The 51577-nt window shown below is 47.7% G+C and carries 49 protein-coding genes, 1 tRNA gene, 1 rRNA gene, 1 other RNA gene and 2 riboswitches; of the genes, 14 read left to right on the top strand and 38 right to left on the bottom strand.

The genetic code is table 11. The annotated features are described in order from the left end of the window. Window positions 1-305: hypothetical protein (locus tag GRF59_RS29920; RefSeq protein WP_237392114.1), on the top strand; the 305-nt coding region annotated here is incomplete at its 5' end. 63 nt (window positions 306-368) lie between these two features. On the opposite strand, the gene GRF59_RS29215 is transcribed toward GRF59_RS29920, so the two are convergent. The 14 genes from GRF59_RS29215 to rpoE form a co-directional block, all read right to left on the bottom strand. Continuing rightward, window positions 369-635 carry a pro-sigmaK processing inhibitor BofA family protein gene (locus GRF59_RS29215; RefSeq protein ID WP_160501216.1) on the bottom strand — a complete coding sequence of 89 codons (267 nt, stop codon included), beginning with the start codon at window positions 633-635 and terminating at the stop codon, window positions 369-371. A gap of 37 nt (window positions 636-672) precedes the next feature. Beyond that, window positions 673-951 carry a DUF2508 family protein gene (locus GRF59_RS29210; RefSeq protein WP_160501215.1) on the bottom strand — a complete coding sequence of 93 codons (279 nt, stop codon included), beginning with the start codon at window positions 949-951 and terminating at the stop codon, window positions 673-675. A gap of 144 nt (window positions 952-1095) precedes the next feature. Beyond that, window positions 1096-1695 carry a recombination mediator RecR gene (recR, locus tag GRF59_RS29205; RefSeq protein ID WP_160501214.1) on the bottom strand — a complete coding sequence of 200 codons (600 nt, stop codon included), beginning with the start codon at window positions 1693-1695 and terminating at the stop codon, window positions 1096-1098. Window positions 1696-1721: 26 nt separating this feature from the next. Then, window positions 1722-2033 (bottom strand): YbaB/EbfC family nucleoid-associated protein, encoded by a 312-nt coding sequence (locus GRF59_RS29200; protein ID WP_160501213.1) that lies wholly within the window; start codon window positions 2031-2033, stop codon window positions 1722-1724. A gap of 51 nt (window positions 2034-2084) precedes the next feature. Continuing rightward, window positions 2085-3824, bottom strand: coding sequence for a DNA polymerase III subunit gamma/tau (gene dnaX / locus GRF59_RS29195; RefSeq protein WP_160501212.1), 1740 nt, complete (start codon window positions 3822-3824; stop codon window positions 2085-2087). A gap of 220 nt (window positions 3825-4044) precedes the next feature. Then, window positions 4045-4312: signal recognition particle sRNA large type (gene ffs, locus GRF59_RS29190), an RNA gene on the bottom strand. A 160-nt stretch (window positions 4313-4472) separates the two neighbouring features. Beyond that, window positions 4473-4670 (bottom strand): 50S ribosomal protein L31, encoded by a 198-nt coding sequence (rpmE, locus tag GRF59_RS29185; RefSeq protein ID WP_160501211.1) that lies wholly within the window; start codon window positions 4668-4670, stop codon window positions 4473-4475. 109 nt (window positions 4671-4779) lie between these two features. Continuing rightward, window positions 4780-6060, bottom strand: coding sequence for a radical SAM family protein (locus tag GRF59_RS29180; RefSeq protein ID WP_160501210.1), 1281 nt, complete (start codon window positions 6058-6060; stop codon window positions 4780-4782). Window positions 6061-6088: 28 nt separating this feature from the next. Further along, complete coding sequence (gene rho / locus GRF59_RS29175; protein ID WP_160501209.1) at window positions 6089-7429, bottom strand: transcription termination factor Rho; 1341 nt, start codon at window positions 7427-7429, stop codon at window positions 6089-6091. A 514-nt stretch (window positions 7430-7943) separates the two neighbouring features. Then, window positions 7944-9206, bottom strand: a complete 1263-nt coding sequence (locus tag GRF59_RS29170) for a UDP-N-acetylglucosamine 1-carboxyvinyltransferase (protein WP_160501208.1) — start codon at window positions 9204-9206, stop codon at window positions 7944-7946. A gap of 207 nt (window positions 9207-9413) precedes the next feature. Beyond that, window positions 9414-10268, bottom strand: a complete 855-nt coding sequence (gene fba, locus GRF59_RS29165) for a class II fructose-1,6-bisphosphate aldolase (protein ID WP_160501207.1) — start codon at window positions 10266-10268, stop codon at window positions 9414-9416. Between the two features lie 177 nt (window positions 10269-10445). Next, window positions 10446-10829 (bottom strand): response regulator, encoded by a 384-nt coding sequence (locus GRF59_RS29160; RefSeq protein ID WP_160501206.1) that lies wholly within the window; start codon window positions 10827-10829, stop codon window positions 10446-10448. Window positions 10830-11003: 174 nt separating this feature from the next. Further along, window positions 11004-12608: a CTP synthase gene (locus tag GRF59_RS29155; protein ID WP_160501205.1), complete on the bottom strand. Its 1605-nt coding sequence runs from the start codon at window positions 12606-12608 to the stop codon at window positions 11004-11006. Between the two features lie 445 nt (window positions 12609-13053). Then, complete coding sequence (rpoE, locus tag GRF59_RS29150) at window positions 13054-13614, bottom strand: DNA-directed RNA polymerase subunit delta (protein ID WP_160501204.1); 561 nt, start codon at window positions 13612-13614, stop codon at window positions 13054-13056. A gap of 405 nt (window positions 13615-14019) precedes the next feature. Between rpoE and GRF59_RS29145 the strand changes: the two genes are divergently transcribed. Further along, window positions 14020-15186 (top strand): S8 family peptidase, encoded by a 1167-nt coding sequence (locus tag GRF59_RS29145; RefSeq protein ID WP_160501203.1) that lies wholly within the window; start codon window positions 14020-14022, stop codon window positions 15184-15186. A gap of 70 nt (window positions 15187-15256) precedes the next feature. Here GRF59_RS29145 and argS read toward each other — a convergent pair whose 3' ends face one another. The 5 genes from argS to speE all read right to left on the bottom strand — a co-directional run bounded on the left by argS (window position 15257) and on the right by speE (window position 20785). Beyond that, window positions 15257-16936, bottom strand: coding sequence for an arginine--tRNA ligase (gene argS / locus GRF59_RS29140; RefSeq protein ID WP_160501202.1), 1680 nt, complete (start codon window positions 16934-16936; stop codon window positions 15257-15259). Next, a complete protein-coding gene (locus GRF59_RS29135) occupies window positions 16933-17358 on the bottom strand; it encodes a YwiB family protein (protein WP_160501201.1) in 426 nt (141 codons plus the stop codon). The genes argS and GRF59_RS29135 overlap by 4 nt, the downstream gene beginning before the upstream one ends. Window positions 17359-17691: 333 nt before the next feature. Then, complete coding sequence (locus GRF59_RS29130; protein WP_160501200.1) at window positions 17692-18885, bottom strand: WD40/YVTN/BNR-like repeat-containing protein; 1194 nt, start codon at window positions 18883-18885, stop codon at window positions 17692-17694. A gap of 188 nt (window positions 18886-19073) precedes the next feature. After that, a complete protein-coding gene (speB, locus tag GRF59_RS29125; protein WP_160501199.1) occupies window positions 19074-19943 on the bottom strand; it encodes an agmatinase in 870 nt (289 codons plus the stop codon). Between the two features lie 14 nt (window positions 19944-19957). Next, the gene (gene speE / locus GRF59_RS29120) at window positions 19958-20785 is read right to left on the bottom strand and encodes a polyamine aminopropyltransferase (protein ID WP_160501198.1); all 828 of its coding nucleotides are present in this window, start codon (window positions 20783-20785) and stop codon (window positions 19958-19960) included. A gap of 358 nt (window positions 20786-21143) precedes the next feature. Here speE and GRF59_RS29115 point away from each other — a divergent pair, with 358 nt between their 5' ends. The 3 genes from GRF59_RS29115 (at window position 21144) to GRF59_RS29105 (ending at window position 25102) form a co-directional block, all read left to right on the top strand. Next, window positions 21144-23195: a transglycosylase domain-containing protein gene (locus GRF59_RS29115; RefSeq protein ID WP_160501197.1), complete on the top strand. Its 2052-nt coding sequence runs from the start codon at window positions 21144-21146 to the stop codon at window positions 23193-23195. Between the two features lie 165 nt (window positions 23196-23360). After that, entirely contained in the window at window positions 23361-24422 is a 1062-nt protein-coding gene (locus GRF59_RS29110; RefSeq protein WP_160501196.1) for an endonuclease/exonuclease/phosphatase family protein, read from the top strand. Window positions 24423-24445: 23 nt separating this feature from the next. Then, window positions 24446-25102 (top strand): DNA-3-methyladenine glycosylase, encoded by a 657-nt coding sequence (locus tag GRF59_RS29105; RefSeq protein WP_160501195.1) that lies wholly within the window; start codon window positions 24446-24448, stop codon window positions 25100-25102. 188 nt (window positions 25103-25290) lie between these two features. On the opposite strand, the gene GRF59_RS29100 is transcribed toward GRF59_RS29105, so the two are convergent. Further along, entirely contained in the window at window positions 25291-25800 is a 510-nt protein-coding gene (locus GRF59_RS29100; RefSeq protein ID WP_160501194.1) for a YwhD family protein, read from the bottom strand. A 241-nt stretch (window positions 25801-26041) separates the two neighbouring features. Here GRF59_RS29100 and GRF59_RS29095 point away from each other — a divergent pair, with 241 nt between their 5' ends. From GRF59_RS29095 to GRF59_RS29070, 6 genes are all read left to right on the top strand, one after another. After that, window positions 26042-28030, top strand: a complete 1989-nt coding sequence (locus GRF59_RS29095; RefSeq protein WP_160501193.1) for a M1 family metallopeptidase — start codon at window positions 26042-26044, stop codon at window positions 28028-28030. Between the two features lie 11 nt (window positions 28031-28041). Further along, a complete protein-coding gene (locus tag GRF59_RS29090; RefSeq protein ID WP_160501192.1) occupies window positions 28042-28875 on the top strand; it encodes a hypothetical protein in 834 nt (277 codons plus the stop codon). Window positions 28876-29246: 371 nt separating this feature from the next. Then, window positions 29247-29386, top strand: a riboswitch (cyclic di-AMP (ydaO/yuaA leader). Window positions 29387-29391: 5 nt separating this feature from the next. Then, entirely contained in the window at window positions 29392-29856 is a 465-nt protein-coding gene (locus GRF59_RS29085; protein WP_160501191.1) for a C40 family peptidase, read from the top strand. 398 nt (window positions 29857-30254) lie between these two features. Beyond that, window positions 30255-30392: riboswitch (cyclic di-AMP (ydaO/yuaA leader) on the top strand. A 4-nt stretch (window positions 30393-30396) separates the two neighbouring features. Continuing rightward, entirely contained in the window at window positions 30397-30888 is a 492-nt protein-coding gene (locus GRF59_RS29080) for a C40 family peptidase (RefSeq protein WP_160501190.1), read from the top strand. A gap of 241 nt (window positions 30889-31129) precedes the next feature. Beyond that, window positions 31130-31621: a GNAT family N-acetyltransferase gene (locus GRF59_RS29075; protein WP_423802991.1), complete on the top strand. Its 492-nt coding sequence runs from the start codon at window positions 31130-31132 to the stop codon at window positions 31619-31621. A gap of 156 nt (window positions 31622-31777) precedes the next feature. Further along, on the top strand, window positions 31778-32137 hold the full coding sequence (locus GRF59_RS29070; RefSeq protein ID WP_160501189.1) for a c-type cytochrome: 360 nt from the start codon (window positions 31778-31780) through the stop codon (window positions 32135-32137). A gap of 95 nt (window positions 32138-32232) precedes the next feature. Here the strand turns inward: GRF59_RS29070 and GRF59_RS29065 are convergent, their stop codons facing one another. Next, complete coding sequence (locus GRF59_RS29065; RefSeq protein ID WP_160501188.1) at window positions 32233-32538, bottom strand: 4a-hydroxytetrahydrobiopterin dehydratase; 306 nt, start codon at window positions 32536-32538, stop codon at window positions 32233-32235. A gap of 189 nt (window positions 32539-32727) precedes the next feature. Continuing rightward, a complete protein-coding gene (locus tag GRF59_RS29060; protein ID WP_160501187.1) occupies window positions 32728-33021 on the bottom strand; it encodes a hypothetical protein in 294 nt (97 codons plus the stop codon). Window positions 33022-33356: 335 nt separating this feature from the next. Here GRF59_RS29060 and motA point away from each other — a divergent pair, with 335 nt between their 5' ends. Both motA and motB read left to right on the top strand, forming a co-directional pair. Continuing rightward, complete coding sequence (motA, locus tag GRF59_RS29055) at window positions 33357-34157, top strand: flagellar motor stator protein MotA (RefSeq protein WP_160501186.1); 801 nt, start codon at window positions 33357-33359, stop codon at window positions 34155-34157. After that, window positions 34141-34950, top strand: coding sequence for a flagellar motor protein MotB (gene motB / locus GRF59_RS29050; protein WP_160501185.1), 810 nt, complete (start codon window positions 34141-34143; stop codon window positions 34948-34950). The genes motA and motB overlap by 17 nt, the downstream gene beginning before the upstream one ends. A 91-nt stretch (window positions 34951-35041) precedes the next feature. On the opposite strand, the gene rluF is transcribed toward motB, so the two are convergent. Together rluF and GRF59_RS29040 are read right to left on the bottom strand one after the other, a co-directional pair. After that, window positions 35042-35746, bottom strand: a complete 705-nt coding sequence (gene rluF, locus GRF59_RS29045) for a 23S rRNA pseudouridine(2604) synthase RluF (protein ID WP_160501184.1) — start codon at window positions 35744-35746, stop codon at window positions 35042-35044. A 21-nt stretch (window positions 35747-35767) separates the two neighbouring features. Further along, window positions 35768-38056, bottom strand: a complete 2289-nt coding sequence (locus GRF59_RS29040) for an ATP-binding protein (protein WP_160501183.1) — start codon at window positions 38054-38056, stop codon at window positions 35768-35770. A gap of 375 nt (window positions 38057-38431) precedes the next feature. Between GRF59_RS29040 and tadA the strand changes: the two genes are divergently transcribed. After that, window positions 38432-38908, top strand: coding sequence for a tRNA adenosine(34) deaminase TadA (gene tadA, locus GRF59_RS29035; RefSeq protein WP_341480154.1), 477 nt, complete (start codon window positions 38432-38434; stop codon window positions 38906-38908). A gap of 80 nt (window positions 38909-38988) precedes the next feature. Here tadA and GRF59_RS29030 read toward each other — a convergent pair whose 3' ends face one another. The 14 genes from GRF59_RS29030 to rrf form a co-directional block, all read right to left on the bottom strand. Further along, complete coding sequence (locus tag GRF59_RS29030; protein WP_160501182.1) at window positions 38989-40071, bottom strand: hypothetical protein; 1083 nt, start codon at window positions 40069-40071, stop codon at window positions 38989-38991. Window positions 40072-40377: 306 nt separating this feature from the next. Beyond that, the gene (locus tag GRF59_RS29025) at window positions 40378-40536 is read right to left on the bottom strand and encodes a small acid-soluble spore protein P (RefSeq protein WP_160501181.1); all 159 of its coding nucleotides are present in this window, start codon (window positions 40534-40536) and stop codon (window positions 40378-40380) included. A gap of 24 nt (window positions 40537-40560) precedes the next feature. Beyond that, window positions 40561-40737: a hypothetical protein gene (locus GRF59_RS29550; RefSeq protein WP_202128945.1), complete on the bottom strand. Its 177-nt coding sequence runs from the start codon at window positions 40735-40737 to the stop codon at window positions 40561-40563. 20 nt (window positions 40738-40757) lie between these two features. Beyond that, a complete protein-coding gene (locus tag GRF59_RS29020; protein WP_160501180.1) occupies window positions 40758-41102 on the bottom strand; it encodes a hypothetical protein in 345 nt (114 codons plus the stop codon). 91 nt (window positions 41103-41193) lie between these two features. Further along, window positions 41194-42426, bottom strand: coding sequence for an MFS transporter (locus tag GRF59_RS29015; protein WP_160501179.1), 1233 nt, complete (start codon window positions 42424-42426; stop codon window positions 41194-41196). Window positions 42427-42584: 158 nt separating this feature from the next. Then, window positions 42585-43058: a MarR family transcriptional regulator gene (locus GRF59_RS29010; RefSeq protein WP_160501178.1), complete on the bottom strand. Its 474-nt coding sequence runs from the start codon at window positions 43056-43058 to the stop codon at window positions 42585-42587. 288 nt (window positions 43059-43346) lie between these two features. After that, a tRNA-Ser gene (locus GRF59_RS29005) sits at window positions 43347-43435 on the bottom strand. A 75-nt stretch (window positions 43436-43510) separates the two neighbouring features. Further along, window positions 43511-44797 carry a serine--tRNA ligase gene (gene serS / locus GRF59_RS29000; RefSeq protein WP_160501177.1) on the bottom strand — a complete coding sequence of 429 codons (1287 nt, stop codon included), beginning with the start codon at window positions 44795-44797 and terminating at the stop codon, window positions 43511-43513. Window positions 44798-45036: 239 nt separating this feature from the next. After that, on the bottom strand, window positions 45037-45615 hold the full coding sequence (gene pdxT / locus GRF59_RS28995; protein ID WP_160501176.1) for a pyridoxal 5'-phosphate synthase glutaminase subunit PdxT: 579 nt from the start codon (window positions 45613-45615) through the stop codon (window positions 45037-45039). A gap of 16 nt (window positions 45616-45631) precedes the next feature. Beyond that, window positions 45632-46513 (bottom strand): pyridoxal 5'-phosphate synthase lyase subunit PdxS, encoded by an 882-nt coding sequence (gene pdxS, locus GRF59_RS28990; RefSeq protein ID WP_160501175.1) that lies wholly within the window; start codon window positions 46511-46513, stop codon window positions 45632-45634. 205 nt (window positions 46514-46718) lie between these two features. Further along, complete coding sequence (locus GRF59_RS28985) at window positions 46719-48026, bottom strand: D-alanyl-D-alanine carboxypeptidase family protein (RefSeq protein WP_160501217.1); 1308 nt, start codon at window positions 48024-48026, stop codon at window positions 46719-46721. A 231-nt stretch (window positions 48027-48257) separates the two neighbouring features. After that, complete coding sequence (gene guaB, locus GRF59_RS28980) at window positions 48258-49715, bottom strand: IMP dehydrogenase (RefSeq protein WP_160501174.1); 1458 nt, start codon at window positions 49713-49715, stop codon at window positions 48258-48260. A gap of 267 nt (window positions 49716-49982) precedes the next feature. Beyond that, a complete protein-coding gene (locus GRF59_RS28975; RefSeq protein WP_160501173.1) occupies window positions 49983-51299 on the bottom strand; it encodes a DUF6612 family protein in 1317 nt (438 codons plus the stop codon). Window positions 51300-51491: 192 nt separating this feature from the next. Then, a 5S ribosomal RNA gene (rrf, locus tag GRF59_RS28970) occupies window positions 51492-51577 on the bottom strand; the annotation flags it as partial.

The raw sequence follows: 51577 nt of genomic DNA, 5'->3' as shown, positions 1-51577 counted from the left end.
ACGCCGCCAGCGTTCGTCCTGAGCCAGGATCAAACTCTCCAAGAAAGTTTGTAGCTCATTTTGAAACTGACGAGATTAAAAATCTCATTTGTGCTCCACAGTTCGGGGACCGAACTGCTTTGCGTTTTGACTTCATTGCTGAAGTCTGTATCTCACTCGTTGTTCAGTTTTCAAAGATCAAATTCTTTCGTTTTCGAAGCCGCTCAGTTAGCTCAGCAGCAACTCTTATAATATATCATGCTGCCCATCATTTCGTCAAGCACTTTTTTTTAAATTCTTTTTTCTTACCAGGCTCATCAGCCTGACAAGCTTGTACCTTTTTGAAAGGGGCGAGAATTAATGTACCACAGAATGAAGATGTACGTCAACTATCCCATCAAAGAAATTTTCAAGCTATACAGCAGAGCTACTCCCGGTAGGCCAAGAACCGTTACCGTTCCTATCGTTGTAGGGTTCAAAGGGATATACACCTCCGGTATCAAGCCAGAGAAATTCACCAAATATAGCCCCAATGCAGCAAGCACCAAATGCGTGCCAAACACTGTTAGCCACCCGAATCCGATTTTTTTGCGCACAACAATAAACAAGAGAAGAAACAAACACAAGATCATGATTCCCATAACTGCCAGTCTCATTTACTTTCCCTCCTTCTATACAGTGCCATCCTAATATTCAAGCTTCCGCTCTATGATGATTTATCAGTTGCGCCCGATTAAGCCCTATCCGTTTCGCAGCCCTTAAATTCATTTGGTACTTAAGTTCTGCCGCCTCAAGCATGTAAATCGCATAATCAATCTGTTCCTCCCCTACCGCCTCTTCAAATAAGAGTCTCGCCCGTTCCCATTCCCTCTGTGCCTTTCGTACATCCATGTAGACTGCCAACTCCTCATCCTGCTTCTCCCTAAGCTGCCAAGCAGGTATTCTCGGTTCTTTGCTACGAAACCACGCCATAATCCATGCCCCCCATCAAAAAATGATGTCGCTGTTTTTCGCACTCTCCATTTCCATTCATACGGACCAGGGGACAAACTTAGAACAAAAAAAGAGAGATCCCGATCGGGACCTCCCTTTGCAGCTATACAAACTTATACGCAATCAGTTCAACTGACGCCGTCCTTCTAGCGCTTTGGATAACGTCACTTCATCCGCATATTCCAAATCTCCACCTACCGGCAATCCATGTGCAATCCGAGTCACAACGAGTTCAAACGGGCGCACCAGACGCGAAATATACATCGCGGTTGCTTCGCCTTCAATGTTCGGATTCGTAGCCAAAATCAGCTCTTTCACGCGTTCATCGCTGAGGCGTGTGAGCAGCTCTTTCAGCCTGATGTCGTCAGGGCCGACGCCTTCCATGGGTGAAATAGCCCCCTGGAGGACATGGTAATAGCCGTTAAACTCCTTGGTGCGTTCCATGGCCACAAGATCTTTTGGATCCTGCACCACGCAAATAACGGATGGATCACGCGATTTATCCTGGCAGATTCGGCAAGGATCAGTGTCAGTGATGTTGCAGCACACAGAACAGTAATGAAGGTTCCGCTTCACGCTGACCAGTGCCTTAGCAAAATCAATGACGTCGTCTTCCTTCATATTCAGCACATGAAAAGCCAGACGAGCCGCAGTTTTCGGCCCTATTCCCGGCAATCGTGTAAATGCGTCGATCAGCTTGGCGATCGGTTCGGGATAATACAAAATACAGGATCTCCTTTGGACCTAAATTAGAACAGGCCTGGAATTTTCATACCGCCAGTGAACTTGCTCATATCGGAATTGGCAATGTCATCGGCTTTAGTCAACGCGTCGTTAACAGCTGTAATGACAAGATCTTGAAGCATTTCAACATCTTCCGGATCAACAGCTTCCGGTTTAATAGTAATGGAAAGCAATTTCTTGTGACCATTCACCTCTACAGTTACCACGCCGCCGCCGGAGCTGCCTTCAACCTTTTTATCAGCGAGAGCTTCCTGGGCCTTCAGCATTTGCTCCTGCATTTTTTTCACTTGTTTCATCATTTGGTTCATATTATTCATAAGTAATCGTCTCCTCTTAAGTTTATTGGTTGCACCGAAACGCAGTGCGGATTAATCTTTTATGATCACGAGATCTTCTCCAAAGATGTGGAGGGCCTCATCAATCCATGGCTTTGCGTTAGGGTCCTGACTCTCATGCTCATGCTCGAGCTTCAGTTCCTCTTTCTGCTGGGTACCCGCACCTTCCAGTGCCGCAGCCCAATCCTTCTGCATCATCGTAACCAGGTAATAGGGTTTGCCAAGTTTATCTTGAAGTACGCTTTCTATTACCTGTTTATTGGCAGGTTTCTCCGTTGTCTCGCGGTGGATATTGTTTTTAAAAGCAACCAAAACAGCATCCCCCGACACCGATACCGGATCCCCATCCATGAACCAGGCATGAACCGTAACCTTCTCTTCCTTGACTCCCTGAAGAACCTGTCCCCATTGCCGGTGCACTTCCACAAACTCCGGGCTGCTCTTCTGAGCCAGGAACTGTTCCATGTTTGCCGGTATTTTGGCAGCAGCAGATATGCGAGGCGCAGGAGCGCTATTAGATCGCGCAGTTCCCCCGGAGGAAGCACCAGGAGGCACTGAGCCGTTCTGTAAAAGCTTCTCCAGTTTCTTTTCCATTGCAGCAACCTGACGTTTAAGCTGATTCACTTCAGCCGAATCGGCAGGGGCTGCGTTTTGCTGCTGCTCTTGCGGTTGATCATACCCTCCGGCTTGCGGAATACCACAAAGCTTCAGAAGTGCTACTTCAAACAGCGTTTGCGGCTGGGAGGCATATTTCATCTCACTTTGGTAATGATTCAAGGTGTCGATCATGTGAAAAAGCTGTTGTTTTGAAAAGGAAGCAGCCATTTCCTTGTACTCCTCCGGATGCAGCACCCGGTCCGTCAGCTTGTCAGCGTTCGGAATCATCTGGATCATCAATAGATCACGGAAATAGTACAGGAGATTCTCCATGCATTTGTCAGCACTTTTTCCCTCCTGCATAAAGTCTTCCACCATTTGCAGCACAAGACCCGCATCACCATTACGAATGCCTCCAGCCAGTTTGCCGAACTGCTCGGAGGCAATCCCTCCGGTCATGCTCAGCACCTGTTCATAGGATACATGACCACCCGTGAAGGATGCAATCTGATCCAGAATGCTTAAGGCGTCCCTCATACCGCCATCCGATAAGCGGGCTATATATTGAAGAGCCTCATTGTCGGCTTCCATTCCCTCTTCCTGCGCAATTTGCCGAAGCCGCTGCGTCTGCTCTTCCAAAGAAACCCTCCGGAAGTCAAAACGCTGACAGCGTGAAATAATGGTGGCCGGCAGCTTATGAGGCTCTGTTGTTGCCAGAATAAACATCACATGGGGAGGTGGTTCCTCCAATGTCTTGAGCAGCGCGTTAAACGCTTCTGTCGTCAGCATATGCACTTCGTCGATGATATACACCTTTTGTCTGACTTCTGTCGGCGCATACTTAACTTTTTCGCGCAAATCGCGGATCTCTTCCACGCCGCGGTTCGATGCAGCATCAATCTCCTGCACATCCATCACGGATCCTGCCGTAATTCTGCGGCAAGACTCGCATTCGTTGCATGGCTCCGCTGCTGGACCGCGTTCACAGTTAACAGCCTTAGCTAAAACCTTAGCCGCGGTCGTCTTTCCGGTTCCGCGCGGACCGCTGAACAGGTAAGCATGGGAAACCCGCTGTTCGCGAATGGCGTTCTGCAGTGTCTGAATAATATGTTGTTGTCCAACCATGTCCTGAAACGACTGCGGCCGCCAGGCACGGTAGAGCGCTATATGTTTCACTTGGCTATACCCTCTTTCAACTTCCACTAGCGCGCGTTCGTCGCTCCATCATTATACTATAATCCGGAGCTATACAAAACGTCTATCCGCTATAGATGTATTCGCTTTTTTTGACAATCCATTCGTTTATCCCCCAGATACAGCTTAGAACCACTGTAAAAAAACAAAAAGCACCCTTGCCCCTTCGGGCAAAGATGCTGATAAGTTGTCATAGGTTATACCGTGCACCTGTTATTGATAATTGCGATCCAAGCGGCACCCCTGAGTAACAACTCGGGCTAGGCCACCCTCCGGCACAAGAGCGGGCTTGCTTATGGCTGCTTCCTTCCGGACCTGACCAGGTTCACAAGTGCTCATTGCGGAGGACCCAACCGTCAACATTGCACGCAGGGACCAAACCTCACATCGACAAAACCTCTAACAGGAATTCAACCTCGCTACAGCGGATTGCGAGTTACAGGGCACCGCTACCTCCCCGTCTAGCACGGCAAAGATTAGTATAGTTCATTTCAGGACAAAGTGCAACCCGGCAGCAAAAGTTGGATGTAAAAACGATCGTTATCGTACTTTGGCAAGACGGGAACGAACCTATTCGGGCAGAAAAAATCCCCTGTCCGCGTAGCGAACAAGGGATTGGTTGTATGCATATTAGATGCCGTATTTCTTCTTGAATCTATCAACGCGGCCGCCTGCATCCAGGAATTTCTGTTTACCTGTGAAGAATGGATGGCAGTTGGAGCAAATTTCAACGCGCAGATCTTGTTTAACGGAACCTGTTTCAAACGTATTGCCGCAAGCACATGTTACGGTCGTTACGTGATATTTTGGTTGAATTTCTTGTTTCATGTCTTTCACCTCTTTTTGCCCTGAGTCTCATGCGTACACAGAGTTATAATGACACATACATATATTATAACAGGGACAAACACAATAATCAATGAATTGTTGGAAAGCGTCAATCCCGCGCAAGTACTGGCTTTTTAGGTCGTCTCATGCCTTCAGGCGGTACATGGGTATAAGAACCAATGACGACATCCGGCAATTCAGCCTGGAAGATCTCGATCATTTGCTTCATGCCCAAAATTTCGCCTTGAGCCGGCGGAATGAGTTCCAAGTAGCTCTCCGGATCGATATTCAAATTGCGCATCTGGATCAGCTTCAGACCTGTGCGGCGTGCAAATTCCACCATGGCTTCAATTTCTTCCTCGCGGTCGGTAACACCAGGGAATATGAGGTAGTTAATTGACGTATATACCCCTTGATCCGAGGCATACTTTAATGATTTCTCCACGTTCGCCAGCGTATATTTGCGCGGTTTGTAGTATGCATTGTAATGATCGTCTAGAGCACTAATCGTGCTTACCCGCATCAAATCAAGACCTGCATCGACAATCCCGCGAATGAAGTCTGTCAGACCTGCATTCGTATTAATATTGATATATCCCATATCGGTAATGGAACGAACTTCGCGCATAGCTTCAATAATGATTTTGGCCTGCGTGGAAGGTTCACCTTCGCAGCCCTGTCCGAAACTGATAATGGATTCCGGCGTCTTGAGATGCTCCAGCATGATCTGTACGAGCTCGTCTACTCTCGGCTTGAAATTCATGCGTGTCTGTGGAGCCACAAAGCCGCTATCGTCCGGCTGTTCGGATATGCAGCCAAAGCAGCCTGCGTTGCAGGAATAGGATACCGGAACAGCGCCTTCCCAACGATTTAGGAACGTATTGGATGCCGTGAGGCATTCGTATCCCAAAGCACAGTTGGACAGATGTTCATACAGCCGGTTCTCCGGATACTTCTGTGTCAGCTTCTTCACGCCCAGCTTCAGCTCACTCATATCGCAATTAAGCGGATTCCATTTCTCAGGGTCATCCGAAAGGCGAGCTGTTGTATAAAAGCGGCCGTCCTTCCATACCACTGCAGAATATCCGAACAGCGGCAGCTTATATTCCTTATCGGTCTTCACATAGCCGGGCAGACACAGCCGGGTAAATCCTTGAGGAAGAAGTGCCCCTACAGCCTGGGCATCGCCAGGAAGCGGCATCATCTCCCCGGTCTCGGGATCCATGCCAATCGCCCGCGTGTTCGGAAGTCCTACGAGTGTAGCTCCATCCGGCAGCGGAATCAGTTCATCCTCCAGGATTTCCACGATCATATCGCCGCTGCGAGCAAGCCCAAAGAGCGATGGATGATCGAATACATTGCCTTTCTCATCTGCGTATACCAGGTACATGATGTTTCTCCTCTTTGTTCGTAAAAGTTTAGGTCGATGGAACGGATGCTGCGGCAGGTCTTGATGTCCGGCGGTTGCCGCTGCTGCTATGACTGCTGCTGGATCCTTTGCTGTTGCCACCTACGCTGCTGACATCAAAGGACGCCAAAAACTCTGCATTGGTCTTGCAATCGCGCAGCTTTCTCAGGAAGCCTTCTACAAAATCAGCCGATTCATTCATATTTTTACGAATCGCCCAGATGGTATCCAGTTCTTCTTTCGTCAACAACACTTCTTCGCGGCGCGTTCCCGAACGGCGAATATCAATGGCCGGGAAGATACGGCGTTCAGCCAGCTTACGGTCCAGATGCAGTTCCATGTTGCCCGTTCCTTTGAATTCCTCGTAAATAATATCATCCATCCGCGATCCCGTATCAATCAGTGCCGTCGCTAAAATCGTTAGACTTCCGCCTTCCTCCACATTCCGGGCCGAACCAAAGAAACGTTTCGGACGGTGGAAAGCAGCCGGATCGATACCGCCGCTCAGCGTACGTCCGGATGGCGGAATCACCAGGTTATAAGCACGTGCCAGGCGGGTGATGCTATCCATCAGAATGACAACATCCTTCTTATGCTCTACAAGCCGAAGCGCACGCTCCAATACAAGCTCAGCCACTTTGATATGGTTCTCCGGCAGTTCATCGAATGTCGAAGCGACCACTTCTCCTTTAACGGAACGCTGCATATCCGTCACTTCTTCAGGACGTTCATCAATAAGCAGTACAAAAAGTTCAATTTCGGGATTGTTGGTAGAGATACTGTTGGCAATTTCTTTTAAGAGGAGCGTTTTACCTGCTTTTGGAGGTGCAACGATCAAACCGCGCTGTCCCAAACCGACGGGAGCAAGCAAATCCATAATCCGGGTAGACAAATGGTTAGGGGATGTTTCAAGCACAAGTTTCTTTTGCGGAAAGAGAGGTGTGAGTGCAGGGAAGTGAAGACGTTCCGCGGCTGCGTCCGGACTTTCACCGTTAACCGCATTGACCTGCAGCAGACCGAAATATCGTTCATTTTCCTTCGGTGCCCGGCATTTCCCTGAGACCAGATCTCCAGTCCTGAGATCAAATTTGCGAATCTGCGAGGCTGAGATATAAATATCCTCGGTGCTCGGCAGGTAGTTGATAGGACGCAGGAAGCCGTACCCTTCAGGGAGGATTTCAAGAACACCTTCCATGAACATGAGTCCGCTATGCTCCGCCTGTGCTCTCAAGATAGCAAAAATGAGCTCTTTCTTCTTAAGCTGGCCGTAATACGGGATCTGATATTTCTTCGCAAGCTTGTACAGATCGGTCAGCTTCATTTCTTCCAAATCGGCAATTTGCAAATCCATGTAATAACCACCTATTCAATTTTATAAGTCCAGTCAAACTATAAGTTGTCGTATGTTTCTATCAGTCTATAAGAAAAACGTCTATCGAAGTACCTTCACAGATGACAGACCGCGTTTAGATGTAGTTTTTCTTGCGATATCAGGATGCCTTTCTTGAAGTTTATACCTTTCTAATATCTTAAGAAAAACGTCTATCGAAGTACCTTCACAGATGACAGACCGCGTTTAGATGTAGTTTTTCTTGCGATATCAGGATGTCTTTCTTGAAGTTTATACCTTTCTAATATCTTAAGAAAAACGTCTATCGAAGTACCTTCACAGATGACAGACCGCGTTTAGATGTAGTTTTCTTGCGATTATAGAATTGTTCAGCTTCGCTGAAAACTATTAAATTCTATAATCTTGAAAATCCTCATTAGGATAGCATTACCCAAATTAGAAGGAGATATGCAATTTCACTGTAAATTGTTCCAATATGGAATGTAAAATGCATAATCCCCTTTTGCTGCATGTCTTACTCCGCTTCGTCCGTTTCACGCCATACATCCGCACCGAGTAATCGCAAATTGGTTACCAAGTGGTCATAGCCACGGTCGATATACTCAACCCCGGTGACTTCCGTGATTCCGTCCGCTACGGTAAGCCCGGCAATTACCAATGCTGCCCCGGCCCGCAGATCCGTCGCTTTCACTTTCGCGGCATTCAGCCGGCTGCGTTCGATAATCGCGGAGCGTCCTTCCACCCGAATTTTAGCGCCCATGCGCACAAGCTCCGGTACATGCTTAAACCGGTTGCTGTAAACAAAATCGCTTAGTACGCTTACGCCCTCTGCCTGGGTCAGCAGACTGGTCATCGGCGACTGTAAATCCGTGGGAAATCCTGGATAAATCAGTGCTTTCACGTCCACATGCCCGTAGTGTGGCTGACCGAGTACGCGGATGCTTTCGTCCAGTTCTTCAATATGAACTCCCATTTCAATCAGCTTGGCTGTGAGTGCCTCAAGGTGTTTGGGAATAATGTTGTCAATTAACACATCTCCACGGGTCGCGGCAGCGGCGATCATATAAGTGCCCGCCTGAATCCGATCCGGGATAATGGAGTGGCGGCAGCCGTGCAGCTCTGAAACGCCCTCGATGCGGATCGTTTCCGTACCTGCACCTTTGATCACTGCCCCCATGGAATTGAGAAGGGTTGCTACATCTATAATCTCAGGCTCTTTGGCCGCGTTTTCGATAATTGTGGAGCCTTTGGCTTTGGAAGCCGCCAGCATAATGTTAATCGTCGCACCCACACTGGATACGTCCAAATAAATTTTAGCGCCCTTCAGCTCTTTGGCGTGAAGGTGAATCGCTCCGTGCTCATTGGTTACCGTTGCTCCCAATGCTTCGAACCCTTTGATATGCTGATCAATCGGACGAGGTTCGAAATTGCAGCCCCCCGGAAGACCGATGACAGCCTCCTTAAAACGTCCGAGCATAGCACCCATCATGTAGTAAGAAGCTCTTAGCTTTTTGACAGGACCGTTTGGCATCGGAATAGACTTAATATCGGAAGGGTCAATTTTCATCTGACTGTCCTTCCAGCTTACTTTCGCGCCCAGCTCTTCCAGTATCTCGGCATAGACAGCCACATCACTCAGAAGAGGCAGGTTATCGAGCACGACTTCGGACTCAGCCAAAATCGCAGCAGGAATCAAGGCAATAGCGCTGTTTTTGGCTCCGCTGATTGTTACGGTGCCATGCAGTGGGCGCCCACCGCTAATCATCAATTTTTCCATACGTTTCAGGTTCCCCCCACATACTTCGCAGCAGCAAAATCGTTTGGTGTTAATTTTGGTGTATGAAATGGAAAAACACCGGCTAAGCGGTGTGCTCTCCATTCCAACCTATTCGATTGGACAGCCCCTACTGGGGCTGTCCGCTTTCCTATCAAACAACACTTAAGCTCTCTTGTGCGGCAAAGCACAGAAACAATGAAAAGCGTGTTACGCTTTGTTGTTGGAGCCGAATTCGCGGATTTTACCAATTACGGTTGCTTTAATAGCGTCGCGTCCTGGCACGATGTATTTACGCGGATCATAAGCATCCGGTTTCGCAGCGAGCACTTCGCGTACAGCTTTCGTAAACTCGATTTGGTTCTCCGTGTTTACGTTAATTTTGGATGTTCCCAAAGAAATGGCTTTTTGAATGTCATGAGTCGGAATGCCTGTACCACCATGAAGAACCAGTGGAAGATGGATTTCGTTCTTGATTTCTTCCATTTCTTTGAAGCCGAGGTTTGGCTCGCCTTTGTAAGGACCATGTACGGAACCAAGGGCAGGAGCCAGGGTATCAATACCGGTTTCTTTAACGATGCGAACGCAATCTTCAAGTTTCGCGTACATTACGCCGCCGATAACGTCGTCTTCCTGTCCACCGACAGTACCAACTTCAGCCTCAACGGAAACACCTTTAGAATGAGCATATTCAACCACTTTTTTAGTGGTTTCAACGTTTTTCTCGATCGGGCTATGGGAATCGTCGATCATGACGGATGTGAATCCGGCGTCGATCGCTTCTTTACATTTTTCAAAGCTTGAACCATGGTCCAGGTGAATGGCTACTGGAACCGTAATTTTCATATCTTGGATAAGTCCTTCTACCATTTTGACTACCGTATAGAAACCGCTCATATGACGGGCAGCACCTTCGGATACGCCGAGAATTACAGGAGATTTTTCTTCTTCCGCAGCACTAAGAATCGCTTGTGTCCATTCCAGGTTGTTGATATTGAATTGACCCACCGCGTATTTTTCGTCCAGCGCCTTGTTTAACATGTCAGTCATGGATACCAATGGCATGGTTTCAATCCTCCTAAGTATTTGTGTATTTTTCTATGGTTTTTAGCCGACTTCTCTCATTCGGAATCATTATACCACATCATGTCACAAATACTAAACAAGCATTTAAAATTAAGCTGTGCCCTATGATACATCAAGACAAAAAAAAGAATTCTGCCTAAGCAGAATCCAGGGTACTTACCCGAATTGCACCGGGTTATGTTTAAGCTGCATGTTTACGGCAACGCGCATTTCATCGATGTCAAACGGCTTAGTAAAATGCATTAGAGCACCGAGCTCGGTAGCCTCCTTGATCATGTCAAGCTCACCGTATGCCGTCATCATAATGACTTTGATATCAGAGTTCATCTCTTTGATGTGCTTCAGGATTTCCAGCCCGTCCATTCCGGGAATCTTCATATCGAGCAGAACCAGATCGGGCGCGTCGTTCTCTACTATTTCTAACGCAATTTTGCCGTTGGCTGCCTGATACGTCGTATAACCCTCGCTACTGAACACTTCCATTAATAAAATACGTATTCCGTTCTGGTCATCGACGATCAAAACTTTTTTCTTATCCACTAAAGCAAACCTCCCAACATCGGCCTGACCCTGCTTATCCCTAAATCTTCATTTAATGTTAAATCCATACGTTACATATCCAATTAATGTTATTCGCTCTCTGGTTACGAATTCCTGCCTCTGCGCAAAAATGAAAATAGGACCTCCGAAGAGGTCCAAAAATGCAAAATCCAATTATAGGGATTTATATTCAAGCGATGCTTTGACAAACTCACGGAACAGCGGTTGTGGGCGGTTCGGGCGAGATGTAAACTCAGGGTGGAACTGAACAGCCAGGAACCACGGGTGGCCCGGAAGCTCCACAATTTCAACCAGACGGCCGTCTGGGGAAGTACCGGAAATGCGCAATCCTGCTTTTTCAACTGCCTCGCGGTACTGGTTGTTAAATTCATAACGATGACGATGTCTTTCGTACACGAGCTCATCGTTGTAACACTTCATTGCCAAAGAATCATCCGCAAGCTTGCATGGGTACAATCCAAGGCGCATTGTTCCGCCAAGATCCTCGATGTCCTTTTGTTCAGGCAATAGGTCGATCACCGGATACGGGGTAGCCGGATTGATCTCCGAGCTGTTGGCACCTTCGAGACCCAGAACAGAGCGAGCATATTCAATGACAGAAACCTGCATCCCGAGGCAAATGCCAAAGAACGGTATTTGTTGCTCACGAGCATAACGGATCGCGGAAATTTTGCCTTCAATACCGCGATCTCCGAAGCCGCCAGGAACGAGAATGCCGCCAATACCGCCGAGCAGATCGCCAACGTTCTCATCGGTAATTTCTTCTGCGTTCACCCAACGGACTTTAACTTCTGCATTCGCATCGAATCCGGCATGGGAGAGGGATTCAACCACGCTCAAATAAGCATCATGCAGTGCAACGTATTTGCCAACAATGGCAATTTCAACCGTATTCTCAAGCTTGTTGATCCGATCGACCAGAGCTTCCCACTCGGTCATGTCCGGCTTCGGTGTCGTCAGCTTCAGGTAGTTAACCACGATTTCATCGAGGCCTTCGTCACGCAGGTTCAGCGGAACCTCGTACAAGGTCGATGCGTCACGGCATTCCACTACGGCATTTTCATCGATATCACAGAAAAGGGCGATTTTCGCTTTCATGTCTGCGGACAATTCATGCTCGGTGCGGCATACGATCACGTTCGGTTGAATGCCGATGCTGCGAAGCTCTTTTACGCTGTGCTGGGTCGGTTTCGTCTTTACCTCGCCTGCTGCTTTAATGTAAGGAATCAGCGTAACATGAATGTACATCACATTTTCGCGACCGATTTCGCTCTTGATCTGACGAATGGCTTCAAGGAACGGCAAGCTCTCGATATCGCCCACGGTACCGCCGATTTCCGTAATAACCACATCCGAACCCGCTTCGCGGCCCGCACGGAATACACGTTCTTTAATTTCATTGGTAATATGAGGGATAACCTGAACGGTTCCACCCAAATATTCGCCGCGACGTTCTTTACTAATGACCGACGAATAAACTTTACCCGTGGTGACATTGCTGTTTTTGGACAGGTTGATGTCAATAAATCGTTCATAATGCCCCAAATCGAGGTCCGTCTCGGCTCCGTCATCAGTTACGAATACTTCACCGTGCTGATATGGACTCATGGTTCCCGGATCCACGTTCAAATAGGGATCGAATTTCTGGATCGTAACCTTGAGTCCTCTGTTTTTCAGCAGCCTGCCCAGTGAAGCCGCAGTAATCCCTTTACCCAGGGAAGACACAACCCCGCCCGTCACAAAAATATACTTTGTCACTATAAAAACCCTCCTATTAAAGTCCAGTAAATTCAGGAACATAAATTGAACTAAAGTTTATATCGGAAGGCTTATCTTTCTTTAGCTCAATTTATATACATATGATGTTTAGCGTAACCCTTTTTCACAAATTCCACACGAAAAAGGGCAGCGCCGGTTTATTGCTTTTTACCGTCCGCTTGAACAACAATGCGCCATTTGGAATCAAATGGCACAAAGTAGGTAATCCGGCATCTATATAGAGTAGACTTTTAACGAATCAGTCCATTCTACAGAAGCAAAATATCCTAAAAAATGGATGATTTTGCCTCAAAAAAACAAAAAAAGTGACACCCGTAGGACGGGGCACTTTTTATTATTTTGCGCATATTTAAATCTCAATCATAAGCCCATGCAATAGTTTACTCTGTGCCTTGTCCCCTGTCAAGAGAGAAAGGCAAACGGATTAATATTTATCCTCTTCGTCAGAGTCGTCTTCGGAATCCTCTTCTTCTTCGTCGAGATCTTCCTCTTCTTCATCGATCTCTTCGTCTTCTATGATGCCGTCTTCCTCAACCTCTTCCTCAGAGTCATCGTCGGAATAGATATCGTCGTGGTCTTCATCGATGCGGTCGAAATCCTCGTCGCTGTCATCCGCGCTGAAGTTATCGTCATCATCGGCAAAATCGTCGTCATCATCATCGTCATCATCGTCGTTAATGATCCGCGGACGCTTGGCGCTTGCAATCGGATCTTCGGAGCGGTCGACTGGATACCAGCGTTTCAGTCCCCAAAGGTTGGTTCCGACGCAGGCAAAACGGCCATCGATATTAATTTCTGTATATAGCTGCGCAACGGTATCTTGAATTTCTTCTTCCGTCAAGCCGCGAAGCTTGGCAACCTCTTTCATCAAGTCAAGATAGTAAAATGGTGTATTCGCTGCCTTCAGCACGGCAAAAGCCAAATCCACCAGTGGCATTTCCCTGATCTTTTCAGGGTCCAGCTTTAATTGGAGTGAGTTACTCACTAACGGACACTTCCTCTCACGCAATGTTCAATTATACGGAAAATGTGAAGTCGTTCAGACCGTATAAAATCCTACTTTATAACAACATATCCATTATCAAAACTAAGTAAAACCTATTTAGAAATAAATTGCAAGTTTTAATGTTGTGAACGCATCGCTGCCGGCATCCAAACGAAAAAGGCAGGGTTGCCCCTGCCCGTTGACTGTATCCGTCCCTGGCAGGGCCTGCCCACCGGGATGATCGAAAGAGCGCCTATTGTCTCTTCCATTTATTTTATGTCCACGGGCGGCTTTTGACATTCAGACAGGGCCTATTTCCATAAAAAAGGGCAAGTTCCCACTCGTAGCAGCCATCTCCCACATACAATGCAAAAGCAGGGTTCATTATGAGGGGGACTGCCCAATATGGACTACACCGGGTTAATAGAGATGCTGCTTGAAGACATGGAGAGTCCCGCACCATCCGGAGCCAAACGTATAATCACTTTCGTAAATCCCCGGCAGTATAACGCATTCCAACGGACACTGCAGGAGCTCAAAGCCCTTCATCCTGAATGGCCAGAACTGCCGTCATCCCATCTGTTGAAATCTGTCATGACGCCCTTGTCCGGCAGCATCAAACATCTGGATCCGTTTAAAAATGAGGTTTTGATTGAGGAAGACAGCCTGATTCAGGTGCACACACTAGCAAATAAGATTAACCAAGGCCCGGGCGTACCCTATGGTGTCAAGCAAATCCAGGCCCCCAAGGCTTGGTCTACCTCAACCGGGTACAGGGTAAAGATTGGCGTTATCGATACCGGCGCCGACTATTACCATCCGGATCTTCGCCAATCCCTGGCAAAAGGGATCAATCTGCTGAACAGACATATGATGCCACTCGATGATAATGGGCACGGTACCCATATTGCCGGCACCATTGCGGCTGCCAACAGTACAGAAGGCATGATCGGTGTTGCGCCCCGGGCCACAATTTATCCGGTCAAAGCCTTTGATCATAACGGCTCCGCCTATGTATCCGATATTATTCAAGGAATCGACTGGTGCATTCGCAGCCGCATGCATATCATCAATATGAGCTTTGGCATGAAGACACGCAGCAAAGCGCTGCTCGATATTGTGAACAAAGCCTATGCGTCCGGCATCTCCATCGTCGCCTCCTCCGGCAATGACGGAAAGCGTCGAAACATTGACTATCCCGCTAAATATCCGCAGACTATCTCCGTTGGAGCCACAGATCGTCATCGCCGCATCGCCAGCTTCAGCAACCGCGGAGAGTTTATTGATATTTATGCGCCTGGAGATAAAATTATATCCTCCTGGACTCATGGCAAGTATCACGAAATGAGCGGCACTTCCATGGCAACCTCGCATGTCAGCGGAGCCATCGCACTTTTACTCGCGCAGAATCCCGATCTGCAGCCGGCAGAGATCAAAGCCTTACTGCTGCAAACGGCCACGCCCCTGCGAAACAAGAAAGGACAGAGACGCCCAGGCGAAGGCCTCGAGGTCAATGCCCTCAAGCTGCTGAAGGAAGGCATCAAAAGAAAACCACTAAATTCGCAATATTAAAGGCCGTCCCTGCTGTTATGCAGTAGGGACGGCCTTTTCAACTAAATTCGCAAATATATGTTTTCGGTTCCTACATTTGCTCCGGCGCACTCACGCCAACCAGTCTCAGCACATTGGCGATGACTGTACGGACGGCTCCCAGCAGGGCAAACCGGGCCTGCGTTTGTGCAGCATCCTCGGTAATGACACGCTGCGCTCTGTAATAGCTGTGGAACAAAGAGGCCAGATCATAGACATAGCGGATCATGCGATGCGGCGCATAGTTGGTCGCTGCCACGGAGATCTCCTCCGGAAGTTCACCGATCTTGCGGAGCAAATCATATTCATGCTCGGTATTGAGCAAACTGAGATCAACTTCAGCCAGCGGCAACAACGTAACGCCCTGCTCCTCGGCTTGACGATAAATGCTGCAAATACGGGCGTGGGCATACTGAACATAGAACACCGGATTTTCATTGGACGTCGAAATCGCCAGATCCATGTCAAAATCCAGGTGCGAATCCATACTGCGCATGGTAAAGAAGTAGCGGATCGCATCGATGCCGACTTCTTCCATCAGATCCTCCATCGTCACGGCTTTGCCTGTCCGTTTAGACATTTTCACTTTTTCGCCATTTTGGAACAAGCTGACCATTTGGGCAATCAGCACCGTCAATCGTTCCGGATCATAGCCGATCGCTTCCATGGCCGCTTTCATCCGCGGAATGTAACCATGATGGTCGGCTCCCCAAATATTGATCAGGCGGTCATAGCCACGTTCAAATTTATTACGGTGGTATGCGATATCCGGTGTCAGGTACGTGTACGTTCCGTCATTTTTCACCAGCACGCGATCTTTGTCGTCGCCATATTCCGTGGTGCGGAGCCAGGTTGCCCCGTCTTGCTCATACACCTGTCCTTTGGACTTCAGTTCGTTCAGGGATTCCACGACCAATCCTTTTTGATAAAGTGAGGTCTCACTGAACCATTCGTCAAAATGGACTCTGAATTTGTTCAAGTCCCGCTTGATCTTATTCAGTTCTTTTTCGAGTCCGTACTCACGGAAAAATGCCGCGCGCTCTCCAGGATCCATGGACAGCAAAGCGTTGCCTTTCTCGGCTACAAGCTCTTTGGCAAAGCCTTTGATGTCCTCGCCATGATATCCGTCCTCAGGCATGTCGACATTTTGTCCAAGCTCCTGCATATAACGGGCTTCAATGGATTTACAAAGGTTCTCGACTTGGTTACCCGCATCATTGATGTAGTATTCGCGCGTCACTTCGTATCCGGCAAAGTCCAGCAGGTTGCATAGTGCATCCCCTACCGCTGCGCCGCGCGCGTGGCCTAGATGCAGACTGCCGGTCGGATTGGCACTAACGAACTCCACCTGAATCTTTTCACCTTGACCGAGGTTGATGCGTCCGTAGCCATCGCCTTGCTCCTGAACCTGCTGCAACACCGGATACAAGTAACTTTTATTCAACGTAAAGTTGATAAAGCCGGGCCCGGCAATGTCTGCTTTTTCAATGGATGCCTTTTTCATATCGAAATGCTCTAGAATCGCCTCGGCAATCTGACGCGGGTTTTTCTTGGCGATCCGTGTCAGCTGCATGGCGGCGTTCGTAGCCAGATCCCCATGGGACTTGTCCTTTGGAACCTCGAGTGCAAACACTGGCAGCTCTTCACGGCTCGCGATACCTGCAGTAACCACTGCATCGGCAAGTGCTTCAGTCACCAGTTGATTAATATGTTCTAATGGATTGGTTGTCATTGAATATCCTCCTGTATATGCAAACTAATGTCGAAATGCCCTGTGCATTCCTCATAAACGTACAAATCATACGTCCAAGATACCGTACCTGAAAGCCCTCCATCCAGTTGGACCTTGAGCGAGCTTGTATGTGTCGAGAGATTAAACGAAGTGTATGGTGAACGGTAAAAGCCAGGCAGCATATGCCCTTCCTGAAAGGTTTGTTCCGATTCTACCGCGCCATGCCGGATCATTTTCAAGGTGTCCTGGGTGATCTTCAGCAGTGTCCGGATCTTCTGTCCCTGCTGATCCTTCTCCGGCTCCTCATATTTGAGATAGAGCGCGCCGCCGCGTTCGAACACTTCGGCCTCCGTCTCCTGCAATACATTCTCGCCTTCTTGCCGGCTTTGAAGACGAATGCGGGCCTTTTTGGCTTCTTGCATAAGTATACGGCTCCATTCTATTCTTTCCTATTGTAATACTATATCCAGTTCACTGGTTCAATTCAATATGAAGGCCGATTGAAAATCACGTTCCAGCCCTTTACCCTCTGCTATTATACAGCTTTCACACGAGCTGTTCTTCATATTCTTTCAAATCCCGTATTACCTAAAAAATGGAATATAGCTATAATGTTATCTACTATGACTCCATCCACATGGGGATTTGCGTGAGGAGTGGGATGAAGTTCGGAAAAAGAGAAACGTCGTCACAACAAAAGGATAGACCCACAGGTCTATCCTTTTAAGTGTCCTTACGGTTATCGTGTTCTTGTATTATGGCTGTAGCGCTTCCTTAAAGGCAAACTTGCGGCTCCAAGTAGCGCCTCCGTCTTGCGTTGAGTAAATGGAGGATTTGGTGGAGCTGGTCACGACCAGCCAGCCGATCTTGCCGTCCACAAAGGAAATGCGGGCATCGTAGCCGTTCACGGTCGGTTTCATATTCTTCCACGTCTTCCCCCCATTGTAGGTAACACCGACCGACACCATGCCTCCGGCCGGAGAGCCTCCTGCCAGGAATGCAGTTTCTTTACCAACCAGCTGCATATTGCCCGGATGTCCGCCTGGCTGTGCAGGGCCTTCCTTCGCTACAGGCGTCCAGCTGCCAGGAGCCGGACCGCCGCCAGCCGTATCTTGGGCGATTACCCGCTTCCAGTGAGATCCCTGGTCTGTACTTCCGTACAGAGAATACGATACTTGGGACATGCCCGAATCGCCATAGAGAACAGCCCATACCTGATTGTCTTTACCGTAAATTTCACCGCCTGAGGTTGATGGGGTCTTCACTGTCAGTTTTGTAGCCCAGCTATGTCCACCATCGCGAGTCTGCATGACTCTGTATCCGCTACCCGGAACAATCGTCAGAACATATCCCGTCTTTGTATTATTAAATGTCGCATAGCGGGTATTCGCGGGCGTTGGCACCTTCACCCAGCTGTTGCCGCCATTGTCGGTGCGGTACGCTGCAATGCCGGTGTACCCATACCCCGTTTGGCTGTCTATCATCTGTATCCGTTCAAAGTGATTCTTTCCGGTATATACCCCTTTCCAATGGGAACCGCCGTCTGTGGTCTTGATCAGATATGTCGTCTGCTGCGATGGCATTGTGGCCAGCGCCCAGCCGTTGACGTTATTGATAAAGTCCATTTGCGTAAACTGCCACTGTCCTTTATAAATTTCCTGCCAGTGGCATCCTGCATCCGAGGTTCCGATCATAAAGCCCGTACCTGCTGCCCGGCCGGTACTGTCAGTGAGAAACTGAATGTCTGAGAAATGCAGCGGGTCTTGACCTTGACCCGTATGCTGCTTCTGAAGGCTTTGCAACAGACCATGGTCTCCGCTGCCGCAAGGAGCCGGTGCCTGCGATGCTGCCGATGCTTCCCTCGCCGGCGCCGCCCAACTAATTGGCAGTGCCAGCAGTACGGCTGCTGCAGCCGCTGTATAACGCTTCATCCATTCGTGTATTATCATTTCAACACCTCCATGTACATTGAATTTACCCGATTATGGTGCGGATCACACGATGATTTCAATATTGTCATATGTATTTTCAGAAACCGGAAAAATACAAATGCAAAAAAGCATCCTTACGTTCAGCAAGGGCAGACTTCCGTCTGTTTTTCCCAGCCTCCCGTTTAGGATGCTTTTTTAACATGATTCTATTTTACAAATCCAAGAAGCATTTCGCGGATCAGCTTGGCTGCCACGATTTGCGTTTGCTGCGTTGGATCATAAATCGGCGCCACTTCCACCAGATCGCAGCCTACCACGTTAACGGCAGAGCCTGCAATCAGATGCACAGCTTCCAGCAGTTCTTTAGAGGTAATGCCTCCCGCTTCTGCCGTACCCGTGCCTGGTGCGGCAGACGGATCAAGCACATCGATATCGATCGTCACATATACGGGACGGTTCCCCATTTTAGGCAGGGCTTCCTTTAGCGGAGCTGCAACTTCAAATGGATGGAAGTTGATGTTCTCGTGTCCGAATTTAAACTCCTCGCGCGACCCGGAACGAATACCGAATTGATAGATGTTTTTCCCACCCATCAGCGCAGCCGCTTTGCGAACCGGCGTAGAGTGCGACAACGGCTCGCCCTCATACTGCTCACGCAGATCGGCGTGTGCGTCGATGTGGATCAGGATCAGATCAGGGTACTTCGCATAGACTTGCTCAATGATCGGCCAAGTGACCAGATGCTCTCCGCCAAGTCCGATCGGAAATTTATCATCATCGAGCAGCTTGCCTACGTATTCACGGATAACATCAAGGCTGCGCGCTGCGTTGCCGAAAGGCAGCAGCAGGTCGCCAGCATCGAAATACGTCATATCGTCAATACTTTTGTCCAGATAAGGACTGTACTCCTCCAAACCTACGGAAGCCTGGCGGATATGGGAAGGACCAAAACGCGAGCCGGGACGGAAGCTGACGGTATAGTCCATCGGCATTCCATAAATGACGGCTTTGGAGCCTTCGTAATCCTCGGAGCTGCAAATAAATACGTTGCCGGAGTAAGCTTGATCCAGTTTCATCTTGTTGGTTCCCCCTATTTCGTCAAATCTTCTACAAATTTAGGCAATACAAATGCCGCTTTATGCAAGCGAGGCGTGTAATACTTCGTGTCCATTTCAGGAATATCCGCTTCGTTCACTTCGAGCGGATCATATTTTTTACTGCCCATCGTAAATGTCCACAAACCGCTTGGGTATGTTGGAATGTTGGCGCCATACACACGCACGATCGGGAAAATCTCTTTCACGTCGCGGTTTACCTTTTGAATCAAGTCCGCCTTGAACCAAGGGTTGTCCGTTTGTGCCACGAAGATGCCGTCGTCCTTCAGTGCCTCGTAAATGCCTTGGTAGAAGCCGCGCTCGAACAAGGGTGCTGCCGGTCCTACAGGTTCAGTAGAGTCAACCATGATAACGTCATATTCGTTTTTGTGCTGGTGAATATGCATGAAGCCGTCATTCACATGCACTTCTACCCGTGGGTCTTCAAGCTTGCCGGCGATCGACGGGAGATATTTTTTGGAATACTCGATGACTTTGCCATCGATATCCACCAGCACCGCTTTTTCCACTTCCGGATGCTTGATGATTTCGCGGATAACTCCGCCGTCGCCGCCGCCAACAACAAGGACATGTTTAGGATTCGGATGCGTATTAAGTACGGGATGCGCCACCATTTCGTGGTAAACAAATTCATCCTTCTCCGTAGTCATCACCATGCCGTCCAGTAAAAGCATATTTCCAAATTCTTCAGTTTCCACCATTGCCAGATCCTGAAAATCGGTTTTTTCACTCACATATGTTTGTTTAATTTTTGCCGTAATCCCGAAAGCGGGGGTCTGCTTCTCCGTGAACCACAATTCCATCGTTATTACCTTCTTTCCGCTAGAATAGAGGGGATTTTGTTCAGTTGTTTCTTTCTCCCGGACGATTCCAGGTTAGGCTGAATCCCCGCCTTGTCATGGACATAGTCCATACTGTTACATTGTACCAAACTATGGATGTATAAACACATCCTTTGAATTATACGCGATGTGAGAAATAGCTGTAAAGAAACAGTTTTTCTCTCTTTTTATAACAAAATATTTAAAGCTTGCAACGCACGAAAACCGTCGGTTTCTCTGTTTTTTTGCGCTTATCGATACTTGTTTATAGGCTTTGAGTGAATATCCCAGCTCCTCTTTCCCCATAATGAATGTATATAAATGGAAGGGAAGAAACGCCATGCCGCAGCCTCATAACACGAAGTCTAAACGGAAAAGCCGGTTTGCCGCGTTGATCAAGCTGATGCTGGCCATGACCGTAGCGGTCATTGTTTCCGTAGGCATCTTACTTGGTTATCTGTATCAAAAAAGCCTTCCCGTCGCCGATACCGACCGCAACTCCCGCCTCCTGGACAGCCAAGGCAGCATTATGGCCACCTTCTCAGCGAGCGGCCGCAACTATGAGCCCGTCGCACTTAAACAGATATCCCCCATGCTAATTCAGGCCACTCTCGCTGTTGAAGACCGGAAATTCTATGACCATATCGGATTTGACCTGAAGGGCATGGGCCGGGCCATTCTCGTTAATCTGAAGGAGATGGAGCGGGCGCAGGGGGCAAGTACTTTGACCCAACAGCTAGCCCGAAATCTGTATTTGTCTCATGCCAAGACCTGGACTCGAAAGTTCAAAGAAGCGATGTACACAGCGCAGCTGGAGATGAAATATAGCAAAAACGAGATTCTGCAGATGTACCTTAATGAGATCTATTACGGACACGGGGCCAATGGGATCGAAGCTGCTTCACAGATGTATTTTGGCAAATCAGCCTCCGAACTCGACCTGGCAGAAAGTGCTATGCTCGCAGGGATCCCGAAGGGTCCAACCTATTATTCCCCGTATAATCACATGGATAATGCGAAGAGACGCCAGAAAATTGTGCTCAGCACCATGGTGGAAACCGGCGATATTACGAAACAGGAAGCAGACACTGCTGCTGCCGAAGTGCTTCGGTTTAAACCGCAGGGGCAGCAACAAGTCCGTGTGACCGCTCCTTTTTTTCGCGACTATGTCAAAAATCTTGTCACCACCCAGCTGGGTGTCAGTGAAGAGCAGCTGGATCACGGCGGGCTGAATATATATACGACGCTAGATCCCCATGCACAGGCGGCAGCTGAGCAAGCCGTTGCCCAAGGGATGGACGCACAGAGCGAACTGGAGACGGCGCTTGTATCCATCGATCCCCGTACCGGATATGTCAAAGCCATGGTAGGCGGCAAAAACTATAAGACCAGCCAGTTCAACCACGCGCTTGCCAAAACACGCCAGCCGGGTTCTTCCTTTAAGCCGATCATGTATCTAACGGCCTTGTCTTCCAAAACAATGACCGGATTAAGCACATTCAATAGTGAGCCGACCTTATTCCACTACGACGACAACCGGAAAACGTACCAGCCCAGCAATTTCGGAGATAAGTATTTGGGCGAAATCAATATGCAGGAGGCGATCGCAGCCTCAGACAATATTTATGCCGTGAATACCCTGCTAAAGGTGGGCGCCGACAACGTGATTACGATGGCCCGCAAACTCGGCATTATCAGCCCGCTCCACTCCGTGCCTTCTCTAGCACTGGGCACCTCGCCCATCAGTCCGTTTGAAATGGCCTCCGCCTTCGCCGTGATGAGCAACAGCGGTAAGCGCATGCCCCCTGTTGCCGTTCTGAAAATCACAGATGCCGCTGGTGAGGTGATCTACCAGGCCCCTGAAGCAACCGGCGATCAGGTCGTCGATCCTGCCGCGGCATATGTGCTCACGCATCTTATGGAAAGCGTGTTCGAATCGGGGGGAACAGGCAGTCGGGTCTCCTCCATGATCAAGCGGCCTGTTGCCGGTAAAACGGGTACGACCGACACCGATGCCTGGATGGTCGGATACACGCCGGAGCTGGCAACCGCGGTATGGGTCGGATACGACAAAGGACGTGACATCACTACGATGGACGGACATCGCGCCGCTCCCATCTTCGCCCAGTTCACCGAAAAGGCGCTGGAAAACGTGCCTCCAAAGATTTTTGCCATTCCGAACGGAGTGGTGACCGCATATGTCGATAAGTCGTCAGGCAAGCTGGCGTCCGCCGATTGTCCTGACAAGAAACTCGAGGTATTCATCGCCGGCACGGAACCCACCGAGTACTGCTCATTACATGGCGGAGAACAAAAACAGCCTGCCGCAAACAGCGGCAACCCCGAGGAGCGCTCCTGGTGGAGTCATTTCAAGCGGTGGCTGACAGACTAACACGAAGTATAAAGGCCTTCCTTGGGGTCAGGAACGTGACTCCGGGAGGCCTTTTTTTTCTTGCCGTTCTGACCTAGACCTCCCCCATTCCGCGTGATACATTAGGATTGAATCCAATACATGGATAATCTTAATCATGATATTGCGTAATAAAGGAGACTCTGAATGGTCAAAAAAATCCTTTGGGCCCTCGCCAGTGTCGTGCTTGCCGCCGTTTTGATTGTCGGGGGGTTTATATTGTATGTGACAATCACAGACTATAAACCGGCCGCGACCGTACCGGTCACCATCGCCAACAGTCAAGAACATGTGCTGAAGAAGGGAACGTCCTTTACTTTAACGACGTTTAATATCGGGTATGCCGGATTAGACAAAGATGAAGACTTTTTCATGGATGGCGGGACTCATTCACGCTCGAGCAGCAAAGTGCAAACCGTTCTGAATCTGAACGGCATTGGGACATTTTTAAAAGATAGTCACTCCGACATTATTTTTATCCAAGAAGTCGATGTGAATTCTTCACGCAGCTATCATATGGATGAGATTGGTGCTTTACAGAACTTTCTTAAGGGCTACAGCTTCTCCTATGCGGACAATTACAAAGTGCCATGGGTACCCGTGCCGATAATTCATCCGATGGGCTCTGCCCACAGTGGTTTGCTGACTCTTTCTTCCTATAAAAGCACGAGCGCAACCCGCTATGCTCTTCCCGGCAAAGAAAAATGGCCGCAGCAGCTGTTCGATTTGGATCGTGCCTTCATCGAAAACCGAATGCCTGTGGAAAATGGCAAGGAGCTCGTCCTTGTCAACCTCCATCTGTCTGCCTTTGATAAAGGCGGAAGCATCCGTAAACAGCAGCTGGAGTTTTTAGGCGAATACATCAAGAAGGAATCTGAAAAAGGTAACTATCTGATTATAGGGGGCGACTGGAATCACTCGCTGCCGGGTACCGACCCTAAGGCATTCGCAGCGACCCAGGACTGGCCGGATTGGTTGCAGCCCTTCCCTGAAAACTTCAAGCCGGAGGGATTCCAGTGGGCTGTCGACAAAAATACGCCTTCGGTTCGGACTGTCGATACAGCATATCAGGAGGGCGTGAACTTCCGGGCCGTTATAGACGGATTCCTGGTCTCTCCAAACGTGGAGATCGTCAACGTTCAGGGGCATGATTTACAGCACGAGCATAGCGATCACAACCCGGTTACAGCCGAGTTTATATTGAAATAAAAGGATGAGGAGATCTGTGGCATATGCGAGATCCGACGCTGATTCCCCCTTCGCTGCTGTCACGGACGGCTCTTGAAGCAGCCCCGCTCCTGCTGGGCCAAACCTTGGTAAGCGTCACGGGGGACGGGGAAATCCGCTGCCGCATCGTGGAAACGGAGAGCTACGGCGGAGCTGAGGATCAGGGAAGCCATGCCTTCGGCAACCGGCGCACTGCCCGGACGGAAGTCATGTTTGCTGCAGGCGGTCTTGCTTACGTATATCTGATCTACGGCATGTATTCCTGTCTGAATGTGGTCGTCGGGGATAAAGACGATCCTCAAGCCGTTCTAATCCGGGCGGTAGAGCCATTATCCGAAATGGATGCGGAACTGATGCATAGATATCGGGGACGATTCTCGGGAAAGGCTGCCAATCTTAGCAATGGCCCAGGCAAGTTGTGCCGCGCGCTGCGAGTCGACAGAAGCCTGAACGGTTATCCGATGGACCGTATGGACAGCCCCCTGCGTTTGGAAGCGGGAGATCCGGTGCATGAGCTGCCGATCGTGCAGTGTCCAAGGGTTAATATCGATTATGCCGGGGATTATGTCATGAAGCCCTGGCGCTTTTATATAGAAGGAAATTCTTACGTATCCGTCAAAAGTAAGCATCCGGTTCCATTTAAAATGGACACTTTGCCTTAATATCTTGCACTCAGGCGCAAGATTTTGTTGAGATCGGAGGTCTCATCGTCGATCCGGCAAGCCGGGGAGAAGGCATCGGCCGGAATAAAGCACAATCAACGCAAAGGGTCTGCCCTGCTCTTGTTGTTCGCAACAAGCCCGCGGGCAGACCCTTTTGTGTCTTTCACTTCAGCAAAACGAACCTCTTCCTAAGCCTCCAGCGCTTGTTTCAGCTCTTCAGGCGACTTCTCCCACCATTCCTCGTTATGAGAAACGAGCAGATCCTTCAGCAGCTTCTTCTCCTCGGCTCCCAGCTCATCCAGCATGAATTTGCGCTTCAGCGCACTATCCATCCGGTTCACATGCTCCGCAAGAATCTTCCAGCCGCGGCGCTCTTCCTCATCGATCCACATTTCACTGGCTGTAGCCCCGCCGTAAAACTGACCTTCGGCATCGCGATCTACCGCTACCCAGACAATCCAAACCTGCCGTCCGTTCGGTACATCTTCACGATTCGTGGAGAAACGAATCCGGCGTTCAGGCTTGCTCTTGGCATGCATGGCACCGATATCAATCGTTGCTACGCCGCGATCAATAATGACCGGTGAGATATTATTCAGATCAATAGAGCCCGCGCCAAAGCCCATCTTATGCTTGCTCTTGCTGCTGACAATATTCAGCGCGATTTGTTTTTTACCGATTTGCTCGTTGTTATCCATTCGCTCGTGTTCCTCCTATAAGAAAAATGTCTACCCGGACTTCCTCTCGCTTTAAGCGAAATTGGCATAGTAGCGAACCAGGGCCGGAATAGGCATCCTGCTTTGTTATTTTGATATCCCTATCAAGTGGACCAGGGTTCTAGTCCATCTTATTCATTAACTTAATTTTATTTTAACTAATAATCACTGGAAAGCCAACATATACATGCTTTAGATGCTTGTCAACGGGAGGTATTCGTATATGGCTCCAGCACGCGCCAAAATCGTCATTTCATCGTTACTTGCCCTCTGTCTTCTGCTTGCGGGAACAGGGTGGCTCATCTTCAGGGATGCACCGGAATCACAGCCCTCCTATGCTCCGGATCAGGCCAAGCCTCCCAAGCTATCCGCACCGATCGTTCAACAGGAAAGCGTACAGAAACCAACGGCCGAGATCCTCAGCAAGCGGGTCGTGGAATACCACATTGATACGACACTGGACCCGGACAACCGTGTCATCAAAGGAACCCAGACGCTAACATGGACCCATCCCGGTAAAAAAACGGTGAACGAGCTCTACTTTCATCTCTATCCCAATGCATTTTCGTCGATGGACTCCACATTTATGAAGGAATCCGGAGGTAAGCTTCGGAACGACTCCATGCCCTCGGACGGTTTCGGTTCCATGACCATTACCGATATGAAAACCGCCGAAGGCCTCTCACTAATGCACCGCATACAGTATGTCCAGCCTGACGACGGCAATGCCAAGGACAAGACCCTTATCAAGGTTCGGCTTCCCAAACCCGTCAAGGGCGGTGAAAGCATTACGCTCAGCATCCAGTTTGAGGTCAAGCTCCCCAAAATATTCGCCCGGATGGGTACCGCTGATGATTTTGTTATGGCCGGACAATGGTTCCCCAAAATCAGCGTTTATGAACCCGCAGGCGTAAGAGGGCGCACAACAGAAGGCTGGAATTTGCATCAATACCATGGAAATTCCGAGTTTTACGCCGACTTTGGCATCTACAGCGTTCGAATTCATGTACCGGACAACTATATCGTCGCAGCGACCGGATTCCCGGTTCAATCCGCCCAGGTGCGCAACAAGGAGAAGATCTACCAATTTTATGCGGATGATGTGCACGACTTTGCCTGGTCAGCTTCACCGAACTTTGTCGTTGCCGAGGAGCCATTTTCCTCAGCCGAGGTTCCTGGGGTGAAGATCAAGCTATATTTAGACCCTGCTCACAAGGATTTAAAGGAGCGATATTTCTTTGCCGCCAAAGCCGCGCTGAAGTACTTCAGCAAATGGTATGGTACCTATCCATACTCTACCTTGTCCATCGTCGTACCACCTGAATCGGGCAACGGTGCAGGTGGAATGGAATATCCAACGCTGGTAACCGCCTTCGGCGCGAAGGATGATTCGCCCGGGTACGATCTGGAGCGAACCGTCATCCATGAGATCGGCCATCAGTACTTCTACGGCATGCTTGCCAGCAATGAATTCGAAGAGGCCTGGTTGGACGAAGGCTTTACCTCCTATGCCGAGGATAAGCTCATGGAGCAGGAATATGGCGTCATTCCGAATTTGCCTGTACAGGCTTCCTTGATCTCTTCCCCGATGTCATTAACGCAGGAAGCGTGGAAATACGGCTCACAGGATCAGTATGCACTCAATGTTTATTACCGTGCCAAGCTGTTGTTGAAGGGAATGGAAGAGCAGGTTGGAACCCAGACGATGAGTAAGATTATGAGCACCTATGCCAAAAAGTACCGGTTCAAACATCCAACCACGACCGATTTTCAAAAGGTAGTCGAGCAAGTTACCCGCAAATCCTGGCAAACATTCTTTGACCAGTATATTTACGGCAATGAGATGGCCGATTTCGCGGTCGACTCGATCTCCGTACGTAAAAAAGACGGTGATGCATCCCCGATCTACGAATCCACAGTCAAAATATCGAAAAAAGGCGGCGATTACCCGGATGTACCTGTTCTGTTTACCTTTACCGACGGACACACCCTAAACAAGGTATGGAACGGATCGGGTGACAACGCCGAATTCAAGCTAGAATACAAAGCGCCCCTAGCCTGGGCGATGGTTGATCCAAAGTATTCGATTGTGATCGAGAATAAACACATTAACAACTATTTAAAAGCGGATATGGATCAAAAGGTTCTGATCCGCTGGAACTTGAGTATCACCAAGCTGATTGAGACTCTGCTTGGAAGTCTGTCCTGGTGAGGTGAGAACCGGTGAAATCCCATATCGCAAGTGGCTGGAAAAGCCTTAAAAATCAATTTTATATCGTCATCATTCTCTTTTTGTACCAGCTCATCTGGGGCTACTTTCTATACCGTCTGGTTCATTCAGCCGTCACGCCGCTGCTGATGCGTTATCCCGATCCTCCCCCCAATGAGCTGAGCCAGCTGCTCTACTATATTGAAGGGAAAATGAGCTTATCCACAAGCGGCGTCGTGCATACCTACATCTGGATCCTTCTGGGCATGTTTGTATTGCGTATGCTGCTCACACCATTCATTCACGCCGGAATATTCTACGGTCTGCACCGGGAACGGGAAGGTGAGATTGGACTATATTTCTTCCAGGGCATGAAACGCCACGGCAAAGTCGTCTTTCTGTTCCATCTGGCGGAGTGGATACTCATTGCAGCACCGGCTTATTGGATCTTGCCCAAGGCTTATGAGACGCTTCTGAACGGAATGCAGCTGACAACGATCGTCATGGATATCCTCCCCTTTGCGGCAGCGTGGCTGTTGTACAGTTACATCATTCATCAGCTCATTCTTTTTATGCAGTTCGGCAAGACCGCAGGTAACAGCCTTTTAGCTCCCTTATGGCATTGTTTCCGAGGTGCGCTGCCCTTACTCGGCATTTCGCTTGTCCTTGGCACAGCATCCCTGCTCCTTTTCAGTCTCTGCACCAGCATTTCTATCATGTGGGCGGGAATCCTGGCTCTTATTCTGCAGCAAGGCTATCACCTGATCAGCTGCGTGATGAGAATATGGGGCATTTCAGCCAAGTTCGATCTTTGGCATCATCAAGCTCATAAACGTGCAGAAGAATAAGGAAAATGTCTATCGATGCTTCCTAGCAAGTCAGACCGCGCTTAGACGGCGTTTTCTTGAGAAATGAGGATCTCTCTAACAAATAATCATCCCGATTGATCCTTCAAAAAATAAAAGTTAATTTTTTGTCATCACTACAACCCCCTGATAGAAGAAAAACCCCACCCTTTCCGTGGAAAAGGGCTGGGGTTTTATTGTTTTAAAGTGCTTGATGTATTTGCCAAAGAGCCGATCCTCTGATACAATAATTCGAGTACGAACTTAGTAACAACTTTGTAATTTTTGCTGTAACTATTCCAATTGTGCTGTAACGAAATTCAACGACAAATACCATTTGATAAGATACTATGCCGCTAATTCCACTTTCAGGTGCTTGATCAAGGCCGAATTCCTTGGCACCAGGAAGCGGGGGAACCACTTTGGGTGAATTGATCTCGTAACAGAGGGATCATAGGGGACTACCTTCTACCGAATCCTTAAGCTAACCTCGCAGGCAACCGGAAGGGGTTTATGTTTTTGAAAAAGAAGTTTGCAGCAGCCGCACTTGGAATCACGCTCATGTTCTCGATGGGAACCAGCGTATTCGCGGATTCATCACTGAATAATGTTGTCCATAAAACGATTGGTGTTACTTATAAAACTGGCGGAACCACGACGAACGGCTTCGATTGCTCCGGGTTTACGCGTTATGTATTTCAAAAGCTGGGTGTTTCCATTCCACGCCAATCCAGCGCACAGTTCAAAACAGGCACTGCAGTCTCCAAAAGCAACCTGAGAGCAGGAGATCTGGTATTCTTCAATACGACTGGCGCAGGCGTTTCCCATGTCGGGATCTACGTCGGAAACGGAAATTTTGCTCATTCATCCTCTTCGAAGGGTGTTACCATCAGCAAGCTTAGCAACAGCTATTTCGCCAACCGCTACATTGGCGCCAAACGAGTCATGAGTACTGCGAAGTACAAAGCAGCCGTTTACAACTAAAAAACTCACCCATAAACATATTGAATAACTACGCCCGCGTTGGAGATTTTTGCCGAAATCCCTCTCGCGGGTTTCTTGTTACTTATTAGACGGTTGAAACGGCTAAAAGGTAACAGTTTTTCATAAAAAAATTTATGAAAATTTTGAACTCCTCATTTCTCCTTACTTTCTTAACTCCTTTATACCCGCCTGTCCAACAAATAAACATCTTTTCCTATAAAATGTTCTATAAAGTTCCTTCTTTATTAAAAAAAACGGATAATTTTCGCCTCTTCTTAATAGAAACAATTGCCAAACGTAAAATCCTTTGTTACAATAGTCCCAGTGAGTTAGTAACAACTTTGTAATCTTTGCTGAACCGTTTGATATTAAGAAACGTTTCCTGATTTATATAGTGTAGAGAATCTATGCCGAATTTCCTCACACTAGGGAAGCGGGGGAACCACTTTGGGTGAATTGATCTTGCTTCAGAGGGATCATAGGGGACCTTCTACCGAATCCTTAAGCTAACCTCGCAGGCACCGGAAGGGGTATATTTGTTTGAAAAAGAAGCTAGCAGCAGCAGTCATGAGTTTTGCCATCGTATTTACCGTTGGAGCCGGAAGCGCATTCGCGGATTCCAAAATGGACAAAGTCATCGATGACGTCATTGGCACGAAGTACAGAACCGGGGGAATCACTACAAACGGTTTTGACTGTTCCGGATTCACCATGTACGTTTTCAAGCATTTGGGCATTAATTTGCCGCATCAATCCGGATCCCAGTTTAGTATGGGCACTTCCGTTTCGCGCAGCGACCTGAGAGCAGGAGACCTGGTATTCTTCAATACTTCCGGCTCCGGCGTTTCCCATGTCGGAATCTATGTCGGCGACGGAAAGTTTGCACATGCCTCTACTTCCCGCGGTGTTGTTGTCAGTTCGCTTAGCGAAAGCTACTACGTCAACCGCTACGTTGGCGCCAAACGAGTCATGAGCACGGACGCATATCAAACCGCCGCCGTTGATTCCGAAGACAATGATGACGTGCAGTAATGCCTTTTGCAACTCCAGGTAGTACGACAGCCCGTACATTGAGATTTTTGCCGAAATCTCATGTATCGGGTTTTTTTGTGGGCATCTATGCTGTATTAAATTACCAGTCCTGCCCTTATTCTTTCTTTACCCTTCCAGATGGGAAATAAACATGTGAAATCCAAAATTGAGGAATAGATTTTCGCAAATGTCGAATCCTACGTAGAAGCGCGCAGTCTTCTCGTGAAAGGAGGCCACGCACTTGAGCTTTTCCAAATATGCCTTCTCCGTTGTTCCCATGAGCCGAGAGCAGGCCAGGATGTGCAGCAGCTGGACATATGTTCCGCCTTATGACCGGATTTACGGCTGGCTTCCGTGGGATCAGATGGAGGCGCTTGGGGTCGAGTTCGGGGATCCTGATATCCGAAGCCAGCAATATATATCCGTCCTGGACGCCGAAGGAAGCCTGAGCGGCTTTGCCCAGCTCTTCCCCATGATCAACGTGGTTCGGCTTGGAATCGGTATGAGGCCTGATTTATGCGGTAATGGAATGGGTAAAAGCTTTGTACAAACCATCGTTCGTGAGGCTAGAATCCGCTATCCCGACCTGCCTGTTGATCTGGAGGTTCAGGATTGGAATGAAAGGGCCATTCGCACATACCTGAAATCAGGCTTTGAAATTACAGATACCTATGAGAAACAAACCCCGGAAGGACTGGGACGCTTTCACTGTATGGTATACGAAGGCGATTGAATTGCGTCAATGACAAATGGTACAAAATTGTGTATTTTTAGTGGCCTTTGCCCTGCTTTCGTTTGCTTTTTTGTCACAAACTATTTGATGTACCGGCTTGTTCCGTTATAATGAAGAAATGAAGAACTGCAGTTTACATAGAAAGGACGAAAACGGATGCAAAAATGGATCTTTAGCGGTGTATTAGTGATCGCATGCGTATTTGCGATTGTGCTCATGTTTACGCTGCCTGGCAAAGAACAAGTGGCTGAACAAGAAAAACCAACCATGCCTGAAGTGACAATGGATGCTACAGCGGCTGAAGCAACAATTAAAGCCCAAAGCTGCATTAGCTGCCACGGCGATCAGCTGCAGGGCGGTGTCGGACCTAACCTGCAAAAAATCGGCTCCCAGCTTTCTGCCGAAGAAATCTATACAATCGTGACTAAAGGTAAAGGCGGCATGCCTTCATTCAAGGACAAACTGAAGAGTGAAGAAATCGCTAACGTAGCCCAGTGGCTCGCGGCCAAAAAATAATGATCTATCTTCCTGTGAGGGAATAAAAAACACGCTTCGAATTCAAGACTCTGTAGTCCTGAACGAAGCGTGTTTTTTGTGTTTTAAAATTACATCTAACGTTTCTCACCCGAGCGCATTTTTTCGAACAATTCGTTAAACTGATGTGCTTCCTTGATGTCGAGGGCGGTAATGCCGCCATCATCCCAAGAGGTTAGCCTCAGAGTCACGTTTTTATAGTCGATCGTGATAAAAGGATGATGATCAAAGGCCTCCGATATGGCCGCAACCTCGTCGACAAATGATATTCCCTTCATGAAGTTTGAAAAAATAAACTTGCGCACAATCCAGCGTCCCTCTTCCAGCTCCCAGCCTTCTAGCTTCGCTAAATGTGCCTCCACCTCTTCGTGAGTATAAACCATATTCTATTTCCTCCCTGAAACCAAACACCCCTTAAGCGTAGCTGTAAAGGATGTGTCTTTACCTGGCTTTCCATAACTTTTCCCATTGTATTCCGTCTGCTGAATAATTATGAATATGGCCGTCCTCAAGGCCAAACACTTGTTATATCTTAACACGCCAGGCATTCAAAAATCCATTCGGCACATGGACTAGATCAGTGGGACTACAGTCAGTTCTTCGTCTCCGATCAGAAGGTTGATCCGGTGCTGCTCCTTGTCGTGCATCACGACACCGCTTCCGACTTCAATGACAGGTTCCGTTCCCAGTCCATAAAAGAGATCCTCCGCCAACGCCTCATGCACTTCCCGCTTCTCTTCGGGACTCAGCTGCTGCCATTCCTCGCCTTCCATTTCAAAAAAAAGATAGCTGTCCGGAATTTGGCCTACGGCAATGGTCAGGTCTTTCAAAATTTCATCATATTCGCGTCCATGTTTTACACCCATGGTATTTCCCTCCGCCTCGTTACATATCGTCTGACTTCAAAAAATAAGTCCCGCTATACCCATGATGAACGTTAACGCCATAGGGACTGTCTTTCTTCTCTTTTATAGTTCGATTTATATAGGGTTGGTGCTTAATAAATTGGCCATTGTAACCAAGCAATAATAGGACCGATGAACCCCCTGGTTTCATTATACCGGAAAAATCCCCTTAAAAAAAAAGAGAATTCTGACGATAAATAATATATTACGTTTTTTGGTGCGACACACCATTTTGCAAGGATGCAAACTTGGTGCACGAAAGGATTCAATTCTATTTCTCATGGATGAGGTGTGCAATGGAAATTTCAACAATTATCGGCCTGGTACTCGGTTTGGTTGCGGTCTTTGTCGGTATGATACTCAAAGGAGCTCCTTTGATATCCCTTTTAACCCCTGCCGCTTATGTTATTATCCTCGGGGGAACGGCCGCTACGCTATTCATTGGTTTTCCAATGTCGGAGATTAAAAAGTTCCCTAAGCTGCTAAAATTGGTATTCGTGAAGCAACATCTGGTGGAGCGCCGTGATTTAATCACCATGTTCATGGAATGGGCCTCCATTACTCGCCGCGAAGGCTTGCTTGCCCTCGAAACCAAGGTTGAGGAAATCGATGACGATTTCTTGCGCAATGGCATGCGGATGATTATTGACGGCAATGATCAGGATTTTGTACGTGATGTATTAATGGAAGATATTGCGGCAACGGAAGAACGTCACCGTGCTGGTGCATTGCTCTTCTCCCAAGCCGGTATGTACGCTCCTTCTCTCGGGGTACTCGGGGCCGTTGTCGGTCTGATTGCCGCCCTGACCAAAATGGAGAACATGGGCGAGCTGGCCCATGCCATTGGTGCAGCCTTTATTGCTACACTCCTTGGTATATTCACTGGCTATGTGTTATGGCACCCAATCTCCAACAAACTCAAACGTTTGTCCAAAAAAGAGATTGAGCTTAAACTCATGATGATTGAAGGACTGCTGTCCATCCAATCCGGTGTCTCCACCATTGCGATCAGCCAAAAGCTTTCCGTATTCCTAACCCCTTCCGAGCGCGCTCAAATGAATGAGAAGGAGGCTGCTGCAGGTGAGCAAAAAGACTAAACATGAGCCTCATGAGGAGCATGCGGATGAATCGTGGCTTTTGCCCTATGCCGACCTTCTGACCTTGCTGCTGGCCTTGTTCATCGTTATGTATGCCATGAGTGCTACGGACAATAAGAAATTCGAGGAAATGAGCCAGGCCTTTAACACAGCGCTCAGCACCGGAAATGGTGTTCTGAATTTCAATTCAGCAATGCCTTCGGACAAGAATATGGACAAAGGCAAGAAAGACAGCGAAGAAAACATCGTGAATAGTGCCGACAAACAAAAACAAAAAAACCAGCTGGCTAAGCAGGAACAGGAAGATCTGGAGAAACTGAAGAAGCAGCTGGACCAATATATTCATAACAACGGATTGACTAACCTGCTCAATACTAAACTGAATCAATCCCAGCTTACTATCACGATTAGTGATAATGCCTTGTTCGCATCCGGCAGTGCTTTGGTGAAACCGGAATCCAAGCAATTGGCGCTCGCGATCAGCAATATGCTCCAACAGTTTCCGACATATAACGTCGTTGTATCCGGGCACACAGATAACATGCCTATTTCGAACAGCGAATATGCTTCTAACTGGGACCTCAGTTCTGACCGGGCACTTCACTTTATGAAGATCCTGCTGCAGAACACCAATCTGGATCCGGTGAAGTTTACTTCAATCGCTAACGGGGAATACCATCCGATTGCTTCAAACGCTACGGAGGCCGGTCGGGCGAAGAACCGCCGAGTGGAAGTATCTATCCTCCGGAAATATACAGATGCAGCAGATCAAACATCGGTCAAAACCAAATAATAACTTTAAAAGCTAAAAGCTGTATTATTCGTTATATACGATAAATACAGCTTTTAATCATTTTGCAGATCATGAATTTGGCCCAGGGCTCCTATTGAAGCTCATAGTTAAGCACGCTGCTGAGTTCACTTTTCTCGGCATCTGTCAGATCACGCCAAACTCCCTTAGGCAGGGAACCCAGCTTGATATTCATAATCCGGATGCGTTGAAGCTTACGTACGCTGTATCCGAATGCACTGCACATCCGCCGGATCTGACGATTCTTTCCTTCGGTCAAAATAATCTTGAATACCCGCTCCGAGACACGTGTGATTGTACAGGGAAGCGTCATTTCTCCCAGAATCTTTACGCCCCCGGCCATTCCCGTCAGGAAGGAAGCCGTAACCGGCTTGTCCACGGTAACGATATATTCCTTTTCATGTTTACCTTCGGCTCGCAATATCTTGTTGACGACGTCTCCGTCACTGGTCAAGAGGATTAAACCTTCAGAATCTTTATCCAGTCTTCCAATCGGAAATATCCGCTCGGAGTGTCCCACAAAATCCACAATATTGCCCTTAATATGCCGCTCGGTCGTACTGGTAATCCCTACGGGCTTATTCAAGGCAATGTAGACATGACTCTGTTTCTTCGCGTTCAGTGGACGCCCGTCCACACGCACATCATCTCCCTCTTCCGCTTGGCTTCCCAGGACAGCCGTTTCGCCGTTAATCGTTACTTTACCGCTCTCTACCCACTTATCGGCTTCACGACGGGAGCAGAACCCGGTCTCGCTAATAAATTTGTTAATCCGCAATGGGTTCTTCCCCCTTAAAATTTATGGTTTCTCTTTATTTTCCGCTGCAGGCAAAATGATGACCACCCGCGTGCCCTCGCCCAGTTTACTCGATATTTCCATCGTTCCCTTATGGCCTTCAATAATACGCTGGCTGATCATGAGTCCCAGACCGGTACCATTCTCTTTGCTCGTAAAAAAAGGCTCACCCAGTTTAGACAACATATCACCGGGGATACCAAGCCCCTGATCAGTAATCGATATGCCGATTCGGTCCTGGCTTGGTCTGAATAAGTGCAAGGTAATGACGCCGCCCGCTTCCATGGCCTCAATCGCATTTTTTATAATATTGATGAAAACCTGCTTCAGCTGGTTCTCTTCGCAGTGTACTTCAAATTTCTCCTGCCCGAATTCGAATCTGAATTCAATGCCGAACAAATGCGCCTGGCTGTCGAGAAGAGAGACCACGTCCTGCAGGATATTCCGAATGCTTTTGACCTGAAACTGAACAGCCTGCGGCTTGGCGAGGATCAAAAACTCACTGACGATCAGGTTAATCCGGTCGAGCTCTGACAGCATAATTTCGTTATGAAGCGGCGACAAGCGGTTATTTTCGCGCTGCAGCTGCAGAAATCCCCGCAGAGTCGTCAGTGGATTCCGTATCTCATGCGCCACACCTGCGGCAAGCTGTCCTACCGTGGTCAGCTTCTCTGAACGCCTAATGAGCTCATCCATCTTATTGCGCTCCGTCATGTCCCGTGAGACGCTGATAAAAGAAATAATATGCCCGTCTTCATCCCTCACAGGAGCCGTACTGATGCTTACTTCTACCAAAGAGCCGTCTCTTCTCAATCGCCGGGTTTCAGTGGGTGGAAGTTGCTCACCTTGACGCAGTGCAGTCAGCTTCTGAAGTTCTTCCTCTTCCAGAAAATCAGGTACGATTTTCATGCGTCTGCCGAGAACCTCATCGCTCTTCCAGCCGTACAGGTTCTCAAAAGCCTTGTTCACCTGTATGACGCGTCCTGACCAATCCACGGTATGAATGGCATCGGCCGTTTGCTGGATGATCGACTCCAAATGGTCTTTGACCGACCGGTTCTCCTCAACAGCCTGCTTCAGCTGATTGGTATACCCACGGAGGCTGGCAGTCATTACGTTGATTTTACTGGATAAAAGCCCGAGCTCATCCCTGCTGTTGATGAGCAGCGGCGTGTCAAAATGTCCTTCCGTTACATCCTTTACCTTAACCAGAATGGATTCAATCGGGCGAATGACGTAACCGGCCATCACATAGCTGCCCAAGATGACAATGACAAGCAGGGTGGCGGAAATCGCAATATAGTTGACCAGTTGCTCATTTAACATTTGGGAGATCGCATGATAGTCCATGACAATGCTGATAATATAGGCAGACTGATCGGGATTAAAGACCGGTATGAAGCTTTTAATCACTTTCTTCCCATGAACCCGGGTTTCAAACACAATATTGGAGCCGGTTTTATTCGCTTGGAGTACGGCTTCTTTGTCCTTCGGCAAATCCCCGTAAGTATAGGTGCCGTATTGAATAGGCCGATTCCGCAATTTTACATTATCACTGTCATACCCGCTAGCCGTCATGCGCTCATTACCAAAGGTCTGTGGATTAATACAGGTAATCTCCAGGATTTGCTGGTTCACTTGTTTCGTTTTATTCAGGACGGCCTCGGGGCCAACCATCTTAGCATAATCGTTAACGGCATCGCTTCTTATAAATGGATCAATCATATAATTTCGTTTGCCATCATAATAATAGCCCCATTTTTCAATATAATCGGGGTTGGATGTCGAGTATTCAAAAGGGCCGGACCAGAACTTATCCATATACATACCTTGGGAGACGGTTACCTGTTGCAGACTGAACAGCTGTTTAAACGCAGTGAACCAGAACCCCCAATCCTTGGTGGACATGCCCAGCTCCTTAGGATCTGACGATCTGATAATGACTACATCGTTCAGGGTCCTCTTCAGAAGGGAAATGTCCGTAACGCCGACTTCCTCGCTCAGCTTTTTGAGTTGATTGTCACTCACATCATGATAGTCTTCAGGCAGTTCCCTCGCCGCCAAAATTGAAGCCATCCTAAGCATCTCGCCGATCTGGTGCTCGACATAATCCGAGCTGTATCGGCTTTGCTCTATGGACGCGGCTATTTGCCTGGCAGCAACGAGCATTTTGGCCTCGCTATCCTTCTTCAGATTTGCCTGAGTGGTGTAGAAGCTGAGAAGAATATACAATAGCAAGATCAGTAGAAGAGAGCCAGACATGATCAGGGTTAGCTTATTTTTAATAGACAAAGGATCACCTCTTGGCAAGGAAAGCTGTGTCGCAAAATGACAATACACCTTTCATCATAACCCCAAACCCTCTCATTTGAAAAGACTGGCCGAAAAACCAAATCGCTTCTTATAACCCGGAAACAACGAAAATAAATCACATAAGATTGATATTCCGCTCATCCTTATCTAAAATAAGAAGGTGATTTATTCACTTTATACACATATCCACATTTTATTAGGACTAATCTGTGGATAAATCTGTGCGTAACCAAATAGTTATCAACAAATATATTCACAGCATGTTAACAACCGAATATTTGTTCGCTGAATAAATCGTTTTCGGAGTAAAGGAGGCTTTAACCCTTGGAAGAACAGCGGAAACACCCTATCGCCGTGGACGAGACTGTGGATAAATCTGTGCATGAACGGTGGATGAGAGAAGCCATGGCTCAGGCCAAACTGGCCGAGGACATTGGCGAGGTCCCCATCGGGGCCATAATCGTAAGGGGAGATGAAGTTATCGGGCGCGGATATAATCTCCGCGAAACCTCGCAGGATGCCACGGCACATGCGGAAATTGTCGCCATAAGAGAGGCCAGCAAGGCCATTGGTGCCTGGCGCTTACTTGATTGCCGCCTTTACGTCACACTTGAACCTTGCCCGATGTGTGCAGGTGCTATCGTACAGTCCCGGATTCCGCAGGTGATTTACGGTACTGGCGATCCCAAAGCAGGATGTGCCGGAACTCTGATGAACCTGCTTCAGGAGCGTCGGTTCAATCATCGTACAGAAGTTATTGACGGGGTATTGCAAGAGGAATGTTCCATCATGCTGACGCAGTTTTTTCGCAAATTGCGACGCAAGTCATAGGAGTATTACCTACACTCCGCCTGAAAAGATAAAGCAGCCTGGCCGGATATTCGCGGCCAGGCTGCTTTTAGTTTTCACGCTTAGTAAGATGCGTTACCCATTTCTTGCTGCAATTGTTCCAGGGTGATGACTTCGGTTTCTTTAGGAATCCCGATTTTGAAAGCCTGCTCACCATTGATCTTGCTGTATTGGTTCGTCAATTCCATGGAAAGCTTCATGTTGTCCTTCGTTTCAGGATCATTCATTTCTACATCCACTACGGCGTCTTGGTAAGAAGGGAAATCCTTCTTGTCGATAGCCGTGTTCACGTTAAACTGATTGATCTTCAAGTAGTTCTTAAGATCATTCAGACCTTTGCTGAGCTCATCCTGATTCGTGGAATTCAGGTCGCTTTTTGCCTTATCGATATCTTCTTTAGTCAGACCAAGCATGTCGCGGTATTCATCTTTAGCGACGATATCGAGAATTTTAGGCATAGCCTTGTTGACGAAAATCTCTGCGGCTTCCTTAACATTCTCGTTGGTTACGTAGAACTGCACCACTTGCTTGGCATCTACACCTTCTGGCAAGTTTGCGTCTTTAACCTTAATGTCTTTGAAGTATTTGTTACCGTCATATTCCCCAAACAATGTATTCATGATTTCGTTGGAAAGCTGTTGTGTTTTTTGAGTATCCAGCGAATCCGGATTGAATGCCGTTCCTTCTTGCTCAGCCAGTTCTTTCAGATCCAGAACAAGATACTTGTTAACCACATTTTCCGGAAGCGGCAGCATCGGAATGCTCGGAATTTTAACATACAGCTTTTCTTTGGTCATCACCATCGGGATATTAAAGCTCATGGACATATCGCCCTTCAGGTTAATCCCCATGGTAAGTTCGGTTTGCATTGGATCTTTTTGATATACCCCATCAACTGTCACTTCTGCGTTTTTAAGCATGCTCATGACTTGCTCGGTAGCCGCCGTATTCTCGGTATCCTGGCTGGTTACCTTCAGATCTTTAATGACCACCTTGCTTTTCATTTCATACGAAGACATTTTCATCGCATTTCCCGTGGCGCTCTTCATTGCGTCTTTCGGTTCCTGCTTGCTTGTGCATCCTGCAAGGACCACTGTCATGGACATGAGCAGTGTAAGAATCAGGATTGCAAACTTCTTGTTCATGAAATACTCTCTCCTCTCGGTTCTCTCTAAGGCAATAAGACACCTATTAATCATAAACGATTTCAAGTCTAACTGAAACAGAATTTTGGAAATTTTATGTGTTCAAATTAAGTAATTTCCTTTTTTTCCTGCTGCGTGAGCTCACATCTCGTTATACGAAGAGGGAAACCTAAGGTTGCAGATATTTGGAAAAAAACATATTATTCGTCGATCCAAAGATATCCCGTTATAGTAATTGGTCATAAAAAAAGCATCTCGGGCAAGTGCCGAAATGCTTTTCGTCATTTTTAATTTGTAGAAAGAGGATTATCCCTCTTTATTTAAATGATCCACATGATTACGATTTTTGACTTTTTTCGAACCGGACAGAGGTTCCTGCATCGCGTGATTATCGTGTTGCCGGTGATGTTGGCGCTGCTCCGCACGCTGAGCCTCAGGTACGGGAATGGCTTTCGGTTTGCTCATCGGTCATTCACCCCATATCAAGATTTAAGAATGCGGATGTGTCAGGTCCGTCGGTTTGTGATGATTACGAGCGTCTTCATGCCGTCGGTCATTTTCATCCTGCTGGATCTGCTGGGCATGGTGACTATTTACGGGTGCTTCATTCAGCTCGTCTATGACGTTGCTCAGGTTCTTATCCAGTCCGTTCTTGGTTTTGGTCATTTCTTTCCCTCATTTCCCTTTTAAGAGTGATGAGTCACATCGTGAAGTGCTTGCGCGCATTCATGAATCTGACGGGAATATCCCTGAGCCATATCCTGGATGACCTCGGTTCGCTCATCCACGGTTCGTCCTTCCCGTTCCACGTCCACCAGATCCACTTTGACCTCACGCGTATCCATATAGGAGCACTGAAAGTCAAAGGAATACATCTGACGGCCAGCTGTATCAATATGGATTCTGAGGGCATTAGGGTTTGCCTCATCTGCAAAGACCTGAGCGGAATCCGACGGATCAAGGTTCTGCGGCAACTGCGACTGCCAGGCATGGACCAACTGATTCTGGTTTAGTTGAAAATCTCGGTTCATTTCATCACACCTCCCCTGCACTTTAATGTGCGGAGAAGCTTGCTTATTTATTCGTCAGACGATTGGTTTCGCTGCTTGTAAAGTAAGCCGTTTACTTATTTGCATGCGTACCCTTATACAAAACCGGTATTGCCGCTGCTATAAGGATCATACCCATAAAAGCCGGCGCGGCATGGCCAAGGGATACATAGATTTGACCTCCAACGACAGGCCCGATTATTCTTGCTAACGCCTGAATAGATTGGCTGCCTCCCTGAGCCCTTCCTTGTTCACTGGAATCGGCAGACTTGGAAAGCATTCCATTGTATGAAGGCCCGAAGATCGAATCACCAAAACCGAATATAAATAGTCCGGCGATCACAAGAGGATAGAATGAGAGCAAAGCAGACAGCGCAATAAGACCGTAGCCCATAATCTCCGAAACCATGCCAAGAATCGCGATCTGTGCATCACTGAGCTTTTTCAAAAGCTTGGGCATGATGAAACCTTGGGAAATGATGTCCTGGACGCCCATGATGGACAACAGAAGTCCGATTAGCGCAGGCGCCCAATTGAAGCTATCTATTGTAAATTGTGAAAAAATCGCCTGCAAAGATCCGCCCGGTATCCAAAGTAAGAACGCCGAGATAAGCAGCCTTTTTAAGTTTTTCATGGAAAGTACGTTTACAAGCTGTATGAAAGGATTCAATCTTACAAAGGTAATCTTTTTCAGTCTATTATTCTTGTCAAGGCTCTCAGACATAAAAAAGAATCCAAAAACAACATTTAATAACGTGATTACGGCTGCAACATACATGGGCACCGAATAACCAAACTTGGCAAGTAATCCACCTATAGTAGGTCCAATGGCAGAGCCTACACCTACAACCGCACTCATCCACCCAAAGTATTTGGTGCGCTGTTCGCTAGGCGTGATGTCTGCGAAATAGGCGAAGAGGGTGCTTATGACACCGCCTGCTATACCTTCTATGATGCGACCGGCAAATAGTACCCATAGAGCTCCTCCTATGCCAAAAACGAAGTACCCGATTGCAGAGCCCAATAGGCATACTAAAAGCAACGGACGACGGCCATATCTGTCGCTCAAAGCTCCAAGTCCAGGGGCCGCAAAAAATACGCAGAATGCATAAACAGAGGTCAACAGCGTAACAACTACAGCTTGATTTCCCGGATTTGTATAAGGCTGTACCAGGAATGGGACGACAGGTGTGATGATGCTGAAGCCTATTCCGCAAAGAAACACAGACATAAGACCGAATATTAGAGCCTTTTTATCTACGGTTTGTTCTGTGTTCCGTTTATGGTGTGATCTGGATTTGAACATTGAATTCTCCCTTCCAGGGTGATAATTTTCCTTCCTCGGAAACAAAATCATTGTATCATATTTTTTCTTCCTTGGAAACAAAAAATAGAGCAGCAAAAAGGCAGCCCGTTGTTCTCAATGGAGTCCGGCTGCCTTGTTTTGATTTTCATTATTCAAATTTATTCCGACTTCATCTCTATACCCTGCTTCTTTATTTCTGCATCCAAGTGCCTGCTATACTTCTCCATGAATTTAAGCATACTGTCAAATTGCTCCTCGGTTACCTGCTCAAATACGGCTTTATCCCGCTCCTGAAACTCTTTGTGCAAGTCCTCATGGATTTGATAAATGGTTTTCCCTTGTTCAGTAAGCCTAAAATAAATTTCTTTCTTGTTATCGGGCTTTTGATAACTTTCGATAATGCCTTTTTTCATCAGCTTCTTGGTAATTTTACTTATGGCGCCGCTAGTCATATAAAGGGACTCCGCAAGTTTTGTCACGTTGGAATCTTCATTCTTTTCAATGGATTCGATGCAATGTACTTCAGAAGGCTTGTAATCCCTTAGACTGGCTTCCATCTTAAACTTATTAAGCCAAGCCATCTTGTTAAATAAGTCCCTGAAATTCATTATGACCAGTTCTTCTTTGTTCATGGCCTATCCTCCCACCCTTTGGCGCATTAACAATATTAAAATCATTTTTTCAAAATGGAATTGGCCTTGTTCCTTAGAACTTTTGGAAACGACTTAAAACTTCTTCCTTATATTCGTAATAATTTTCACATTTCAGACATGGCGGGTTCCCTGTCTTCTCCATACCTCTACCTTACCAAAAACAAAAACAGAGTGGTAGTCCTGCTCCCACCCCGAAAATTGATAAATTCTAAAATGCATAAAAAAAGAAGCCTTCCTTTTCAAGAATGACTTCTGTCGTTGTTATTCTGGCGGAGAGGATGGGATTCGAACCCATGTGGAGTTGCCCCCTAACGGTTTTCAAGACCGCCCCGTTATGACCGCTTCGGTACCTCTCCAGGTGGTAAAAGAATTTTAAATTACATAAAGCGTAACAAAAATATCTTACCACAGATTAATGTGATGATCAAGCATTATTTATTCTTAGGTTGGATAACCGTTACATTCCCCATATAAGGCTGCAATACTTCCGGTACGATTACGCTGCCATCTGCTTGCTGGTAATTCTCCAGAATAGCGGCAACGGTACGGCCGACTGCAAGCGCAGAGCCATTGAGCGTATGCACGAATTCCGGCTTGGCCTTGGGTTCTGGACGGAAACGGATATTCGCGCGGCGCGCTTGGAAGTCCTCTGTATTCGAGCACGAGGAGATCTCACGGTACATACCGCTCTCAGGAAGCCATACCTCAAGGTCATATGTCTTTGCAGCGGAAAAGCCCATATCACCTGTGCTTAGCGACATCACGCGATATGGCAGCTTCAGAAGCTGTAGAACATGCTCCGCATTAGCCGTCATCTTTTCGAGTTCTTCATAAGACGTTTCAGGAGCAACGAGCTTCACAAGCTCGACCTTATTGAATTGATGCTGGCGAATCAAACCACGAGTATCACGTCCAGCCGAACCGGCTTCCGAACGGAAACAAGAGCTGTAGGCCACAAAATGCTTCGGCAGATCCTCTGGCGACAAGATTTCATCGCGGTAGTAGTTGGTTACCGGTACTTCCGCCGTTGGAATCAGATAATAATCCGTGTCTCGGATTTTGAACAAATCCTCTTCAAACTTGGGCAGTTGTCCCGTACCGCGAAGGCTGTCCCCGTTTACGATGTATGGCGGCAGCATTTCCTCATACCCATGCTCACTGCTATGAAGATCCATCATAAAGTTAATCAAGGAACGTTCGAGACGCGCTCCAAGGCCCTTGTAAAAGGTAAACCGCGAGCCTGTAACTTTGGCTGCTGCTTCGAAATCCAAAATATCCAGTCCTTGCGCGATATCCCAGTGTGCCTTAGGTTCGAAATCGAATTTGTTTGGCTCGGCCCAGCGGCGCAACTCTATATTATCCTCTTCGGAAGTCCCTACCGGAACCGATTCATGAGGAATATTCGGAATGGCCATCATCAGCTCGGAAATGGAAGCTTCAAGCTCACGGACTTCCTCGTCCATCGCTTTAATCCGGTCTGAAACTTCGCGCATTTCTAGGATCAGCTCTTCGGCATCTTCCTTATTCTTTTTGCGTTTGGCTACTTCTCCCGATACGGTATTCCGGCGGTTTTTCAGTGCTTCACTTTCCTGCAGCAGTTCTCTGCGACGCGTATCAAGCTCAGGAAAACCTGCAATCAAATCCAGCGATTTATTCCGGTTTTTGAGTGCTTGTTCGACCTTGGCATAGTCGCTCCGCAATATCTTTACATCCAGCATTGGACAATTCCTCCTAAAAGTCTTACGTGTATCCTTAACATCTTTTCCGTTTACTAATCTCTTCAAAAAAAGAACCCCGACCCTGTGGAGACGTTCAGCCTGCTCACCGTCGCATACCCGGACAAGCAAGCCGATTCAATCGTCATCCCTATCTAAAGCTTACCCTATTGGGGGCTCCAGATATCATAAAAAGGAGTCAAGGTGTCAGTCATGTTATATATCGGTACGTGGGCAGTTATTTATGACGCATGACTGGATTTAACCATATCCACAAAATACTGATGGAGACGGTAATCATCGGTCAGTTCCGGATGGAACGAAGATGCCAGTAAATGCCCTTGCCTTGCCGCAACGATCTCGCCATTGTAAGAGGACAATACATCCACCTGCTCTCCTACACTGCTGATTAAAGGTGCACGAATAAATACAGCACGAATCGGCTCATCTATGCCCTTTATATCCAGATCAGTCTCGAAGCTCTCACGCTGGCGTCCAAACGCGTTACGCGCCACAGTCATGTCCATTAGCGCGAGGTGAGACTCCTCCTGGCCCTCTATCGTTTTGGCAAGCACAATCAGACCTGCACAGGTTCCAAAAACAGGCTTGCCTTCCGCCGCAAACTGACGGATGGCATCCATAAAATCATATTTACGCATCAGTTTGCCGATCGTCGTGCTTTCACCGCCAGGAATGATCAGGCCTTGAATATCCTGCAGTTCTTCCCTTTTCTTGATAGCGACACCTTCGGCTCCTGCCAACTCAATACTGCGTATATGCTCTGCTACAGCACCCTGAAGTGCCAAAACCCCGATCTTCATATATCTGCCTTCTCTCTTACCAGCCGCGATCCGACATCCGTTCAGACGGACTTAGCTTCGAGATCTCAATGCCCTTCATTGGAGCACCCAGATTCTTCGAAACTTCAGCAATCAGCTTGTAGTCTTGGTAGTGAGTTGTGGCTTCCACAATCGCACGGGCAAATTTCTCCGGATTGTCCGATTTGAAGATACCAGAGCCAACAAATACTCCGTCTGCGCCCAAATGCATCATAAGTGCTGCGTCAGCCGGTGTAGCAACGCCGCCTGCTGCAAAGTTTACAACCGGAAGCTTGCCGTTTTCATGAACATCAACAAGAAGGTCGTAGGAAACACCCAGGTTCTTTGCTTCGGCATAAAGCTCGTCCTTCGACATGCTTTGCACCTTGCGGATTTGGCTGTTAATATAACGCATATGCCGAACTGCTTCAACGATATTGCCCGTTCCCGGTTCACCTTTTGTACGGATCATCGACGCGCCCTCACCGATGCGGCGCAGTGCTTCACCCAGATCCTTGGCTCCGCATACGAACGGTACAGTGAAATCCCATTTATCGATATGGAACACTTCATCAGCCGGAGTCAGAACTTCGCTCTCGTCGAGATAGTCAACGCCAAGGGATTCCAGTACTTTTGCTTCTACAAAGTGGCCAATGCGGGCCTTCGCCATAACCGGAATGGATACGACCTTCATGACTTCCTCAACGATCGTTGGATCAGCCATACGAGCTACGCCGCCTGCTGCACGAATATCGGATGGTACACGTTCCAAAGCCATTACCGCTGTCGCGCCAGCAGCTTCAGCAATCTTAGCTTGCTCAGCATTCATGACGTCCATGATGACGCCGCCTTTTTGCATTTCTGCCATACCTCTTTTGACTCTCGAAGTTCCTGTTTCCATGTCTACGCCTCCCGAAATGTATATCATGTCAGCTTTTTCGCCTCTGTTAAAAGGGGAATACAGCTCCACATTCAAACTATGCACCCAAAATCAATATGAAGAAAACCATCTAAGCGGTTTTTCACAGAAATTAATCCGCTTTGCAGCGGTTCATTGCTTAAACTCAGGAGAGCGGCTCACCTTTGGCTTCAGGATTACCGCCAATTTAGAATAGGTTCTTGATTCCCTCGAACAGATCACTGAACATTTCTCCGATGGCACGGAAGAACAAGCGGAACCAGCCGCCTTTTTCCACTTCCTCAGAAGTAACCAGATTAACTGTTTTGGTCTGGGCCTTATCGATCCCGTCGGCTTTGTAAGTATAGGTAATCGTACCCACCTTGGTACCTTTTTTGATCGGTGCTACAAGGCCGTCCGCTGATTCCAGCTTCGTTGTGAACTTTACACTTTTGGCTTCTGCGCCTTTAGGTACGATAAAGCTGACATCCCCGTCCGTCACGACGCCGACGCTCGTTCCTACGCCTTTTTTGACCGGAACGGAATCCAGGCCTTCCACTTTGGATTTGCCAGCAACTGCCTGTTTGACTTCAAAGTTATCGAAGCCGTAATCGAGAAGCTTTTTAGTTTCCGTAAATCGGTGCGCTTCAGAGTCCGCTCCCATTACAACGCCGATCAGGCGCTCGCCATTACGGACTGCCGTAGACGTGAAGCAATTGCCCGCGTTTTGCGTGTGCCCTGTCTTCAAGCCATCTAGGCCCGGGTAGGCATAAGCCTTGAAGTTCGGAATACTCTTATTGGACTCCAGCATCCAGTTATAGTTGATGATTGGTGCTTTGTCCCGTTCGCGGAATTTATACGATTGAATCGAAGTATATTTGGCATAATCCGGATGGTCGGTGACGATATGCTTGCCCAGAATGGCCGCATCCATCGCCGACATGACGTCTTCTTTATCCGTATCCGGACGGAAATCTTCCGGCATGTCAGCTTTATCCAGACCTGTCGCGTTAATAAAATAAGCAGTCTTCATACCCATCTCTTGAGCAGTCTTGTTCATCAGCTTGACGAATTCCTGCTCGGTTCCCGACACCTTTTCGGCTAACGCAACCGTTGCATCGTTTGCGGAGCCCACAGCCATCGCTATGTACAGTTCCTCTACGGTATGTACGTCCCCTTCAGCCAGGAAAATGCGCGAGCCGATCGTTTCTTCGGAGTTTCTGCCGACGGTGACCTTATCCGTCCATTTCAGCTTCCCCTGTTTGACCTGTTCGGCAACAATGTACTCCGTCATCATTTTGGTCATGCTTGCCGGAGGCAGAGGCTCGTCCGCATTCATGGCATACAGAACTTGACCCGTTGTCGGCTCAATCAATACCGCAGACTTCAGATTCAATTCAGGCTTTTGAATGCTGCTTGCCGTGCTAGTCGCGTTAGTGGTTGCAGCAGTGCTTGCCGGAGCAGCGAATACCATGGCAGCCGGCAGAGCGGAAAGACATAGCATATTCAATAGCATAACCGAGGCTACGCTCTTTTTAACGAGATGACGTTTGTGTTTTTGTTGTCCCGCCTTCCGGCTTGGACGTTTCCAATGCTTACTCAATGAATGTTTAACTCCCCTCTTGCCTTACTCTAATTCTTACTTGTTCTATTCTATCACAGGGAATTAATCAAAAAAAGACAGACAGGACGAAATTCGACCTGTCTGTACAAGAAGATGTTGGTTTTGTGCAAACCCACTTCTGGTTTATACGGAATAGTTTGGAGCTTCTTTGGTAATTTGCACGTCATGCGGATGACTCTCGCGCAAGCCAGCGCCTGTAATACGGACAAATTGAGTATCTTCACGAAGCTCTTCCAAAGATTTCGTTCCGCAGTATCCCATGCCTGAACGAAGTCCGCCGATCAATTGGTGAATGGTATCTGCCAGAGGACCTTTATAAGCAACGCGACCCTCGATGCCTTCCGGTACGAGCTTCTTGTCATCGTCTTGGAAGTAGCGGTCTTTACTGCCCTCCTTCATCGCTGACATGGAGCCCATGCCGCGATATACCTTGTAACGGCGTCCCTGATAAATTTCCGATTCCCCAGGGCTTTCCTCCGTGCCGGCAAACATGCTTCCAAGCATTACAGCATGCCCGCCCGCAGCCAGAGCCTTGGTAATTTCACCAGAGTATTTGATACCGCCGTCCGCGATCAATGGAATGCCGTACTCACGTGCAACCTTGGCGCAATCATAAATCGCTGTAATCTGTGGTACGCCGATACCGGCAATAACGCGGGTTGTACAAATGGAACCAGGACCGATCCCAACCTTCACCACGGAAGCGCCAGCTTCAATCAAATCACGGGTCGCTTCACCCGTTGCAACGTTGCCCGCAATGATGGTCAGTTCCGGATACAAGTTGCGCAGATTACGAACCGCATCCAGGATGTTAATATGATGTCCATGCGCGGAATCGACAACGATCACGTCCACGCCAGCTTTCACCAATGCTTCGGCACGGTCGAAACCGTCCTTGGAGATACCGATAGCTGCTCCAACGAGCAGGCGCCCTTGAGCATCCTTTGCCGCATTCGGGAACTGGATCGCTTTTTCAATATCCTTAATGGTGATAAGACCCTTCAGCACGTTGTTATCATCGACCAAAGGAAGTTTTTCGATCTTATGCTTTTGAAGAAGAACTTCAGCTTCCTCGAGCGTGGTGCCCACCGGAGCGGTTACCAGATTTTCGTGAGTCATGACTTCTTTGATCTGAATGCTGTAGTCATGTACAAAGCGCAGGTCACGGTTCGTCAGGATCCCAACCAGCTTATGCTGCTCGTCCACAATCGGAACGCCGGAAATGCGGAATTTGGCCATGACTTGCTCAGCATCGGAAACAAGGTGGTCAGGTGTTAAGGAGAAAGGATTCGTAATAACGCCGCTTTCCGAACGTTTTACACGATCTACTTCTTCAGCCTGCTGCTCCACCGACATATTTTTGTGAATGATTCCGATACCGCCTTCTCTTGCAATAGCAATCGCCATCGCAGACTCGGTAACGGTATCCATACCGGCACTGATGAGTGGAATGTTGAGCTTCACATGTTTGCTTAATCTTGTGGACACGTCCACTTCCTTCGGCAGCACCTCAGACTTGCGCGGCACCAGCAATACATCGTCAAAAGTAAATCCCTCTTTACTGAATTTGTCTTCCCACACCTCGGAACTTCCCCCTCATTTGTCATGTATTGTATTCGTCAAAACCCTTATACTACAAGGCTTGAAAATCATTTTCTGAAAATATATTATTGCCATCTTAGCAAAGGCGCTGCGAGGCTGTCAAGGAATAGAGGCTGGTAAAACTAACAGAACATGTACTTGTCCCATGCTTGCATATACGTGTCCACTGGTACAAGACAATTCCGCAAAAAAAGACATCCCTTGGTGGGATGTCCATTTTTCGTAAACTTCATGCATTTCCTATGATTAATTCCCTGTTTGAGACTGAGCCGCAGACATTTGAGCAATATACTCCTCCATCGTTTGAGCCTTTTTCGCTTCATCCGGCAATTTGATTGTCTGTGCTTCGTTATACTTGCTGTAGCCCATATTCATGGTCATATCCATGGCAATTTCCGGAGATTGTCCGGTTGCCGGCACGGAATAAGACATATTCATATCCGCTTTATAGATACGGTGAGTCCCTTCATCGATCCAATAGGTGATGTTGGCTGCTACGCCCATGTTCTCGACTGCCGCTTTGCCTTCACTTGGCAGTGTACTCATCATATCGCCCATCCCGGTTAGGCTTTGCGTATCGTTCATAAGTCCCTTCAGTGAAGGAATCTTGCCGTATAAAGCAACTTTGGCAAATGCTTTGCCATCAACGGTTTCCTTGCCCAGATCACGATATATGAAATATTTCTGATTTAAGCTGCTGAGTTGAGTCGCATTTTCTTTCTGCAATTTCATGAGTTCATTGAATGCCGGCATGCCCTTGGACATGTTAATCCATTGTTTTTTGCCGGTCACCATATCCGGACTTTGCGTAAAGGTTCCTTCAGGTACGATATAGGTTACAGTATCCACGTCCCCTGACCCCAAAAAGTCTTTCATTGTCATCGTTTGCATCATGCCTTGCTTGTCATCAAGCTTAACCAGGCCTTCGGCGTCCATTTTCAGGGACATTTCGTTCGGATTCGAACGGCTTTCGTCGAGAACAGACTTATTTAAGTTATTATCATTGAGCTGACTGCTGCTATTAATAGTCATGTTAAGATGCAAGCCCAGTTGGGATTCGTATGAGTGGACATCGCCCATTTCCTTTTGCACGGCATCCATCAAAGCAATCGCAGTCGCATCATTACTAAGTACTTTCGCCAGAGAGGCTGTGACTTCCGTAGCATTTAGAACCTTTTGGGACTGCCAATCGATTCCGATTTCAGATTGTAAGCGTTTGATACTTTCATCATCTTTAAATCCCAAAACACGTCCAAGAACAATGGATGCATCTTTGCCGGTAATCGGTTCATCTGTTCTTATACTTCCATCCGGGAATCCTTTCAGCACTTTGCGTTCTAACATAGCGCTTACGGCATCCTTATAAGGCGAATCGGCCAAAACATCTTTTGGAAGCTCCACAGATGAAGCTGCAGTTATATTTAAATCAGTAGTAACCAATTTCAAAAAATCGCCGCGAGTGATTCCTGCTGAAGGTTCCGCCGCATAAACGGGTAGAGCAATTCCCATCGCCAAAACACCAGTCAAAAGCGCTGATGTCAGCTTTTTCTTGCTTTGTTTCATATGTACTTACCCCTCTCTCGTAAACTATCAGGAATAATGGTTCGATGTAAAATGAAATAAAGAAATGAACTAAAAACAAATTCCATTCTTATTTCATTAAATACATATGTTATAAGTATAACATGATTTTCCAGCTAAAACTCCAAACAACACAAAAAAACCACCGTTGAATTGCATCAACAGTGGTTCTTCGCTTGGCAGCATCCTACTCTCCCAGGACCCTTCGGTCCAAGTACCATCGGCGCTGGAGGGCTTAACGGTCGTGTTCGGGATGGGTA

The organism is Paenibacillus dendrobii (assembly GCF_009807035.1).
In the GTDB taxonomy this organism is placed as follows: Bacteria; Bacillota; Bacilli; order Paenibacillales; family Paenibacillaceae; genus Paenibacillus_AQ; species Paenibacillus_AQ dendrobii.
Note: the sequence above shows the minus strand (reverse complement) of the source record. Positions and strands in the feature narration are given on the sequence as shown.

Excerpts from the sequence above, each read along its gene's own strand:
- GRF59_RS29550 (WP_202128945.1), bottom strand. The coding sequence starts at position 40,737 with ATGACCAAAACCAAGAACGGACTGGATAAGAACCTGAGCAACGTCATA.
- GRF59_RS29115 (WP_160501197.1), top strand. The coding sequence starts at position 21,144 with ATGCCGCAGCCTCATAACACGAAGTCTAAACGGAAAAGCCGGTTTGCC.
- rpmE (WP_160501211.1), bottom strand. The coding sequence starts at position 4,670 with ATGAAACAAGAAATTCAACCAAAATATCACGTAACGACCGTAACATGT.
- GRF59_RS29020 (WP_160501180.1), bottom strand. The coding sequence starts at position 41,102 with ATGAACCGAGATTTTCAACTAAACCAGAATCAGTTGGTCCATGCCTGG.
- GRF59_RS29030 (WP_160501182.1), bottom strand. The coding sequence starts at position 40,071 with ATGAACAAGAAGTTTGCAATCCTGATTCTTACACTGCTCATGTCCATG.
- GRF59_RS29180 (WP_160501210.1), bottom strand. The coding sequence starts at position 6,060 with ATGTACCTGGTATACGCAGATGAGAAAGGCAATGTATTCGATCATCCA.
- GRF59_RS29070 (WP_160501189.1), top strand. The coding sequence starts at position 31,778 with ATGCAAAAATGGATCTTTAGCGGTGTATTAGTGATCGCATGCGTATTT.
- argS (WP_160501202.1), bottom strand. The coding sequence starts at position 16,936 with ATGACAACCAATCCATTAGAACATATTAATCAACTGGTGACTGAAGCA.
- GRF59_RS29145 (WP_160501203.1), top strand. The coding sequence starts at position 14,020 with ATGGACTACACCGGGTTAATAGAGATGCTGCTTGAAGACATGGAGAGT.
- GRF59_RS28985 (WP_160501217.1), bottom strand. The coding sequence starts at position 48,026 with ATGCTATTGAATATGCTATGTCTTTCCGCTCTGCCGGCTGCCATGGTA.
- GRF59_RS29135 (WP_160501201.1), bottom strand. The coding sequence starts at position 17,358 with ATGCAAGAAGCCAAAAAGGCCCGCATTCGTCTTCAAAGCCGGCAAGAA.
- serS (WP_160501177.1), bottom strand. The coding sequence starts at position 44,797 with ATGCTGGATGTAAAGATATTGCGGAGCGACTATGCCAAGGTCGAACAA.
- GRF59_RS29010 (WP_160501178.1), bottom strand. The coding sequence starts at position 43,058 with ATGAACAAAGAAGAACTGGTCATAATGAATTTCAGGGACTTATTTAAC.
- rho (WP_160501209.1), bottom strand. The coding sequence starts at position 7,429 with ATGGATTTGCAAATTGCCGATTTGGAAGAAATGAAGCTGACCGATCTG.
- GRF59_RS29095 (WP_160501193.1), top strand. The coding sequence starts at position 26,042 with ATGGCTCCAGCACGCGCCAAAATCGTCATTTCATCGTTACTTGCCCTC.
- GRF59_RS29060 (WP_160501187.1), bottom strand. The coding sequence starts at position 33,021 with ATGGGTGTAAAACATGGACGCGAATATGATGAAATTTTGAAAGACCTG.
- GRF59_RS28975 (WP_160501173.1), bottom strand. The coding sequence starts at position 51,299 with ATGAAACAAAGCAAGAAAAAGCTGACATCAGCGCTTTTGACTGGTGTT.
- GRF59_RS29170 (WP_160501208.1), bottom strand. The coding sequence starts at position 9,206 with ATGGAAAAATTGATGATTAGCGGTGGGCGCCCACTGCATGGCACCGTA.
- fba (WP_160501207.1), bottom strand. The coding sequence starts at position 10,268 with ATGCCATTGGTATCCATGACTGACATGTTAAACAAGGCGCTGGACGAA.
- GRF59_RS29065 (WP_160501188.1), bottom strand. The coding sequence starts at position 32,538 with ATGGTTTATACTCACGAAGAGGTGGAGGCACATTTAGCGAAGCTAGAA.
- GRF59_RS29130 (WP_160501200.1), bottom strand. The coding sequence starts at position 18,885 with ATGATAATACACGAATGGATGAAGCGTTATACAGCGGCTGCAGCAGCC.
- GRF59_RS29105 (WP_160501195.1), top strand. The coding sequence starts at position 24,446 with ATGCGAGATCCGACGCTGATTCCCCCTTCGCTGCTGTCACGGACGGCT.
- GRF59_RS29025 (WP_160501181.1), bottom strand. The coding sequence starts at position 40,536 with ATGAGCAAACCGAAAGCCATTCCCGTACCTGAGGCTCAGCGTGCGGAG.
- pdxS (WP_160501175.1), bottom strand. The coding sequence starts at position 46,513 with ATGGAAACAGGAACTTCGAGAGTCAAAAGAGGTATGGCAGAAATGCAA.
- speE (WP_160501198.1), bottom strand. The coding sequence starts at position 20,785 with ATGGAATTGTGGTTCACGGAGAAGCAGACCCCCGCTTTCGGGATTACG.
- GRF59_RS29015 (WP_160501179.1), bottom strand. The coding sequence starts at position 42,426 with ATGTTCAAATCCAGATCACACCATAAACGGAACACAGAACAAACCGTA.
- GRF59_RS29100 (WP_160501194.1), bottom strand. The coding sequence starts at position 25,800 with ATGGATAACAACGAGCAAATCGGTAAAAAACAAATCGCGCTGAATATT.
- motA (WP_160501186.1), top strand. The coding sequence starts at position 33,357 with ATGGAAATTTCAACAATTATCGGCCTGGTACTCGGTTTGGTTGCGGTC.
- GRF59_RS29210 (WP_160501215.1), bottom strand. The coding sequence starts at position 951 with ATGGCGTGGTTTCGTAGCAAAGAACCGAGAATACCTGCTTGGCAGCTT.
- pdxT (WP_160501176.1), bottom strand. The coding sequence starts at position 45,615 with ATGAAGATCGGGGTTTTGGCACTTCAGGGTGCTGTAGCAGAGCATATA.
- GRF59_RS29110 (WP_160501196.1), top strand. The coding sequence starts at position 23,361 with ATGGTCAAAAAAATCCTTTGGGCCCTCGCCAGTGTCGTGCTTGCCGCC.
- GRF59_RS29215 (WP_160501216.1), bottom strand. The coding sequence starts at position 635 with ATGAGACTGGCAGTTATGGGAATCATGATCTTGTGTTTGTTTCTTCTC.
- GRF59_RS29200 (WP_160501213.1), bottom strand. The coding sequence starts at position 2,033 with ATGAATAATATGAACCAAATGATGAAACAAGTGAAAAAAATGCAGGAG.
- speB (WP_160501199.1), bottom strand. The coding sequence starts at position 19,943 with ATGAAACTGGATCAAGCTTACTCCGGCAACGTATTTATTTGCAGCTCC.